The 56548-nt window shown below is 67.2% G+C and carries 55 protein-coding genes, 1 tRNA gene and 1 pseudogene (2 of these 57 running past the window's edge); 39 read left to right on the top strand and 18 right to left on the bottom strand.

Annotated elements, in window-relative coordinates:
* Window positions 1–571 carry the final stretch of a lytic transglycosylase domain-containing protein gene (locus tag JHW48_RS02230; RefSeq protein ID WP_170152206.1) on the top strand. 1496 nt of this gene lie to the left of the window's left edge, so the window shows 571 of its 2067 coding nt (coding positions 1497–2067); its start codon lies beyond the left edge, outside the window; the stop codon is at window positions 569–571.
* On the opposite strand, the gene JHW48_RS02225 is transcribed toward JHW48_RS02230, so the two are convergent.
* From JHW48_RS02225 to JHW48_RS02215, 3 genes are all read right to left on the bottom strand, one after another.
* Window positions 537–1490, bottom strand: a complete 954-nt coding sequence (locus JHW48_RS02225) for a DMT family transporter (protein ID WP_119884866.1) — start codon at window positions 1488–1490, stop codon at window positions 537–539. The genes JHW48_RS02230 and JHW48_RS02225 overlap by 35 nt on opposite strands.
* 90 nt (window positions 1491–1580) lie before the next feature.
* Entirely contained in the window at window positions 1581–2372 is a 792-nt protein-coding gene (locus JHW48_RS02220) for an inositol monophosphatase family protein (protein ID WP_119884865.1), read from the bottom strand.
* A gap of 58 nt (window positions 2373–2430) precedes the next feature.
* A complete protein-coding gene (locus tag JHW48_RS02215; protein ID WP_119884864.1) occupies window positions 2431–3345 on the bottom strand; it encodes a LysR family transcriptional regulator in 915 nt (304 codons plus the stop codon).
* A gap of 93 nt (window positions 3346–3438) precedes the next feature.
* Between JHW48_RS02215 and metF the strand changes: the two genes are divergently transcribed.
* Window positions 3439–4311, top strand: coding sequence for a methylenetetrahydrofolate reductase [NAD(P)H] (metF, locus tag JHW48_RS02210; protein WP_119884863.1), 873 nt, complete (start codon window positions 3439–3441; stop codon window positions 4309–4311).
* A 7-nt stretch (window positions 4312–4318) separates the two neighbouring features.
* On the opposite strand, the pseudogene JHW48_RS02205 reads toward metF, so the two are convergent.
* Window positions 4319–5335 (bottom strand): annotated as a pseudogene (locus tag JHW48_RS02205) (DUF2235 domain-containing protein).
* Window positions 5336–5425: 90 nt separating this feature from the next.
* Window positions 5426–6580, bottom strand: a complete 1155-nt coding sequence (locus JHW48_RS02200; RefSeq protein WP_119884862.1) for a type III PLP-dependent enzyme — start codon at window positions 6578–6580, stop codon at window positions 5426–5428.
* 162 nt (window positions 6581–6742) lie between these two features.
* Between JHW48_RS02200 and JHW48_RS02195 the strand changes: the two genes are divergently transcribed.
* The 12 genes from JHW48_RS02195 to JHW48_RS02140 all read left to right on the top strand — a co-directional run bounded on the left by JHW48_RS02195 (window position 6743) and on the right by JHW48_RS02140 (window position 19741).
* Window positions 6743–7174 (top strand): Lrp/AsnC family transcriptional regulator, encoded by a 432-nt coding sequence (locus JHW48_RS02195; RefSeq protein ID WP_119884896.1) that lies wholly within the window; start codon window positions 6743–6745, stop codon window positions 7172–7174.
* A 57-nt stretch (window positions 7175–7231) separates the two neighbouring features.
* Window positions 7232–7582 carry a DUF1428 domain-containing protein gene (locus JHW48_RS02190; RefSeq protein ID WP_119884861.1) on the top strand — a complete coding sequence of 117 codons (351 nt, stop codon included), beginning with the start codon at window positions 7232–7234 and terminating at the stop codon, window positions 7580–7582.
* 58 nt (window positions 7583–7640) lie between these two features.
* A complete protein-coding gene (locus JHW48_RS02185) occupies window positions 7641–10670 on the top strand; it encodes a valine--tRNA ligase (RefSeq protein WP_119884860.1) in 3030 nt (1009 codons plus the stop codon).
* A 101-nt stretch (window positions 10671–10771) separates the two neighbouring features.
* Window positions 10772–11404 (top strand): CDP-diacylglycerol--glycerol-3-phosphate 3-phosphatidyltransferase, encoded by a 633-nt coding sequence (pgsA, locus tag JHW48_RS02180; RefSeq protein ID WP_119884859.1) that lies wholly within the window; start codon window positions 10772–10774, stop codon window positions 11402–11404.
* The gene (locus JHW48_RS02175; RefSeq protein WP_119884858.1) at window positions 11394–11645 is read left to right on the top strand and encodes a MoaD/ThiS family protein; all 252 of its coding nucleotides are present in this window, start codon (window positions 11394–11396) and stop codon (window positions 11643–11645) included. The genes pgsA and JHW48_RS02175 overlap by 11 nt, the downstream gene beginning before the upstream one ends.
* Window positions 11645–12079 (top strand): molybdenum cofactor biosynthesis protein MoaE, encoded by a 435-nt coding sequence (locus JHW48_RS02170; RefSeq protein ID WP_119884857.1) that lies wholly within the window; start codon window positions 11645–11647, stop codon window positions 12077–12079. Before JHW48_RS02175 ends, JHW48_RS02170 begins: the two co-directional genes overlap by 1 nt.
* A gap of 13 nt (window positions 12080–12092) precedes the next feature.
* On the top strand, window positions 12093–12614 hold the full coding sequence (locus JHW48_RS02165; protein WP_119884856.1) for a hypothetical protein: 522 nt from the start codon (window positions 12093–12095) through the stop codon (window positions 12612–12614).
* 71 nt (window positions 12615–12685) lie between these two features.
* On the top strand, window positions 12686–14056 hold the full coding sequence (locus tag JHW48_RS02160; protein WP_119884855.1) for a glutamate--cysteine ligase: 1371 nt from the start codon (window positions 12686–12688) through the stop codon (window positions 14054–14056).
* 127 nt (window positions 14057–14183) lie between these two features.
* The gene (locus JHW48_RS02155; protein WP_147388040.1) at window positions 14184–14546 is read left to right on the top strand and encodes a hypothetical protein; all 363 of its coding nucleotides are present in this window, start codon (window positions 14184–14186) and stop codon (window positions 14544–14546) included.
* 268 nt (window positions 14547–14814) lie between these two features.
* The gene (locus JHW48_RS02150; protein WP_272835718.1) at window positions 14815–17169 is read left to right on the top strand and encodes a phage/plasmid primase, P4 family; all 2355 of its coding nucleotides are present in this window, start codon (window positions 14815–14817) and stop codon (window positions 17167–17169) included.
* A gap of 384 nt (window positions 17170–17553) precedes the next feature.
* Entirely contained in the window at window positions 17554–18000 is a 447-nt protein-coding gene (locus JHW48_RS02145) for a terminase small subunit (protein WP_170152204.1), read from the top strand.
* Window positions 17990–19741 (top strand): phage terminase large subunit family protein, encoded by a 1752-nt coding sequence (locus JHW48_RS02140; RefSeq protein WP_119884852.1) that lies wholly within the window; start codon window positions 17990–17992, stop codon window positions 19739–19741. Before JHW48_RS02145 ends, JHW48_RS02140 begins: the two co-directional genes overlap by 11 nt.
* Here JHW48_RS02140 and JHW48_RS02135 read toward each other — a convergent pair.
* The 3 genes from JHW48_RS02135 to JHW48_RS02125 form a co-directional block, all read right to left on the bottom strand.
* Window positions 19738–20067 carry a hypothetical protein gene (locus JHW48_RS02135; RefSeq protein WP_147388039.1) on the bottom strand — a complete coding sequence of 110 codons (330 nt, stop codon included), beginning with the start codon at window positions 20065–20067 and terminating at the stop codon, window positions 19738–19740. The two genes, JHW48_RS02140 and JHW48_RS02135, sit on opposite strands and share 4 nt — an antisense overlap.
* Window positions 20067–20240 (bottom strand): hypothetical protein, encoded by a 174-nt coding sequence (locus JHW48_RS02130; protein ID WP_170152203.1) that lies wholly within the window; start codon window positions 20238–20240, stop codon window positions 20067–20069. The genes JHW48_RS02135 and JHW48_RS02130 overlap by 1 nt, the downstream gene beginning before the upstream one ends.
* Window positions 20241–20862: 622 nt before the next feature.
* Window positions 20863–21057, bottom strand: coding sequence for a hypothetical protein (locus JHW48_RS02125; RefSeq protein ID WP_147388038.1), 195 nt, complete (start codon window positions 21055–21057; stop codon window positions 20863–20865).
* A gap of 277 nt (window positions 21058–21334) precedes the next feature.
* Here JHW48_RS02125 and JHW48_RS02120 point away from each other — a divergent pair, with 277 nt between their 5' ends.
* From JHW48_RS02120 to JHW48_RS02090, 7 genes are all read left to right on the top strand, one after another.
* Window positions 21335–21880: a hypothetical protein gene (locus JHW48_RS02120; protein ID WP_119884851.1), complete on the top strand. Its 546-nt coding sequence runs from the start codon at window positions 21335–21337 to the stop codon at window positions 21878–21880.
* A gap of 3 nt (window positions 21881–21883) precedes the next feature.
* Window positions 21884–23227, top strand: a complete 1344-nt coding sequence (locus tag JHW48_RS02115; RefSeq protein WP_119884850.1) for a phage portal protein — start codon at window positions 21884–21886, stop codon at window positions 23225–23227.
* The gene (locus JHW48_RS02110) at window positions 23224–25002 is read left to right on the top strand and encodes a phage major capsid protein (RefSeq protein ID WP_119884849.1); all 1779 of its coding nucleotides are present in this window, start codon (window positions 23224–23226) and stop codon (window positions 25000–25002) included. Before JHW48_RS02115 ends, JHW48_RS02110 begins: the two co-directional genes overlap by 4 nt.
* On the top strand, window positions 25002–25217 hold the full coding sequence (locus tag JHW48_RS02105; protein ID WP_119884848.1) for a phage head-tail joining protein: 216 nt from the start codon (window positions 25002–25004) through the stop codon (window positions 25215–25217). Before JHW48_RS02110 ends, JHW48_RS02105 begins: the two co-directional genes overlap by 1 nt.
* Window positions 25218–25220: 3 nt before the next feature.
* Entirely contained in the window at window positions 25221–25550 is a 330-nt protein-coding gene (locus tag JHW48_RS02100; RefSeq protein WP_119884847.1) for a DUF2190 family protein, read from the top strand.
* An 84-nt stretch (window positions 25551–25634) separates the two neighbouring features.
* A complete protein-coding gene (locus tag JHW48_RS02095) occupies window positions 25635–25874 on the top strand; it encodes a helix-turn-helix transcriptional regulator (protein ID WP_119884846.1) in 240 nt (79 codons plus the stop codon).
* Window positions 25871–26911 (top strand): tyrosine-type recombinase/integrase, encoded by a 1041-nt coding sequence (locus tag JHW48_RS02090; RefSeq protein ID WP_119884845.1) that lies wholly within the window; start codon window positions 25871–25873, stop codon window positions 26909–26911. The genes JHW48_RS02095 and JHW48_RS02090 overlap by 4 nt, the downstream gene beginning before the upstream one ends.
* Before the next feature lie 58 nt (window positions 26912–26969).
* On the opposite strand, the gene JHW48_RS02085 is transcribed toward JHW48_RS02090, so the two are convergent.
* Window positions 26970–27045 (bottom strand) — tRNA-Lys (locus JHW48_RS02085).
* 95 nt (window positions 27046–27140) lie between these two features.
* Here JHW48_RS02085 and dapF point away from each other — a divergent pair.
* From dapF to dxs, 6 genes are all read left to right on the top strand, one after another.
* Window positions 27141–27968, top strand: coding sequence for a diaminopimelate epimerase (dapF, locus tag JHW48_RS02080; RefSeq protein ID WP_119884894.1), 828 nt, complete (start codon window positions 27141–27143; stop codon window positions 27966–27968).
* The gene (gene mtaB / locus JHW48_RS02075; protein ID WP_119884844.1) at window positions 27965–29218 is read left to right on the top strand and encodes a tRNA (N(6)-L-threonylcarbamoyladenosine(37)-C(2))-methylthiotransferase MtaB; all 1254 of its coding nucleotides are present in this window, start codon (window positions 27965–27967) and stop codon (window positions 29216–29218) included. Before dapF ends, mtaB begins: the two co-directional genes overlap by 4 nt.
* Before the next feature lie 123 nt (window positions 29219–29341).
* On the top strand, window positions 29342–30256 hold the full coding sequence (locus JHW48_RS02070; protein WP_119884843.1) for a histone deacetylase family protein: 915 nt from the start codon (window positions 29342–29344) through the stop codon (window positions 30254–30256).
* Window positions 30253–30489, top strand: coding sequence for an exodeoxyribonuclease VII small subunit (locus tag JHW48_RS02065; RefSeq protein ID WP_119884842.1), 237 nt, complete (start codon window positions 30253–30255; stop codon window positions 30487–30489). The genes JHW48_RS02070 and JHW48_RS02065 overlap by 4 nt, the downstream gene beginning before the upstream one ends.
* A complete protein-coding gene (locus JHW48_RS02060) occupies window positions 30489–31352 on the top strand; it encodes a polyprenyl synthetase family protein (RefSeq protein ID WP_119884841.1) in 864 nt (287 codons plus the stop codon). The genes JHW48_RS02065 and JHW48_RS02060 overlap by 1 nt, the downstream gene beginning before the upstream one ends.
* Before the next feature lie 25 nt (window positions 31353–31377).
* A complete protein-coding gene (dxs, locus tag JHW48_RS02055; RefSeq protein WP_119884840.1) occupies window positions 31378–33303 on the top strand; it encodes a 1-deoxy-D-xylulose-5-phosphate synthase in 1926 nt (641 codons plus the stop codon).
* A gap of 7 nt (window positions 33304–33310) precedes the next feature.
* Here the strand turns inward: dxs and JHW48_RS02050 are convergent, their stop codons facing one another.
* From JHW48_RS02050 to JHW48_RS02040, 3 genes are read right to left on the bottom strand one after another with little or no spacing between them, the layout of a single operon-like run.
* Window positions 33311–34405, bottom strand: coding sequence for a pyridoxal phosphate-dependent aminotransferase (locus tag JHW48_RS02050; RefSeq protein WP_119884839.1), 1095 nt, complete (start codon window positions 34403–34405; stop codon window positions 33311–33313).
* Window positions 34405–34641: an Lrp/AsnC ligand binding domain-containing protein gene (locus JHW48_RS02045; protein WP_119884838.1), complete on the bottom strand. Its 237-nt coding sequence runs from the start codon at window positions 34639–34641 to the stop codon at window positions 34405–34407. The genes JHW48_RS02050 and JHW48_RS02045 overlap by 1 nt, the downstream gene beginning before the upstream one ends.
* A gap of 22 nt (window positions 34642–34663) precedes the next feature.
* Complete coding sequence (locus JHW48_RS02040; RefSeq protein ID WP_119884837.1) at window positions 34664–36037, bottom strand: MATE family efflux transporter; 1374 nt, start codon at window positions 36035–36037, stop codon at window positions 34664–34666.
* A gap of 128 nt (window positions 36038–36165) precedes the next feature.
* Between JHW48_RS02040 and JHW48_RS02035 the strand changes: the two genes are divergently transcribed.
* The 10 genes from JHW48_RS02035 (at window position 36166) to JHW48_RS01990 (ending at window position 45863) form a co-directional block, all read left to right on the top strand.
* Window positions 36166–37125, top strand: a complete 960-nt coding sequence (locus JHW48_RS02035; protein WP_119884836.1) for an aspartate carbamoyltransferase catalytic subunit — start codon at window positions 36166–36168, stop codon at window positions 37123–37125.
* The gene (pyrC, locus tag JHW48_RS02030; RefSeq protein ID WP_119884835.1) at window positions 37125–38405 is read left to right on the top strand and encodes a dihydroorotase; all 1281 of its coding nucleotides are present in this window, start codon (window positions 37125–37127) and stop codon (window positions 38403–38405) included. The genes JHW48_RS02035 and pyrC overlap by 1 nt, the downstream gene beginning before the upstream one ends.
* Window positions 38402–38980 (top strand): glycerol-3-phosphate 1-O-acyltransferase PlsY, encoded by a 579-nt coding sequence (plsY, locus tag JHW48_RS02025; RefSeq protein WP_119884834.1) that lies wholly within the window; start codon window positions 38402–38404, stop codon window positions 38978–38980. Before pyrC ends, plsY begins: the two co-directional genes overlap by 4 nt.
* Before the next feature lie 72 nt (window positions 38981–39052).
* On the top strand, window positions 39053–40201 hold the full coding sequence (locus JHW48_RS02020; protein ID WP_240637671.1) for a glycosyltransferase: 1149 nt from the start codon (window positions 39053–39055) through the stop codon (window positions 40199–40201).
* 39 nt (window positions 40202–40240) lie between these two features.
* Entirely contained in the window at window positions 40241–41467 is a 1227-nt protein-coding gene (locus JHW48_RS02015) for a glutathionylspermidine synthase family protein (protein ID WP_119884833.1), read from the top strand.
* A gap of 21 nt (window positions 41468–41488) precedes the next feature.
* A complete protein-coding gene (locus JHW48_RS02010) occupies window positions 41489–42070 on the top strand; it encodes a DUF1190 domain-containing protein (protein WP_119884832.1) in 582 nt (193 codons plus the stop codon).
* Window positions 42071–42155: 85 nt separating this feature from the next.
* The gene (gene osmF / locus JHW48_RS02005) at window positions 42156–43061 is read left to right on the top strand and encodes a glycine betaine ABC transporter substrate-binding protein OsmF (RefSeq protein ID WP_119884831.1); all 906 of its coding nucleotides are present in this window, start codon (window positions 42156–42158) and stop codon (window positions 43059–43061) included.
* Window positions 43061–44200: an ABC transporter permease gene (locus JHW48_RS02000; protein ID WP_119884830.1), complete on the top strand. Its 1140-nt coding sequence runs from the start codon at window positions 43061–43063 to the stop codon at window positions 44198–44200. The genes osmF and JHW48_RS02000 overlap by 1 nt, the downstream gene beginning before the upstream one ends.
* Window positions 44197–45132, top strand: a complete 936-nt coding sequence (locus JHW48_RS01995) for an ABC transporter ATP-binding protein (RefSeq protein ID WP_119884829.1) — start codon at window positions 44197–44199, stop codon at window positions 45130–45132. The genes JHW48_RS02000 and JHW48_RS01995 overlap by 4 nt, the downstream gene beginning before the upstream one ends.
* Entirely contained in the window at window positions 45129–45863 is a 735-nt protein-coding gene (locus tag JHW48_RS01990) for an ABC transporter permease (RefSeq protein ID WP_119884828.1), read from the top strand. Before JHW48_RS01995 ends, JHW48_RS01990 begins: the two co-directional genes overlap by 4 nt.
* Here JHW48_RS01990 and JHW48_RS01985 read toward each other — a convergent pair.
* Window positions 45854–46531, bottom strand: a complete 678-nt coding sequence (locus tag JHW48_RS01985; protein ID WP_119884827.1) for a GntR family transcriptional regulator — start codon at window positions 46529–46531, stop codon at window positions 45854–45856. The genes JHW48_RS01990 and JHW48_RS01985 overlap by 10 nt on opposite strands.
* A 126-nt stretch (window positions 46532–46657) precedes the next feature.
* Here JHW48_RS01985 and JHW48_RS01980 point away from each other — a divergent pair, with 126 nt between their 5' ends.
* Window positions 46658–47356 (top strand): aspartate/glutamate racemase family protein, encoded by a 699-nt coding sequence (locus JHW48_RS01980; RefSeq protein ID WP_119884826.1) that lies wholly within the window; start codon window positions 46658–46660, stop codon window positions 47354–47356.
* A gap of 33 nt (window positions 47357–47389) precedes the next feature.
* Window positions 47390–48739: an NCS1 family transporter gene (locus tag JHW48_RS01975; protein WP_119884825.1), complete on the top strand. Its 1350-nt coding sequence runs from the start codon at window positions 47390–47392 to the stop codon at window positions 48737–48739.
* Window positions 48740–48754: 15 nt separating this feature from the next.
* On the opposite strand, the gene JHW48_RS01970 is transcribed toward JHW48_RS01975, so the two are convergent.
* The 5 genes in view from JHW48_RS01970 to glgC are tightly spaced (at most 11 nt apart) and all read right to left on the bottom strand, a layout consistent with a single transcriptional unit that may run on beyond the window.
* Entirely contained in the window at window positions 48755–51154 is a 2400-nt protein-coding gene (locus tag JHW48_RS01970; RefSeq protein WP_119884824.1) for a glycogen/starch/alpha-glucan phosphorylase, read from the bottom strand.
* Between the two features lie 11 nt (window positions 51155–51165).
* Window positions 51166–53034, bottom strand: coding sequence for an alpha-amylase family glycosyl hydrolase (locus tag JHW48_RS01965; protein WP_119884823.1), 1869 nt, complete (start codon window positions 53032–53034; stop codon window positions 51166–51168).
* A complete protein-coding gene (glgX, locus tag JHW48_RS01960; RefSeq protein ID WP_119884822.1) occupies window positions 53031–55109 on the bottom strand; it encodes a glycogen debranching protein GlgX in 2079 nt (692 codons plus the stop codon). Before glgX ends, JHW48_RS01965 begins: the two co-directional genes overlap by 4 nt.
* Window positions 55106–56530 (bottom strand): glycogen synthase GlgA, encoded by a 1425-nt coding sequence (gene glgA / locus JHW48_RS01955; protein ID WP_119884821.1) that lies wholly within the window; start codon window positions 56528–56530, stop codon window positions 55106–55108. Before glgA ends, glgX begins: the two co-directional genes overlap by 4 nt.
* Window positions 56527–56548 carry the 3' end of a glucose-1-phosphate adenylyltransferase gene (gene glgC / locus JHW48_RS01950; protein ID WP_119884820.1) on the bottom strand. The gene runs 1238 nt beyond the window's last position, so the window shows 22 of its 1260 coding nt (coding positions 1239–1260); its start codon lies off the right edge, out of view; it ends in the stop codon at window positions 56527–56529. Before glgC ends, glgA begins: the two co-directional genes overlap by 4 nt.

The raw sequence follows: 56548 nt of genomic DNA, 5'->3' as shown, positions 1-56548 counted from the left end.
CGCGCGGCAGGAATCGGAATTCAACCACACAGCCTCCAGCCCGGTCGGCGCGCAGGGTCTGATGCAGGTCATGCCGGGCACGGCCGAGCAGGTCGCGCGCCAGCTGCGCATCCCCTATGACCTGGGGCGGCTGTCCAGCGACGCGGCCTATAACGCGCGGATCGGGGCGCAGTATCTGACCGACCTGGCCGACCGCTTCGGGCCGTCGGTCGCGCTGATCGCGGCGGGCTACAATGCCGGGCCCGGGCGTCCGGCGCGCTGGCTGGGCGATTTCGGGGATCTGCGCCGCGATGCCGATCCCGTGGACTGGGTCGAGCTGATCCCCTTCGACGAGACCCGCAACTACGTCATGCGCGTGGCCGAGGCCCTGCCCATCTATCGCGCCCGCATCCATGGCAAGCCCGCCCCGGTGGTGACCCGGTGGGACCTGTCGGGGGGCGGTCAGGTGCCGCCGCCGCCCGCGCGGCTGACCCTGGCCCTGTCGGCGCGGCCGGTGCCCAAGCCCTTCATCGGGCCGCGCCTGCCCGATGACTGGTTCACGACGACCGCCGCCGCTGTCGCCACAGAGTGAACAGCCCCGCCCCCACCACGATCGCGCAGCCGATCACCACATTGCCGCGCAGCCGTTCGTCGAACAGCCAGACGCCCAGGATGCTGACCCAGACCAGCTGGGTATAGGCGAAGGGCTGCAGGGCGGATGCCTCGGCCAGCTCGTAGCTGCGGATCATCAGGTAATGCGAGGTCATCCCGCAGATGCAGAGCAAGCCCATCCAGACCCAGTCCCGCGGCGCCAGCCACTGCCAGTCCCAGATCCCCACCAGCGTGATCGCCACCGCCCCCGCGATGCCCGTCCAGAAGAAGCTGACCATGGACGGGTCGTCCCGCGACACATGCCGCGTCAGCAAGCCGTAAAGCGCAAACAGCAGCGCCGCCCCCAAGGGCAGCAGCGCGGTGACGCTGGCCACGCCCGCGCCGGGATCCAGGATCACGATGATGCCGCAAAAGCCGATTGCGATGGCCGTCCAGCGCCGCCAGCCGACATGTTCGCCCAGGACCGGCCCCGACAGGGCCGCGACCAGCAGCGGATAGACGGCAAAGACGGCATGGGTCTCGATCAGGCCGAGGCGCACGAAGGCCTCGACCATCAGCAGCACCTCCAGCGCCAGGATGACACCGCGGGCGATCTGGGTCAGCGGGCGGCGGGTGCGGATCGCGCGGCGCAGCCCGCCGGGCTGGCGCGCCACCAGCACGATCACGAAGCCCGCAAAGACCCAGTAGCGGATCATCACGATCAGCACCGGCGGGTAATCGCCCCCCAGCAGCCGCGAGAACACGTCCTGGAAGGCGAAGATCAGGCTGACCAGGCACATCAGCCCGATGGCCAGCCCCGTGCGGTCGCGCGCGGGCGTCGGGGTGCCGGGCGGCAGCGGCGGCGGCGCGGCCACCGCGGCCGATGCGACATAGGGGGGCTGGGTGCGGTCGTCGGACATGGGCGCGCCTTTCGGATCGCGCCCCTGTTGCGCCCGCCCCGACGCGGCGTCAAGCGCGATTGCGCATCATGCAACCCCGCGTGGCGCCAATCAGTCGCGGCTGCGGATGATCTTGGCAAAGGGCTCCATCAGGGTCGGGTTCGCGGCGATGATGCGCCCCGATTCCAGCGGGTCGTCGCCCTCGCGGATGCCGTGGACGAAGCCCCCGGCCTCGCGCACCATCAGGATGCCCGCGGCCACGTCCCAGGATTTCGTGCCGCGTTCCCAATATCCATCAAAGCGCCCGCCCGCCACATAAGCCAGGTTCAGCGCCGCCGAGCCAAAGCCCCGCACCCCCGCCGCGACCGGCATCAGCTGGGCCAGGTCCTGGATCATCGCGGGCAGCGGCCCGGTGCCCGCATGGGGGATACCCGTGGCAAAGACCGAATCGGCGAGCCGCGTGCGCCCCGAGACGCGCAGGCGCTGGTCGTTCATGAAGGCGCCGCCGCCTTTTTCGGCGACGAACAGCTCGTCCTTGGCGGCGTCGAAGATGACGGCGGCCACGATCTCGCCCTTGTGTTCCAGCGCGATGCTGACCGCCCAATGCGGCAGGCCGTGCAGAAAGTTGGTGGTCCCGTCCAAGGGATCGACCAGCCAGCGGCGGGTGGGGTCGTCGCCCTCATCCGTGCCGGTCTCCTCTCCGACCCAGCCATAGCTGGGGCGGGCGGTCATCAGCTCCTCCTTGATCAGGCGTTCGGCCTCGCGGTCGGCGCGGGTGACGAAATCGCCCGCACCCTTGACGCTGACCTGCAGGTTCTCGACCTCGCGGAAATCCTTGACGAGGCCGCGCCCGGCCTTGCGGGCGGCCTTGATCATGACATTCAGATTGGCGCTTGCCATCACATGCTCCGGGAATAGGGGTTGGGCGCGTCATAGGGCAGGCGCGCCGGAAAGCCAAGCATCAGGCGGCGGCACCGCGCAGCATGCGCAGAGGCTCGGTCCGCGACAGGCGCAGCACATGGGCCATGTAGGGCTGGGACAGGTCGTCCGAGCGCACCGCGGCATAAAGCCTGCGCCGGATCCCCTGCGGACCCAAGGGCAGCAGGGCCAGTTCGGGGTTCGCCGCCTCGCGCCGCAGCACCCAATCGGGCATGACCGCCACCCCGCGCCCGGAGGCCACCAGCATGACCGCCACGGCGGTCAGCTCGACCGTGCGCTGGCGGGCGGGTTCCACCCCGGCAGGGGTCAGGAACTGGCTGAAGACATCCAGCCGCGCGCGGTCCATCGGATAGGTGATCAGCGTCTGGTCGGCCAGATCGGCGGGGTCGGCATGGCCCTTGGCGACCAGCGGATGATCCGCGGGCACGACCAGCGTGGGGGCGTAATCGAACAGCGGCTGGAAGGTCACGCCCGCCAGATCCTCGGGGTCCGAGGAGATCACCAGGTCCACCTCCTCGCGCAGCAGGGCGGGCAGCGCGCCGAAGGCCAGGCGCTGGCGGATGTCTACGTCCACATCCGGCCAGGCGCGGCGAAAGATGTCCAGCACCGGCAGCAGCCAGTCGAAGCAGGCATGGCATTCCATCGCGATATGCAGCCGCCCGATGCGACCGGCCTCGACGCCCTTGAACTCGGCCTCGGTGGCGGCGACCAAGGGCAGGACCTGTTCGGCCAGGCGCAGCAGACGCATCCCCGCCGCCGACAGGCGCATCGGCTTGGCGCGGCGCACGAACAGCGCGGTCCCCGCCTGTTCCTCCAGCGCCTTGACCTGATGGGACAGCGCGCTTTGCGTGATGTTCAGCACCTCGGCCGCGCGGGCGAGGCCCCCCTGTTCGTGGATCGCGTGGACGGTGCGCAGATGCCGCAATTCCAGATGCATGATGAGCGGAACTCAGGTTGATGTTGAGGATTATGAATTTGTCTCACGCCGCGCCGCATGGCACAAGGCCCCCCGAGAGTGAAAGGAACCGCCATGCCCGCCCCCAAGGTCAGCTTCGAATTCTTCCCGCCCAAGACGCTGGAGGCCTCGTTCAAGCTGTGGGAGACGGCGCGCGCGCTGGCGCCCCTGGATCCGGATTTCGTGTCCGTCACCTATGGCGCGGGCGGCACCACCCGCCAGCTGACCCATGAGGCCGTGACCACGATCAACCGCCAGTTCGGTCTGCAGGTCGCGGCCCACCTGACCTGCGTCGAGGCCACCCGCGCCGAGACGATGGAGATCGTGCAATCCTATGCCGATGCCGGCATCCGCGAGATCGTGGCCCTGCGCGGCGACGCGCCCAAGGGGGCCGACCGCTTCACCCCCCATGCCGAGGGCTTCGCCAATTCGGTCGAGCTGATCGAGGCGATCGCGGCGCGCGGCGACATGACCATCCGCTGCGGCGCCTATCCCGAACCCCATCCCGACAGCGGCGACGAGGCCGCCGACGTGACCTGGCTGAAGCGCAAGCTGGATGCCGGGGCGACCAGCGCCATCACCCAGTTCTTCTTCGAGCCCGACACCTTCTTCCGGTTCCGCGACCGCTGCGCGGCGGCGGGGATCGACGCGCCCGTCATCCCCGGCATCCTGCCGGTCCAGAGCTGGGCGGGCACGAAACGCTTTGCCGCGACCTGCAACACCACCGTGCCGGACTGGGCCGAGGACGCCTTTGCCGCCGCCACGCTGGAGGGACCGGAGGCGGTGCGCGCCGTGGCCACGGGCCTCTGCGTCGATCTGTGCGAAAGCCTGATCGCGGGCGGGGTCGATCAGCTGCATTTCTACACGCTGAACCGCCCCGAGCTGACCCGCGACGTCTGCGCCGCCCTGGGTGTGCGCCCCAAGCCGGGGCTGGAGGCCGTGGCCTGACGCCCGATCAGGCGTGATCGGGCCGGGCCCGCCTGAAGGCCCGACCCCGCGCCGCCCGATGCGGCGCCAGCCCCCCCGTCAGCAGCGCCGGCCCCGGATAGGGCTGGGGCACGGTGGGATGCAGCGCCTCGCTGTCGAACCGGCCCGCCAGCCGGGGCGCGCGCGCCAGAAAGGCCTTGCCCCAGTTCCGCCAGCTGCCGATGGATGGCGCGGTCGGGTCGCAGGGAAACAGGTCGCGCCAATCCGCAGGCAAGGGCAGCGCCACCGATTCGGCCCGGTCCAGCATCCAGACCAGCGGGATATTGGCCAAGGGCCGCGCGAATTCGAACCCCGACAACTGCCCGCCGATATCGGGATGGGCGCCCCGGAACCACATCTGCTGGACCCGCCCCGCGCTGTGATCGTCATCCCAGAGCAGCGGCGCAAAGACGGCCCGTGTCTCGTCCAGGGCCAGGGCCTGGAACCCGTGTTACACCCCCTGGCCCAGATGCGCGTCATGGAACCGGAAACGCGGCTCGGTCAGCATCCACAGGATCGGCAGCCGCAGCCCCAAGGCCATGACCGTGTCGAAGCAGCCCAGCATGCGGATCGGCGCCGCCGCATGGCAGCGCCGCCTGCGGAACGCGCCCAGGGCCTGGGCCGTCCCGCCCTCGGAATAATATCGCCAGGCCAGGCGGATATGACGCTCCGTCGCGGCATCGGCCCGCAACAGGCCGATCCGCCCGATCATCCCCGCAAGGCTGCGCACCGCAAAGGCCCCCCGGGAATAGCCCATCATGAAGATCCGGTCGCCGGGATGATAGCCGCTGGCCAGCCAGCCATAGGCCTCGGTGATGCGCGATTCCAGGATGCGGCCCATGATCAGGTCCGGAAGGGTGCGCCAGCGCGCCCATTGCTGGCCCATTCCGTAATGGATGCGGATGCGCCCCGGCGGCATCGCCCCCAGCTGGCCCGTCAGCAGCCGGTGGATGCGCCCGATCGAGCTGCGCCGCCCATCGGCCAGCGAGGCGAAGGTGCCGTCCATCAGCACGACATGGGTGGTGGGCGGCCGAATCGACATCATGCCCCCAAGCCTAGCATAGGGGCATGAGCGAATGGTTACGCCCGGACGGGGTCAGGACAGGCTCATCACCGTGGCATGGGTCATCGCGCCAAAGCCGTTGAACCGGGTGTTCGTGACGGTGGAATAGGCGCCCGCGCCGTGGAAGATGACGTAATCCCCCTCGGCGATGTCGCCGGGCAGCGACATCTCGCCCGGCAGGCGGTCCACCGAATCGCAAGTCGGGCCGAAGATCACGCGCCCGCCCAGATCGCCGCCGCGCGGGCGGCCCTCGGGGTCCAGCACCTCGACCCGGTCGATATTGCCGATGATCGGCAGCTCGGCCAGACCGCCATAGACCCCGTCATTCAGGAACACATGTCCGCCGTCGCGCACGCCCTTGACGCGGGTGATCAGCGCATAGGCATCGGCCACCAGCCCGCGGCCCGGCTCGCAGACCAGGGCGGGGGCGTCGTCGCCGAACATCTCGGTCACGGTGTCGCCGATCTCCTGAAAGATCGAGGCCAGGTCGGGTTCGACCCCCACCACGCGATGCGAGGGGAACCCCCCGCCCACGTTCAGACGCACCGCAGGCACGCCCGCCATGTCGCAGATGTCCTTGGACACGCGGATATAGCTTTCCCATGCGATCGGGTCGGTGCATTGCGTGCCCGGATGGAAGGTCAGCGAGGGCACATAGCCGCGCCGCGCGACCTCGGCCAACAGCTCGGCCGCCAGTTCGGGCGTCGCGCCGAATTTCGACCCGAAATCATAGGCCGCGCCCAGCACCGGCAGCTTGAAGCGGGGCGAGATCTCGACCCCCTGCCCGTCCACCTCGGTCGGCACCTGATCGAACAGCTTCTCCAGCTCGGACCGGCTGTCCACGGACCAGGCGCGGATCTTCTGGGCGACGGCATGGGCGATTTCGGACCGCGCGCGGACCGGGTTGTGGTAATGGCGCGCGGCATGGGGCGCCATGCGGCCGATCAGGTCGATCTCGAAAGGGGATGCCACGTCGAAACCCTCGATCCCGGCGGCGACCAGGTTCTGGATCACCACCTCCTCGGGGTTGGATTTCACGGCATAGGTGACAAGGCCCGGAAAGCCCGCGATGAACTGACGGGCGCGGTCCTGCAGCACCGTCGGCGCAAAGACCATGACCGGATGTTCCGGGGCCAGATGTCGGATGACCTCGGCCGGATTGTCCCAGACGGTCTTGTGCTGTCCCATCGATGTTCCTTTCGTCAGGGCTGATGCGGGGGCCAGGCAGGCCCAACCAAGATGGCGCTTTTGGGTTCCGATTTCACCGATGAAAAGGGTAGAATCGCGCGTGATGCCGGTTATTATGCCGGGAATGATGTCATTTTGACGAAATCCTCAGGCGGGCACCCCTTGGACGATCTGGACCGTTCCATCCTGGCGCAGCTGTCGGGCGATGCGCGCATGTCGGTGGCGGTCCTGGCCCGCCGGCTGCGCGTCGCCCGTTCGACCGTGCAGGCGCGGTTGGAGCGGCTGGAAACCTCGGGCGCGATCGCCGGATACACCCTGCGCCTGGGCGAGGCCGCCCGCACCGCGCGCATCCGCGCCACCGTCCTGTTGGTCATCGAGCCGCGCGCCCAGCCCGCCGTGCTGACGCGGCTGAAGGTCATCCCCCAGGTCGAACGCGTCCACACGACCAGCGGCCGGGTGGACCTGCTGATCCAGCTGGCCGCGGATTCCACCAGCGACCTGGACGACACGCTGGACCGCATTGGCGGCATCGAGGGCGTGCGGTCCTCGGAAAGCCTGATCCACCTGTCGACGAAACTGGACCGGGCGGTCTGATCGGGCTTGATCCGAATCCGCGACGGGCAGACAGTCCGTCGCAGAAGGAGGATCGCCATGACCTATTATTCCGGCTTCGTCGCCGCCGTGCCCGCCGACCGGCGCGACGCCTATATCGCCCATGCCAAGGCGTCCTGGCCCATGTTCAAGCGCCACGGCGCGCTGCGCATGGTCGAGGGCTGGGGCGAGGATGTCCCCCACGGCACCCGCACCGACTTCTATCGCGCGACCGAGGCGCAGGAGGGCGAGGTGCCCGTCTTTTCCTGGATCGAATGGCCCGACCGCGCCACCGCCGACGCGGCCTGGACCGCGATGATGGCCGAGGACCACCCCGAGATGGGCGAGATGCCCTTTGACGGCGCGCGCATGTTCTGGGGCGGCTTCGCGCCGATTCTGGACCTGTCCTGACGGGCTTGGCCTTTCGCCCTGCATTCGCTAATCCCGTCGCAACAGATGGGGTGACGCGATGACGATGGACAAGAGCTTTGACGCACAGGCCGCCGAGGCCCGGATCAGCGCCGAATGGGAACGGACGAACGCCTTCGCCGCCGGGGCCAATGCCCGGCGGGCGGAAACCTTCACCGTGATGATCCCGCCCCCCAACGTCACCGGCAGCCTGCATATCGGCCACGCGCTGAACAACACGCTGCAGGACATCCTGGTCCGCTGGCACCGGATGCGCGGCTTCGACACGCTGTGGCAGCCGGGTCAGGATCATGCGGGCATCGCCACCCAGATGGTCGTGGAACGCCAGATGGCCGCGCGCGGAGAGCCGGGCCGGCGCGAGATCGGGCGAGAGGCCTTCACCGCCAAGATCTGGGACTGGAAGCGGGAATCCGGCGACACGATCATCAACCAGCTGAAGCGCCTCGGCGCCAGCGCGGACTGGTCGCGCAACGCCTTCACCATGTCCGGCGCCCCCGGCGCGCCTGCGGGCGAGGAGGGCAATTTCCACGACGCGGTGATCCGGGTCTTCGTGGATCTCTATGACAAGGGCATCATCTATCGCGGCAAGCGGCTGGTGAACTGGGACCCGCATTTCGAGACCGCGATCAGCGATCTGGAGGTCGAGAACCGCGAGGTTCCCGGCCATATGTGGCATTTCAAGTATCCGCTGGCCGGCGGCGAGACCTATGAATATGTCGAACGCGACGAAGACGGCCGCGTGACCCTGCGCGAGACGCGCGACTATATTTCCATCGCCACGACCCGCCCCGAGACCATGCTGGGCGACGGCGCGGTGGCCGTGCATCCGTCCGACGAACGCTATGCCCCCATCGTCGGCAAGCTGGTCGAGATCCCGGTCGGCCCCAAGGAACACCGCCGCCTGATCCCGATCATCACCGACGAATACCCGGACCCCGATTTCGGCTCGGGCGCGGTCAAGATCACCGGCGCGCATGATTTCAACGACTATGGCGTGGCGATGCGCAACAACATCCCGCTCTATACGCTGATGGACGGCAAGGCGCAGATGCGCGCCGACGGGCTGTCCTATGCCGACAGCGCCGCCATCGCGACCCGCGCCGCCCAGGGCGAGGATGTGGGCGACGTCTCCGCCGTGAACCTGGTCCCCGAGGATCTGCGCGGCCTGGACCGGCTGGAGGCCCGCAAGCGCGTGATCGAGCAGGTCACGTCCGAGGGCCTGGCCGTCACCTATCTGCACAAGGAGATCGAGCCCGAAACCGGCGCCGAGCACATGGAGCGCCGCCCGGTCGTCGAGGCCAAGCCCATCATGCAGCCCTTCGGCGACCGCTCCGGCGTGGTGATCGAGCCGATGCTGACCGACCAGTGGTTCGTCGACACCAAGCGCATCGTCGAGCCCGCGCTGGAGGCCGTGCGCTCGGGCCGGACCCGGATCCTGCCCGATCAGCACCGCAAGGTCTATTACAACTGGCTGGAGAATATCGAGCCCTGGACCATCAGCCGCCAGCTCTGGTGGGGCCACCAGATCCCGGTCTGGTATGGGCCGGCGCTCAAGAAGGATCAATCGTCAAAGCTTGTTGGAGTCTCTTATGCGGTCGCCGACCGAAAGATGTTCTGCGCGCCTTCCAAAGACGAAGCTTTAAAGCTCGCTGAAAGCTATTATGGGCAAAGCGTAACTGAGTTTGAAACCGGCAATGCTGCGATGGCCGAAGCAAAAGAGGCATTCGGCACTGATGCACTATTACAGATTAACGACAGGGGACTTGAGAGCATTCCAGTATTTCGCGACCCCGACGTCCTCGACACCTGGTTCAGCTCGGGCCTGTGGCCGATCGGAACGCTCGGCTGGCCCGAGCCGACCGAGGAACTGAAGAAGTATTTCCCGACCGACGTGCTGGTCACGGGCTTCGACATCATCTTCTTCTGGGTGGCCCGAATGATGATGATGCAGCTGGAGGTCGTAGGCGACGTGCCCTTCAAGACCGTCTATGTCCACGGACTGGTGCGCGACGAGAAGGGCGCCAAGATGTCCAAGTCCAAGGGCAATGTCATCGACCCGCTGACGCTGGTGGACGCCTATGGCGCGGATGCGCTGCGATTCACGCTGACCAGCATGGCGGCGATGGGGCGCGACCCCAAGCTGGGGCCGAAGCATGTCGAGGTGAACCGCAACTTCGTCACCAAGATCTGGAACGCCACCCGCTTTGCCGAGATTTACGGCGTGCGCGGCGGCGGCGCGCGGCCCCAGCCAGCCCATACCGTCAACCGCTGGATCATCGGAGAGACGGCACGCATCCTGATGGCGACTGACGAGGCGCTGGCCGGGTATCGGTTCAACGACGCGGCGGGCGGGCTCTATGCCTTTGTCTGGGGCAAGGTCTGCGACTGGTATGTGGAATTCGCAAAGCCCCTGTTCGACGGCGAACATGCGGATGAGACCCGGGCCACGATGGGCTGGGTGCTGGACCAGTGCTTTGCCATGCTGCACCCGATCATGCCCTTCGTGACCGAGGAGCTGTGGTCCCTGACCGCGGACCGCGATCGCATGCTGGTCCATGGCGACTGGCCGGAACTGGGCGCCGATCTGATCGACGCCGATGCGGACCGCCAGATGAACTGGGTCATCGCGCTGATCGAGGCGGTGCGCTCGGCCCGCGCGCAGATGGGCGTTCCGGCGGGGGCCAAGCTGGACCTGATCGTGACCGAGGCGGACGCTGCCGCCCGCGCGGCGCTGGCCGCCAACGGCCCGCTGATCGAGCGTCTGGCGCGTGTCAACGCGCCCGCGGACGGCACGGCGGGCAAGGGGATGATCGCCGTGTCGGTGCAGGGGGCGTCCTTCGCCCTGCCCATCGGCGACGTGATCGACGCGGCGGCCGAGACCGCGCGCCTGGAGAAGGCGCGGGGCAAGACCGTCAAGGATGCCGAGGGGCTGCGCAAGCGCCTTTCCAACCCCAAATTCGTCGAGAATGCCGAAGCCGAGGTCATCGAGGAGACCCAGGCCAAGCTGGCGGCGCTGGACGACGACATCGCCCGGCTGGAGGCCGCGCTGGCCCAGCTGGCGGCGATGTGATGCGCTCCCCCGCCCGCAGGGGCGGGGGTTTTCGCCGCAGGGACGGGGCGGGCCGCGCCTTGCCTCTTTCCAAGCGCGGCGCTTGGCACTAGCGTGCGGCCATGCGCTGGACCCTGCCCAATATCCTGACCCTTCTGCGTCTGCTGGCGGCCCCCGGGGTCCCGCTGATGTTTCTCTATTTCCAGCGGCCTTGGGCCGATTGGGCGGCGCTGACGCTGTTTCTGCTGGCGGCGGTGACCGACTGGTTCGACGGCTATCTGGCGCGGGCCTGGAAACAGGAAAGCCGCTTCGGCGCGGCGATGGACCCGATCGCGGACAAGGCGATGGTGGTCATCGCGCTGGTCGTCATCACCGGCTATTCGGGGATGAACCCCTGGCTGATCCTGCCCGTCACGGTCATCCTGTTCCGCGAGGTCTTCGTGTCGGGCCTGCGCGAATTCCTGGGCGACAAGGCGCGGCTGCTGGCGGTCACGCGGATGGCCAAGTGGAAGACCACGCTGCAGATGGTCGCGATATCGGTGCTGTTCCTGTCCACGGGCCTGGCCTTCGTGGAACATGGCCGCCCGCCCCGGGTGGGCGAGGCCGGGCTGATCTGGTCGGGCAGCCTGGCGGCCTGGGCCACCTATGCGGGGCTGGTGCTGATCTGGGCGGCGGCGGTGCTGACGGCCTGGACGGGCTGGGACTACTTCGTCAAGGCCATGCCGCATCTGAGGGACAACCGCCGTGACGCGTGAGATCCTCTATTTCGCATGGCTGCGCGAACGCATCGGCCTGCCGCGCGAGACGGTCGACAGCGACGCCGCCACCCCACGCGCGCTGATCGCGGAACTGGCCGCCCGGTCGGACGGGCATGCGGCGGCCTTCGACGACATCGCCGCGCTGCGCTGCGCGCTGGACCAGGTCCTGGCGGATCTGGACGCCCCCTTGGGCGATGCGCGCGAGGTCGCGTTCTTTCCGCCGATGACGGGCGGCTGATGGCGGCGCGGCTGACCGACCTGCCCTTCGACCCCGCCCATCAGCTGGCGGGCTTCGGCGCGGGCGCGGGGGCGGTCGTGACCTTCACCGGGCTGGTGCGCGACGATACCGGCCGGATGGCCGCGCTGGAGATCGAGCATTACCCCGGCATGACCGAACGGGCGATGACCGATCACGGCATGACCGCCGCGGCGCGGTTCCGGCTGGTCGACTGGATGATCCTGCATCGCCACGGCCGGATCGAGGTCGGCCAGCCGATCATGATGGTCGCCACCGCCGCCCGCCACCGCCGCGCGGCCTTCGACGCGGCCGATTACCTGATGGACTGGCTGAAATCCCGCGCCCCCTTCTGGAAGCGCGAGATCGGGCGTGACGGCCAGGCCGCATGGGTCGCAGCCAAGCCCGAGGACGAGGACGCCCTGTCGCGATGGTAGGCGCCCCGCCCCGATGAGCCGCCCCCCGCTGATCCGCCCCGAGATCCGGCGCTGGCTGGGCGTGCATGCGGAACTGCTGTCCTTCGGCGGTGTGCTGCTGGCCGGTCTGTGGCTGTCCATGCGCGGCGGCTGGATCCTGGCCGTGCTGGGCGGCGTGCTGGCCTTGGGCGGCGCGGTCCTGGCCGTGGGGGCCTGGCGGCGCCTGCCCTTCCGCCGCACCGTCGCCGCCGAAGGCCTGGTCGAGATCGTCGAGGGCGCCATCCGCTATTACGGCGCCCATGCCCCGGGCGCCGAACTGCCCCTGCGCGACCTGGCCGAGATCCGGCTGATGCGGGTCCAGGGCCGTGCCCATTGGCGGCTGCGCAGCGTTTCCGGCGAGGCTTTGCTGGTCCCCGTCGATGCCGCGGGCGCGGCGGGGCTGGCCGACGCCTTCACGGCCCTGCCCGGTCTGGAGCTGGGCCGCGTCTCGGCCGCGCTCTCGGCGGTGGCCGATGGGGACGGGGCGATGCGCACCGTTTGGCTGAGGCGCGGCTGAGGCGGCTTGACTTGGCCGCGCGGCATTGCCACCTGTGGCCGACCGAAGATCACCGAAAGGCCCCCGATCCCATGTCAATTCCCCAGCAGGGCGGTGGCCCGATCGAGCATCGCGACCAGCTTGCCGCCTATATCGCCAGTGGGGAAAAGCCCAAGGACCAGTGGCGCATCGGCACCGAACACGAAAAGTTCGGCTATGACGATGCGGGCCGGATGCCCCTGCCCTATGAGGGGCCCGTCTCGATCACCGCGATGCTGGAGGGGCTGCGCGACCGCTTCAACTGGACCCCCGTGCTGGAGGCCGGCAAGCTGATCGGGCTGGAACGCGACGGCGCCAATGTCAGCCTGGAGCCCGGCGGCCAGCTGGAACTGTCCGGCGCGCCCTTGGAGACGATCCACCAGACCTGCGACGAGGTGAACAGCCATCTGGCCGAGGTCGAGGCCGTGGCGGCCTATATCGGCGCGGGCTTCATCGGCCTGGGCGCCGCGCCTCTCTGGGGTCAGGACGACATGCCGATGATGCCCAAGGGGCGCTATCGGCTGATGACCGATTATATGGGCCGGGTCGGCACGCTCGGCACCCAGATGATGTATCGGACCTGCACCGTGCAGGTGAACCTGGATTTCGCATCCGAGGCCGACATGGTCCAGAAGCTGCGCGTCGCCTTGGCGCTGCAGCCGGTGGCGACCGCGCTGTTTGCCAACTCGCCCTTTCTCGACGGCAAGCCCAACGGGATGAAATCCTGGCGCGCGCATATCTGGCAGAACCTGGATGCGGCGCGGACGGGCATGCTGCCCTTCGTCTTCGAGGAGGGTTTCGGCTACGAGGCCTGGGTGGATTACGTTTTGGATGTGCCGATGTATTTCGTCTATCGCGACGGGAAATACATCGACGCCTTGGGTCAGAGCTTCCGCGATTTCCTGCAGGGCCGCCTGCCCGCCCTGCCGGGCGAGGTGCCGACCCTGTCGGATTGGGCCGATCACATGACCACCGTCTTTCCCGAGGCCCGCGTCAAGAAATACATCGAGATGCGCGGCGCCGATGGCGGCCCGTGGCGGCGTCTCTGCGCGCTGCCCGCCCTGTGGGTCGGGCTAACCTATGACCAGGGCGCGCTGGATGCGGCTTGGGATCTGGTCAAGGGCTGGGACGCCGAGACGCGCGACGCGCTGCGCATCGCCGCGGGCCGCGACGGGCTGCAGGCCCGGGCCGGGGACCTGCGGATGCACGATCTGGCGCGCGAGGTCCTGGCGATCGCGGAATCCGGCCTGAAGGCGCGGGCGCGGCCCGGCAATGACGGGCTGGTCCCCGACGAGACGCATTTCCTCAACGCGCTGAAGGAAAGCGTCGACAGCGGCAAGACCCCCGCCGACGAACTGCTGGAGAAGTATCGCGGCCCATGGGCGGGCGATCTGTCCCGCATCTATGACGAATATTCCTACTGACCCCATGCACCCAAGCACGCGAGTGTGAGCGTCGCGCATCGGGCAGACCCTTGATCCGCGCCCGCCCCGGTGGCAGGCCACCTGCGGCAAGCAGTCGACAACAAGGGGCAGTCAGGTGCGCGGTGACGTGATGAAATGGGTCGGCCGAATGGTCGCGATGGTCTTTGGCCTGGGGGTTCTGGCGCTGATCGGGGCGCTGGCCGTGCTGATCGGGCGGTCGGACGGGGTGCCGCCGCTGCCGGTCTTTGGCGGGCTGCTGGCCTTGGTGATTCTGATCCTGCTGGCCGGGGCCTGCCTTGCGCTGATCTCGCTGGCGGTCAGCGCGCGGCGCGCCCTGCGCCTGCTGGAACAGGGCGCCCCCGAGGCCGTGCCCATGGACGAGGCCGAACCCGCCCCGATGCAGGGCCCGCCCTTCTCGCCCTACGGCCTGGCCGAGGTCGCGGCACCGCGTCCGGCCCGTCCGGGACGCGTCCTGGTCGCGGAACGCTGACCGCCGCGGCGATCGGCCCGGGCAACCGGGCCGACAAACACAAGCCAGACGCATAACGCCGCCTGCGCCGCGTCCGGTCCATCATTTTATCGAAGGATTACAGTGGTGAGCCCAACAGGAGTAAGCGAATCAAGGAAAGCCAATGGCTTAGCTTGTCTCTTTTCCCGCGAAGCATCCGCTGAATTTCATAGTCTTTTTTCCGATACGTCTAACGCTTGCGGGGCCTCATATATGAGGAAACCCCATGGAAAGACCGAACCCGTACGACTTGACCGACCTTCTGGCAGAAGCGCCAAAAGATAACGCCGCCCCGGCTGGACCCCGGAACGGCGTTGAAGAAGCGGCGGCTAGGAAAATCGCCTTTTGCAACGATAGCGCAATGGACGCCGCCAAACAAGACTGGGCTGCGATCGATGCGGCGCGGCTGTGGGTTGCTTGGCGAGAAGACGACCGGAACGGCAAGCCGAACAAAACGCCCTATTGTGGCGCGCAGCGGATGGCCCGACCGAATTCCCCCGACACTTGGTTGACCCGCGCGGCTGCCCAGAAGGTCGCGGCATCCTTGCTGCAGGGCGACCAAAAGGGCGGCGTGGGGCTGATGCTGGGCAGCCATGCCGGCGACCTGCTGGGCGGCGTGGATCTGGACTCCTGCTATGACCCGGCGACTGCCGCGCTGGAGCCTTGGGCGGCCGAGGTGATCGAACGGTTTGCGTCCTATGCCGAGATCAGCCCAAGCGGCGCGGGCGTGAAGGTGTTCTTTCGGTTCAGCCCGGACGATCTGGAACCGCTGCGCGCCATCATGGGCACCCAGCACACCAAAAGCTGGTCGCGGGGCACCCACACCGAAATCGCGCTGCATCTGGGCAATCGCTATTTTACCTTTACCGGGCAGCACCTCGACCGCACACCTGCCACGATGCGCCCGGTTGATCGTGACGCGCTGACATGGCTGATCGAAGACGCCGGCCCGCGCTTCAAAGGCACCGCTGTTGCAGCCGTGACGACCAAGGACGAGTCGCGCTCTGGTCGCGCCTTTCGCGTGGCGGGGGAATGCAAGCGGGCTGGGCTGTCGCTTGATGGTTTCCGCGACACGCTGTTGCGTGACCCCGATCTTTCAGACTGGGCAAGCGATGCCCGGCAGGTGGAAAGGGCGTGGCAGCGCGCCGGGGGCCTCACCATCGACGCAAGCGACTTTGACGACCTACCGGAACTGGCAGAGACGATCGAAGGCTTCCCGATGACGGAAGACGGAGTCGCCCGCGCCTTTGCCGCCGCCCATGCGGATCGTTTGCGCTTCTGCCATTCGTCCGGCCGCTGGCATGTCTGGACCGGCACCCATTGGCGCAAGGAAGAAACGAAGCTTGCATTCAACTGGGCCCGCGAGATTTGCCGCGCCCGGTCCGCATCCGATCCTCTGTCATCGGCAGCTAAGGCACTGGCAAAGGCCGCAACCGCTGCCGCCGTGGAACGCTTCGCCCAAGCTGATCGCGCCTTTGCCGTGACAGCTGACGCGTGGGACTCAGATCATTGGCTGCTAGGCACGCCAGGCGGCACGATCGACCTGCGCACGGGGGAACTGCGCCCCGCACGGCAGACCGACATGATCACCAAAGTGACCGCGGCCGCGCCAGTCTCGCCCGATCGATTCGACCCGTCGCGCGATTGCCCGCGGTGGCTAGCGTTCCTGGAGCAAGCGACCGGCGGCGATGCCGATGCAATCCGATTCCTGCAGCAGTGGGCGGGCTACAGCCTGACAGGCGATACGCGGGAAGAGGCTCTGTTGTTCGTCCACGGTATCGGCGGATCCGGCAAGTCGACAGCAATCAATACGCTGGGCGCGCTGATGGGCGATTATGCCGTGGCGGTGGATACCGAGACGATCACCGCCCAGCGGCACGCGCGACACAGCACAGAGATTGCCCGGCTACATGGTGCCCGCATGGCCTATGCTAGCGAAACCGAAGCCGGCCGCGCTTGGGCCGAAAACAGGATCAAGCAGCTGACCGGCGGTGATGTCATGACGGCGCGCTTCATGCGGCAGGATGACTTTTCATTCAAGCCGCAACTGAAGCTAGTGATCGTCGGAAACAATAAGCCGGCCTTCAGCAATGTAGACGGGGCGATCAAGCGTCGATTCAATGTGATGCCATTCGATCGGAAGCCTAAGACGCCAGACTTTGGCTTGAAACTGGCGCTAGAGGCAGAGTTGCCGGGCATCTTGGCATGGGCTGTGCTGGGCTGCCTCGACTGGCAGAAAAACGGCCTGCTGCGCCCTGCCGTGATGATCGAGACGACAGAAGAGTACTTCGCGGAACAGGACACGTTCAGCAATTGGCTGACCGATCGGTGCGAAACTGGCGCGCGCTTCGCGGCCACCACGGAAGATCTATTTGAGTCGTGGTCATGGTACGCGCGGCAGAATGGTGATGAGCCTGGGAACAAGCGCGGCGACTTCCCCCAGCGGATGCGGGAGCGTGGTTTCGTGCCAGTCAATCGAGCCGCAGGGATACGCGGCCGAGGGTGGAAAGGGCTTCGCCTGATCCCATCGCGGCACGACTTCGACGATCTGCCGCCCGCTGATGATGTGACTCAGCAGGAGGCTGAAAGATGCCTAACCCATTGAAAGCGACAGGCCAGTGCCTGAGTGAGTCACATCACGTCACATCGCTTCCGTATATGCCCCACGTGTGCGCGTGCGCGTGTGTAAGAGCGTCATACGGAACTGATGTGACCAGATGTGACTCCGTGACTCGATTGATCCTATCGCATCCCACTCGGGTCCTTCCCCCTGCCGCCCTGCCGCGGGGGGCTCCGACCGCAACAAAAGACGCTTTGCAGAATTTTTCAGACATGAAGGGCCAGCCCGATGCATCCTGATCGACCTGACCCCTATTCGCTGGACGCCCTGCTGGGGCTGGATGACCTGTCGCCGCTACCTGTGCCGCCCTCGACCCCGGTTCAGCCGTCAGCGGACAAAATAGAAACTGGGAGCGCTATCCCAGGTGCCATGACTCAAGCGGAGATCGCCGCTTTCCTGAACTTGGCCACCTCACAGGTCCGAACAAAAACGATCGACGGGATTCTGGTCAAGGCAGGTCGCGCCCGCTGGGACGTGCGACGATCGACTGCCGGTTACATCGCACGGCTTCAGCAGCATGCATCGCGCGCCGGGCGGCCGCCTGATGGGGGCGACGATCTGAAGGCGGAAAAGCTGCGACTGACACGGGCCCAAGCGGACAAGGAAGAAACCCGCGTCAGGCGTGAGGCTGGCGAACTTGTGGAGGCGGCCGCGGTGACGCGGGAATGGTCCAACCTGCTGCGCGACGTGCGCAACGCACTGCTGGCGGTGCCGTCCCGCTGTGGCGCGGCCCTGCCGCATCTGACGGCAACCGACATTGCGACGCTGGATCGCGAGATCAGGAAAGCGCTGGAGGGCTTGGCCGATGGGAATTGAGATGGTGCGCCAGGCGGCGCTTCAGGCGCTGCGCCCGCCAGCCAACGTGCCGCTGGCAGAGTGGATCGAGTCAACGGTTCGCATTCCGGCCAGCGCGTCCGCCCTACCTGGGCGCATGGACCTTTGGCCCTTCCAGCGCGGCTGGTGCGACGCCATCGAAGATCCCGAGATCGAACGGCTTACGATCGTAAAGGGAGCTCGGATCGGTTACACGCAATGGCTGTCTGCGACGATCGCCAGTTTTGTGGCCAATTCGCCTGCGCCGATCATAGCGCTGCAGCCTACTGCGGATGACGCCAGAGACTATTCGGTTGAGCTGGAGTCCATGTTCGAGGCATCGCCCGCCCTGCGTGGGTTGCTGTCCGACGATGCAGACGAAGCCGGACGCAGCACGATGCTGGCGCGGCGCTTTCCGGGCGGCAGCCTGAAGTTTCTGGCAGCCAAATCACCGCGGAACCTGCGTCGGCATACGACACGATTCTTAGCCATGGATGAAATTGACGGCTACGAGTCCACCCAAGAAGGCGACCCGATCAAGCTGGCCGAAATGCGGACCCAAACCTTTCGCGATCGCAAGATCCTGGCAGGCTCGACCCCTATCTTCGACTTTGGGCCGATTACCCGCATGTATGGCGAGTCGGATCAGCGGATCTATGAGGTGCCTTGCCCAGAGTGCGGCGGCTTCCATGAGATCGAATGGGCGCAGATCAGCTGGCCCGATGGGGAACCCGACAAGGCTGCATGGACCTGCCCCGGATGCGGCTGTGTGATCGAAGAGAAGCACAAGCCCGCCATGGTGACATCTGGGCGCTGGAGTGCAACGGCGCCCCAGGTGAAAGGGCATGCAGGCTTCCGGATCAACTGCCTTATCAGCCCGCACCATAACGCACGGTGGGGGAAGCTGGCGGCTGAATTCTTGCAGGCAAAGCGGAGCCCCGAGACGCTGCAGCCGTTCGTCAACACCATCCTGGGGCAGCCTTGGAAGACGGAAGGCGAGGATCTGGACGAACACGAGCTTTTCAACCGTCGCGAACCCTTTGGGCTGGACCGGCTGCCGCCTGGGGTGTTGTGGATCACCGCAGGGGTCGACTGTCAGGATGATCGGATCGAGATCGTCTTGATGGGCCACACAGAGACGGATTGGCTAATCCTTGATCATCGCTGCATCTTCGGGCCGATCGACGGGGAAGCGGTCTGGCAGGATCTGGACTCGCTGTTGCGGGAGACGTGGCAGCATCCGAACGGCGGGACAATTCGTATCGATGCCTGCGCGGTGGACTCTGGCGATGGCGGGCACTTGGACAGCGTGATGGGCTTTTGCAAGCCGCGCTTCGGGCGTCGCGTGGTGCCGATCAAGGGCGTCGCAGGATTCAGCCGCCCACTGCTGGTAAAGTCGGGCAATCAGCACCTTTGGCTGGTCGGGTCGGATGCGGCGAAGTCGCAGCTGTTCGCGCGAGTCAGTCGAAACCAGGGCATTCGGTTTTCGGACGACCTGGCGCCGATCTATTTTGAGCAATTGGCCAGTGAGCGGCGCGTGGTAAGGTATGTTCGCGGCAAGCCGGAGGCACGGTTTGAGAGGATCAAGGGCAAGCGGGCTGAAACGCTGGACGCTTCTGTCTACGCGCTTGCCGTGCGGCAACTGATCGGGCAGCGTATAGATCTGCGCGCGGCTGAATTGGCTAGCGCGGCAGCACCAAAGGCACCGCCGCGAGTGATTAAAAGCCAATGGCTGGGAGGCTAATGCCGTAAATCGCTTTCAACTATATATGAGAAATGTTCGAAATTTGATGAATTAAGGTCATCAGATACGCTGTCGCGATCAATACGCAGGGCAGCAAGAACCGCTGCCTTCATCCCATGTAACTTCTGTTCAAAATAGTCGATCCCTACATGGGGTGCGGATGGATCTTGCTTCATCAACCAGTCGTGCTGTGTCTCATACAGATCACCACAAATCGTTTCTACTTCATTATGGAGTTGAGCAATTTCATCCTGCGTCGGTTTATTACTTATGCCCGTCCACATGATTGCCTTTAAACGGGCAATCTTTTCGTCCGTTTCGCTCATCACGCCACCCGTGCTGCAACGGCAAACAAGAACCCCGCTCCGAACCCCGTTTCATCTACTGAAGCTTTCCGGATGGCCTGGACCAACTTTGGCGCGTCCTCTGTCTGTTGATATTCTTGGATTGCGTAGGCAGCTTGGTCGCGGCCTGCTGCACATTGTTCGTCGTATGTCATCGCTGATTCCTTTTGCTGGTAGAATCAGGATGACATACCTTATCTAATTGATCCACAACTCTTATTAAGTGGTTCTCACGGCAAAAGTGACATGTGATTATGGAGATTTAGCCTCAACCCAGCGCCTTGTTGCTAAATCAAATCGTTCTACGACAACCCAACGCTTTGGGCCTATGTGATCCTCAGTTTTAAACCACTGACCGTGGCTATAAACCTTTTCATAAGTATGGTCTAATTTGAAAGATATCTCGGAAAATCTGGATACGTAAGTGTCCAGTTTCATAGTTATTCCGCAGTGACGACTTATCACCACTCTTCCAGCGCCACCCCCGTAGCACCGCATATGATGCGGCAAGTCCAGCTTTCTGCTTCGCCACATAAAGTCAGGAACCTTAGCAATATCATAGTAGTTCACATTAGTGAAATATACATACTTATCTTCGTGCAACCGTGTGCTATTTGCCCCAGGAAGGCAGGGCAGCTTGGATAGCGGTAGCAGGCCCTTTGTGGCGATTGAAGGCCAGTCTTCCATATTGAAATAATGATAGAATTTAAAGCTGCTGATACTACACAACGTACGCAGATTTGCCATTTCAATTCACTTTGACCACATAGTTGATTGTCAGTGCACCCGCGTGGGCCGCCACTGCGCCGTTGGCACTGCGCCTAGCCAATCCAAAATGGAGACGGGCGGCGCGATTTGATTCACCTCGAACCAGCGCAATGCAGCAACGCAGGCTAATTGCATCGGCAAGCCGCGGGCGCGCGCTTCTGCAAAGATCTGGCTCACTTCGTAGCGCTGTACTGCTGGCGACATGCTGGCTCCTTTCCCTGTGTGCGATGGGCGGCAGCTTCAAAGAACAACTGCCGCCCTGCGCCTGCGCCTCGGACTCTGATCCCCGATCGCAGGCAGCGCGTTGCGGGGAGATGATCCGCTAGCGCTTTGGTGTGCGGCAGGCCGATCACCCGCCCTGCCGCCTGTTGGCAATCGAAGTCTGGACATGACCAAATAATGCTATCTGCCACGTCGCGTCAAGTTATTTGACACGCCGTGGGAGGTGTGCCATTTATTGGCCGTAGACATGGAGACCTCGATGACCCTGACCTTCCTCGATACGGCCAAAGTCATGGCGTCAGTTGATCGCATGCCTGATGAACAGATGGCGGTTCTGCTGCGTCGGCTTCGCCTGTTCGACGCAAAGGGCCTTGTCCCGGTTCATCGCCAGGACATTGGCCGCCGTGAAGGCCGGCTTGATCTGGTGGGCGCCTGCATGGCGCGGCTGTATTCGGAATTGCTCGATTTTGGCCTTGATGCAGAGACGCTGCGCGGCCTGCGCACCAAACTTGATCTGAACGACATCGACAAGTCGCAGACCCACCTTGCGACTGCCATTGATGCCATCCGCAGCGGTGGCGAGGTCACGCTGTATGTCGAACTGTGGCAGCAATCAGATCCGTGGAAAAAGGGCCTGTCTTTCAGACTGCATGGCCACCGCGCTAAAAACACCCGGGCCGCCAACGCAGTCAAGCTGCACGAACAGATGAAGGGTCTGAAGGTCCGCCTGCTGCTGCCGATCAGCCTGAACCGCCTGCTGGGAGACTTCATTTCAGCCTTTGCTGCTGCCGACACGGGCGCCTGATCCATGGGCATCCTGTCGCGCCTCATAAGCCGCCGCGTTGATCAGCCCCGCCAGGTGCGCATGCTGGAGGGTGCCAGCGGGAAGCGGTGGCCATCGACGCCAGCTTTCGGCGCCACCGGTGGCGAAGTGCTAGCGGGTGCCGCCCAGGTGCGTGGCCGTGCCCGGCATCTGCGCTTCAATGATCCGACCGCCACAAACGCAGCAGAGATACTGCGCACTGCCCTCGTGGGGTACGGCGCAACCCTGACCAGCGGCGAAGAGGTGGTCGACACTGCGTTTGCGGACTGGGCAGCCGACACGCGCCTGGCCTCACTGGAAGGCGAGATGATTGACTCGCTGGCAACGGATGGCGAAGCGCTGATTGTCCTGCGTAGTGACAACAGCGGCGCCCTGCGTCTGCAGCATGTCCCTGCAGAACAACTAGACGAGTCTTACAGCGTCGAATTGGGCGGCGGCCGCTACATCGCAGCGGGCATCGAATATGACACAGACGATCAGCCTGCTGCATACCACTTCCGCCCTGCCCGCCCTACTGATCAGTATCAGACCTTCCGCGCGCCGGTTCGCGTCGATGCGGTCGACGTGCTGCATATCTTTCGCCGTCAAGGCGCAGGCCAGACAAGGGGGCTGTCATGGTTCGCACCGGTCATCCTGCCGTTGAACGAACTGTCGCAGTTGCAGGATGCGCTGCAGGTGACTGCCAAGATCCAGGCCATGATGTGCGGTTTCCTGATCGACCAGAACGGCACGGCGACCAGCCCCCTGGCCGAGGGGGAAAGCCCGCTAGACGTTTCGCTTGAACCTGGCACCATGCGAGTCCTGCCAGCGGGCTGGGATGTGAAATTCACGACGCCACAGCAGATGGCACAATCGGTTGAACTGGTGGCCGTGTCGCTGCGCCAGATTGCGGCTGGCCTGCAGATGCCCGAGTTCCTGCTGTCGGGCGATATGCGTGGGGTGAACTACAGTAGCGCCCGAACCGCCCTGATCCAGTTCCGCAGCCGGATCGAAGCCGTGCAGCATTCTTTACTTGTGCCGGCCTTCTATGCGCCGATCTGGCGCCGCTGGCACCTTTTGGAAAGCTTGCGCGGCGGCGATTGGGCTGATCCCACCACGCCGCTGGAGGTTCACTTTCCGAAACCGCAGTGGGTCGACCCTGAGTCGGATGCAAAAGCGACGCGGGAGATGTTGGCCATGGGCCTGATCAGCCGGCGGCAAGCAGTCGCACAACTTGGATACGACGTGGCCAAAGTCGATGCAGAGATCGCAGCCGATCGGCAGCGCGAAACTGCCATGGGCCTCACCTTCGGCGAAAATCAGACAGAACAAAACGGAATCCAAGCATGAACATCAGGCTTACAGGCGACCCTAAGAAGGCCGATCGCGTAAAACAGATTCCACGTGTAGCCGTTCCCGATCGTGGTTCCATGATGACCCGCGATGCCCCGGCATCTGGCAGTTTCAGCACCGAGTCCCTCGAAATCGAAGCCATCATCGCGACCCGGCACCCGGTGATGCGGCAGGACGCGCGCGGCGTCTACATCGAGATACTTGACCCCACCGGGCTTGTGCTGTCGGGCGACGATTGGCCCCTGCTGGCGGATCACCGCCCCACGGCGCGCGAGACGATCGGCCGGGTGCATGATGTCCGCATTGACGGCGACAACGTACTGGCCCGGCTGCGCTTCAGCGGCGCTGACGACCTTCTGCCGATCCGCCAGCGCGTACAGGACGGCACCCTGCGCGCCTTCAGTGCCGGTTATTCCGTCGAGACCTGGGCCGAAGGCAAGGACGCGAACGGCAATCGCACCAAAACCGCAACCTGCTGGCATCTCAAAGAGGTGTCGCTGGTCGCGATCCCTGCCGACCCAAATGCAACCCGACGGAGTGACTCCATGCCTTTTGACCTCGAAACCCGAACCGCGCTGATTGAGACGCTGCGCGGCGCCTGCAACCTGCCCGACGAATGGGGCGCCGATCTGGACGCAGAAGGCGTCACCGATGACGAGGTGCGCGCAGCTGCCCGCGACGCGATGGCCCAGCGCCAGGCGCCGAAGATCCGCGTCACCCGCGACAACAGCAACCCTGCTGAGATCCAGACCCGAGCGGCAGATGCCCTTGCGTTCCGCATGGCCGGCGGCGATCTGCCCGCGGCCAGCCGCGAATATGTCAACGTGACCCTGCGCGAGATGGCAGCCGATGCCCTGCAGCGTTCCGGTGTCAGCACGCGCGGATTGTCCGCGGACGAGGTGTTCGCGCGCAGCCTCAGCACCTCGGACTTCCCGCTGCTGGTCAGCAATGCCATGGGCAAGGTCGCGGCGCAGGCTTATCAGGCTGCCGAAAGCCCGCTGAAGGCTTTGGCCCGCCAGCGGACGCTGCCGAACTTCAAAACCTCGACTGCGATTCGCATTGGCGAGATGGGCCGCCTGCAAGAGATGACGGAGCACGGCGAATTCACGCATACCAGCCGCGCCGAGGCAGGCGAAACCATGAGCCTGAAGACGTTCGGTCACGCGATCCATGTTAGCCGCAAGCTGCTGATCGACGACGACTTGGGCCTGCTTGGTGACATGACCAGTGCCATGGGCGCGGCAGCAGCACAGACCGAAGCCGAAGAGCTGGTCGCGCTGCTGACCAGAAACCCGGAAATGGCCGACGGCGTGCCTGTCTTCCATGCGTCCCACGGTAACACCGTGGCCGCGCCGCTGTCCGAAACCGCGCTGTCGGCCGCACGTCGGCACATGCGCACCGTGAAGGGGCTGGACGGCGAGACGATCATTGCGGTGAAGCCGCGGTATCTGGTGGTGGGCCCCGAACTGGAAACGGCAGCAGAAAAGCTGCTGGCCGCGATCTATGCCGCGACCACGGACGACGTGAACGTCTTCGCTGCAAAGCTGTCACTGGTCATCGAACCGCGCATCGAAGGCGACGAATGGTTCGTCCTGGGCGATCCCGCCGCCGTGCCGTCGCTGCAATATGCCTATCTGTCCAGCGCGCAGGGCGTGCAGATCCAGCGCCAGGAAGCCTGGGACACGCTGGGCCTGAAGTATCGTGCCTGGCTCGACTTCGGCTGCGGCTGGCTCGACTGGCGCGGCGCCTATCGCTCGACCGGGCTGGTCTAATGGCCAGCGCCGCACAGCTGACCGAATGGCGGGACCGGCTGCAGGATGCGCGGTTCAGTGGCACCCGCGCAGTGCAGGACTCTAACGGCGATCGGGTCGAATACAAATCCGACGCTGAAATGGCGCGCGCTTTGGCTGCCATCGATGCAGAGATCGCAAACCTTCAACAGCGGCGGCTTTCGATCGTCCGCTTCCAGACCTCGAAAGGACTGTAACCCATGGCCCGCAACTTCATTCAAGCCGGTCACAACCTGACCATCCCCGCCCCCGCTGCTGTCCTGTCGGGCGGCGTGGTGATCGCGGGCGACATCCGCGGTGTGGCCTTGATCGATGCAGCGGCAGGCGCCCCCGTCGACGTGTGTGTCGTGGGCTGCTGGGAGCTACCCAAGGTGGCAGCCAACGCCTTCAGCCTTGGCGGGAAGGTCTACTGGAACGCGACGGACAAGCTGGCCACCACGACGGCCAGCGGCAACACCCTGCTGGGATATGCGATCGAAGCGGCCCCGGCTGACAGTGCTGCCGTTAAGGTTCGTCTGCTGACCGCCTAACCTATCGGCCCACAATGGGCCCGATCAGCCGCCGGGGTTTGCGTGTTCCCCGGCGGCTGCCATTCCCTCACTTGAGATGGTCCAATGACCGCGAAGCCCCTGCCAGTTGCACCACTGCCTTTCAAGCGGCTGCTGTCACGGGCGCAGGCTGCGTATTACATCGACATGGGCACGAGTAAGTTCGACCAGCTGGTTACTGATGGACGAATGCCCAAGCCTCTCAGGATTGACTCCCGCCTTGTGTGGGATGTCCGCCAACTAGATTCGGCAATCGACGCGCTGCATGATGCTGATTCCGAACTCAACAGTTGGAGTGATCTATGAGCAAGATCCTGAGAAAGCCGCCCCCGCGATGTAAGATATACACCGATCACCAGGGCAGGGTGCGGCAGTATCACCGCATTACCGGCACGCCTTTGCCCGGTTTGCCGTGGAGTCCGCAGTTCATGGCCGCATGGGAGGCTGCCGAAAAGCGTGCCGCCGCGCCGATCGGTTCCGAACGAACGATAACCGGCACCTTCAATGCCCTCATCGCATCCTATTATCAGACCCCTGACTTCACGGGACTGAGGGATTCGACCAAGCGCACCTATCGCAACATGCTTGAACGTATCAGGACAGAACACGGGCATCGCGTTGTGAAGGAAATGCAGCCGCTGCACATTCAAAAGATTCTGAAAGGCAAGGCCTCTACACCCGCGGCAGCGAACAAGACGCTGGCAATGCTGCGGCTCTTGCTTCGTCACTCAATGGAACTTGGTTGGCGGACTGACAACCCAGCCGTTGGGGCCCGCAAGATACGCCATCGCAGCGGCGGTTTCACGACCTGGGAAGAGTCGCACATTGCGGCTTACATGGCGCATCACAAGCCGGGCACGCGCGCCCATCTGGCTATGATGCTACTGCTGCATACGGGGCAGCGGCGGGGCGACGTAGTGCGGATAGGATTCCATGATCTGCATGAAAGCACGCTGACCGTTCGCCAAAGCAAGACGGGCAGCTTGCTACATCTTCCAGTGCATCCCGATCTTGCAGAGGTGCTGAACACCTTGTCCAGGGAGGCGCCCACGTTTCTGACAACCTCATACGGCACACCGCTGACCGTCGAGTCCTTCGGAAATTGGTTTCGGCGGATGGTCCGTGAGGCGGGTTTGCCGGATAATCTCAGCGCGCATGGACTGCGCAAAGCCGCGTGCCGCCGACTGGCTGAAGCTGGCTGCACGCCTCACGAAATCATGGCTATTTCCGGCCATGCTAGCTTGTCTGAAGTCACGCGCTACACAGTCGCGGCAGGCAAGGATAAACTGGCGCTGCGGGCTATGGCCGCGCTACAATCGAAACCAGAATTGTCTAACGCTTAGGCGCAGTTAGACAACATGCCCCGCAGGCATTTGACGCTAAACGATAAAAGGAAGTCAGTGGTGAGCCCAACAGGATTCGAACCTGTGACCCACTGATTAAAAGTCAGTTGCTCTACCAACTGAGCTATGGGCCCATCACGAGGCGGTACCTAGGGGTGTGGGCCGGTGGGGTCAAGGGAAAAAATGCGCCCATCTGGCGGAATCTTTTCGGGGGGTCTATATCGCGCCCATGACACAGGCTTTGGCAAACGGACTGCCCTTCCTCAAGATGCACGGGTTGGGCAATGACTTCGTGGTTCTGGATCTGCGCGGCGGGCTGGATCGGCCCGCGGCGGGTCTGGTCGCGCGCATCGCGGACCGGCATCGCGGCGTGGGCTTCGACCAGCTGGCGGGGGTCGAGGATTGCGACGATGCCGATGCGCGGCTGGTCTTCTGGAACGCGGACGGGTCGATCTCGGCCGCCTGCGGCAATGCCACGCGTTGCATCGCGCGCTGGCTGATGGACCAGACGGGCGCGCGGGCGCTGCGCCTGCGCACGGATCACGGCATGCTGTTGGCCGAGGATGCGGGCGGGGGGCTGACCCGCGTGAACATGGGGCCGCCGGTGCTGGACTGGCGCGCGATCCCGCTGGCGCGTGACGTGGATATCGACCATCTGCCGATCGCGGGCGATCCGGTCGCGACCGGCATGGGCAATCCGCATGTGACCTTCTTCGTGGATGACGCCGATTCCGTCGATCTGGACCGCTTCGGGCCCGAGCATGAGCATCACCCTCTCTATCCCCAACGCACCAATGTCGAGGTCGTGCAGGTCCTGTCCCGCGACGCGATCCGGCTGAGGATCTGGGAACGCGGGACGGGGCCGACGCTGGCATCGGGCTCGTGCTCCTGCGCGGCGGTGGTGGCGGCCGCCCGGCGCGGGCTGACGGATCAGCGGGTAACGGTGCATGTGCCGGGCGGGCAATTGCTGATCGACTGGCGCGAGGACGGCGTCTGGATGGAGGGGCCGACCACCATCGTCTTCGAGGGGCGGCTGACGCCTGCGTGGCTGGCATGAGCGCGCCCGTCTTCTCGACCCTGGGCTGCCGCCTGAACGCCTATGAGACCGAGGCCATGCGCGAGATGGCCGAGGCTGCCGGCCTGTCCGGCGCGGTCGTGGTCAACACCTGCGCGGTGACCGCCGAGGCGGTGCGCAAGGCCCGTCAGGAGATCCGCCGCCTGTCGCGCGAGAATCCCGGCGTGCCGGTCATCGTCACCGGCTGTGCCGCCCAGACCGAGCCCGAGACCTTTGCCGCCATGCCCGAGGTGACCCGCGTCATCGGCAACCATGAGAAGATGCAGCCCGCCACCTGGGCCGCGATGCAGGCCCCCGACCTGATCGGCGAGACCGAGAAGGTCGTCGTGGACGACATCATGTCGGTGCGCGAGACGGCGGGCCATCTGATCGACGGCTTCGGGCGGCATCGGGCCTATGTGCAGGTCCAGAACGGCTGCGATCACCGCTGCACCTTCTGCATCATCCCCTATGGTCGCGGCAATTCGCGATCCGTGCCGGCGGGCGTGGTGGTCGAGCAGATCAAGCGTCTGGTTGGGCGCGGCTTCAACGAGGTCGTGCTGACCGGGGTCGATCTGACCAGCTGGGGCGCGGACCTGCCGGGCACGCCGCGGCTTGGCGATCTGGTCATGCGCATCCTTCGGCTGGTGCCGGACCTGCCGCGCCTGCGGATTTCCTCGATCGATTCGATCGAGGCGGATGAGAACCTGATGCTGGCCATCGCGACCGAGCCGCGCCTGATGCCGCATCTGCACCTGTCGCTGCAGGCGGGCGACGACATGATCCTGAAGCGGATGAAGCGCCGCCATCTGCGCGACGACGCCATCGCCTTTTGCGAGGAGGCGCGGCGGCTGCGGCCCGACATGATCTTCGGCGCGGACATCATCGCCGGTTTCCCGACCGAGACCGAGGCGATGTTCGACAACAGCGTGAAGCTGGTCGCGGATTGCGGGCTGACCTTTCTGCATGTCTTCCCCTATTCGGCGCGCAAGGGGACGCCCGCCGCGCGCATGCCCGCCGTGCAGGGCCCCGCGATCCGCGACCGCGCCGCGCGGCTGCGGGCGGCGGGGGATGCGGCGCTGCGCGCGCATCTTGGGGCGCAGGTCGGGCGGGTTCATCGGGTGCTGACCGAGGGACCGCGGCTTGGGCGGACCGAGCAGTTCACCGAGGTGGCCTTTGCCGAGGATCAGCCGGAGGGGGCGCTGATGAGCGTGACGGTCGCGGGTCATGACGGGCAGCGGCTGACGGTCTGAGGCGTGAAAAGGGGGCTCCGCCCCCCGCCCTGCGGGCTTCCCCCCGGGGTATTTGCGCAACGGAGAAATGGCGGGTTGCCGGGATGGGCGGGGGCTTTTAGCCTGTCGGTCCGGAGGAGAGGAATGACCGTGATCCTGTATTCCCATGAGAGCGCACGCCGCCATGTGACGCCCGAAGGCCATCCCGAGCAGGTGGCCCGGTATGATGCCGTGATGGCCGCCCTGGACGGGCTGGCGCTGGAGCGGCGCGAGGCACCTTTGGCGTCGGATGCCGAGCTGCTGCGCTGTCATCCCGCCGGCTATCTGCAGGGGCTGCGCGATGCGGTGCCCGAGGCGGGCACGCGCCAGATCGACGCCGATACGCATCTGTCGCCGGGCAGCCTGGAGCCTGCGCTGCGCGCCGTGGGCGGGGCCTGCGCGGCGGTGGACGCGGTGCTGGCGGGCGAGGCGCGGCGCGCATTCGTGGCCATGCGCCCGCCCGGACATCATGCCGAGGCCGAGGTCTCGATGGGGTTCTGCCTGTTCGGCACGGTGGCGATCGCCGCCAAGCGGGCGCTGGACCATCACGCGCTGGAGCGCGTGGCCGTGCTGGATTTCGACGTGCATCACGGAAACGGCACGCAGGCGCTGCTGTGGGACGAGCCGCGGGTGCTGTTCGTCAGCAGCCAGCAATCGCCGCTCTGGCCGGGGACAGGGGCTGTGTCCGAGCGGGGCGCGCATGGGCAGGTGGTCAATCTGCCGCTGCCGCCGGGATCGGATGGCGGGCTGGCGCGGGCGGAATGGCGCCCGGCCTTGGAGCGGATGCGCGACCTTGCGCCGCAGCTGGTGCTGATCTCGGCCGGGTTCGACGCGCATGGCGACGATCCCCTGGCCCAGCTGGACTGGGACGATGACGATTACGCCGGTCTGACGCGCGACATCCTGGACGCGGCGGGCGGGGCCCCGGTGGTATCCTGCCTGGAAGGCGGCTATGATCTGGACGCGCTTGGCCGTGCGGTGCGGGCGCATGTGACGACGCTGATGGAGACCGAGAGATGAGCGATATCACCACCCTGTCCTTCGAGGAGGCGATGCGCGAGCTGGAGGCCACCGTCGGCAAGCTGGAGACCGGCGAGGCGACGCTGGAGGAATCCATCGCGCTCTATGAACGCGGGGCGGCGCTGCGGGCGCATTGCGACCAGCGTCTGCGCGAGGCCGAGGAGCGGGTCGAGAAGATCACCCTGGCCGCCAATGGCCAGCCCACCGGCACCACCCCGGCCGAGGGTCTGTGATGCGGGACCGTCTGGCCCGCGATGCGGGTCTGGTCCAGGACGAGCTGGACCGGGTCATCGCGACCCTGCCGCCGGGCGATCTGCGCGACGCGATGGGCTATGCCGTCCGGGGCGGCAAGCGGCTGCGCGCCTTTCTGGTGATGGAATCGGCGCGGCTGCATGGCATGTCCGACGATGCGGCCCTGCCCGTAGCGGCGGCGGTCGAGGCGCTGCATGCCTACAGCCTGGTCCATGACGACCTGCCGGCGATGGATGACGACGACCTGCGCCGCGGCCAGCCGACCGTGCATGTCACATGGACCGAGGCCACCGCCATCCTGGCGGGCGACGCGCTGCAGACACTGGCCTTCCAGATGCTAGCCGATCCGCGCGTGGGCGATGCCGCGACCCGGATCGCGCTGGTCGCGGCGCTGGCCCGGGCCTCCGGGGCGGCGGGCATGGTCTGGGGCCAGGCCCTGGACATCGCGGCCGAAAGCGCGGGCACGCCCCTGGATCTGGACCAGATCACCGAATTGCAGGGCGGCAAGACCGGCGCGCTGATCCGCTTTTCCGCCGTCGCGGGTGCGCTGATCGCGGGCCGCGACCCCGCCCCGATGGATCGCTATGCCACCGCCCTGGGCCTGGCCTTCCAGATCGCCGACGACATCCTGGATGTCGAGGGATACGAGACCGTCACCGGCAAGCGCGTCGGCAAGGATGCCGATGCGGGCAAGGCAACCTTCGTCTCGCTGATGGGTCTGGACGGGGCGCGGGCCGAGGCGCGGCGTCTTGTCACCGTCGGCATCGACGCGCTGGCCGATTATGGTCCCGCGGCCGGAAACTTGCACGAGCTTGCGCGTTTCGTTATCGAGCGCGACACCTGAACGCCCGCCCCGAGGAGGGCCAGCCATGACCGAACGACCCAAGACGCCGCTTCTGGACCGCGTGTCCCTGCCCTCGGACCTCAAATCCCTGAGCGATGACCAGCTGGAACAGCTGGCCGACGAGCTGCGATCCGAGACGATCAGCGCGGTCAGCGTGACCGGCGGCCATCTGGGTGCGGGCCTGGGCGTGGTCGAGCTGACCGTGGCGCTGCATGCGGTCTTCGACGCGCCGCGCGACAAGATCATCTGGGACGTGGGCCATCAATGCTATCCGCACAAGATCCTGACCGGGCGGCGCGACCGCATCCGCACCCTGCGGATGGGCGGGGGCCTGGCGGGGTTCACCAAGCGGGCGGAAAGCCCCTATGACCCGTTCGGGGCGGGCCATTCCTCGACCTCGATCAGCGCGGCCCTGGGTTTCGCCATGGCGCGGGAACTGGGCGGCGATCCGGGTGATGCGGTCGCGGTGATCGGCGATGGCGCCATGAGCGCGGGCATGGCCTATGAGGCGCTGAACAATGCCGGTCATGAGGGCAAGCGCCTGTTCGTGATCCTGAACGACAACGAGATGTCCATCGCGCCCCCCGTGGGCGCCATGTCGGCCTATCTGACCCGGCTCTATGCCGGCGGCCCGTTCCAGGAGCTGAAGGCCGTGGCCAAGGGCGCCGTCGGCATGCTGCCCGAGGCGCTGCAGGAAGGTGCCCGCCGCGCGCGCGACATGCTGAAGGGCATGGCCGTCGGCGGCACCATGTTCGAGGAGCTGGGATTTTCCTATATCGGCCCGGTGGACGGGCATGACATGGCCCAGCTGCTGCCCCTGCTGCGCACGGTGCGGGCGCGGGCCGACGGGCCGGTGCTGATCCATGTGGTGACCAAGAAGGGCAAGGGCTATGCCCCCGCGGAATCCGCCGCCGACCGGGGTCATGCGACCGGCAAGTTCGACATGGTCACCGGCGTGCAGGCCAAGGCGAAATCCAACGCGCCCAGCTATACCTCGGTCTTCGCCAAGGCGCTGATCGACGAGGGCGGCCGCGACGACCGCATCCTGGCCGTGACCGCCGCCATGCCCGACGGCACCGGCCTGAAGCAGTTCGCGCAGCGTTTCCCGCGCCGCTGCTTCGACGTGGGCATCGCCGAACAGCATGCGGTGACCTTCTGCGCCGGTCTGGCGGCGGGGGGGATGAAGCCCTTCTGCGCGATCTATTCGACCTTCCTTCAGCGCGGCTATGACCAGGTGGTCCATGACGTCGCGGTCCAGGGCCTGCCGGTGCGCTTTGCCATCGACCGCGCCGGTCTGGTGGGTCAGGACGGGCCGACCCATTCGGGCGCCTATGACATCGCCTTCCTGGCCAACCTGCCCGGCTTCGTGGTCATGGCCGCCGCCGACGAGGCCGAGCTGGTCCATATGGTCGCCACCGCCGCCGCCCATGACAGCGGCCCCATCGCCTTCCGCTTTCCGCGCGGCGAGGGCACCGGGGTCGAGATGCCCGAACGCGGCCAGGTCCTGCCCATCGGCAAGGGCCGCATGATCGCCGAGGGCAAGGGCGTGGCCATCCTGTCCTTCGGCACGCGCCTCTCTGAGGTGATGACCGCGCGCGAGGCGCTGATGGCCCGGGGTATCACGCCCACGGTTGCCGATGCGCGGTTCGCCAAGCCGCTGGACCGCGACCTGATCCTGTCCTTGGCGCGCGACCACGACGCGCTGATCACCATCGAAGAAGGCGCCGTCGGCGGCTTCGGCAGCCATGTCGCCCAGCTGCTGGCCGATGAGGGGGTCTTCGACCACGGGCTGCGCTTCCGGTCCATGGTTCTGCCCGATGCCTTCGTCGATCACGACGCGCCGCGGGCGATGTATGACACCTCGGCGCTGAACGCCCAGCATATCGAGGAAAAGGTCCTGTCGGTCTTGGGGATCGACGATCTGCAGGCGCGGCGCGGCGACCGCGCCTGAGCGGCCCCTATCCCGCGCGGTCCATCGCGCGGGGCAGGGCGTCCTCCAGCACGTCCAGCTCGTGGATCGGGGCCGCGCTGATGCGGATGCAGCGGTCCAGGGGCGCTGTGCCCGGCATGCGGGCAAAGACCCCCTCCCCGGCCAGCGCCGCGATCAGGGCGCGGGCATGGTCCCCGTCGCGGCCCGTGTCCAGCGCCACGAAATTCGTGGCCGATGGCAGGGCGGTCAGCCCGTTCGCCGCAGCGATGGCCGCGATGCGGTCGCGGGCGGCGGCGACCTCGGCCACCACATGGGCCAGCCAGCCGGGGTCGGCCAGCGCCGCCAAGGCCCCCGCCTGCGCGATGCGGTTCACGCCGAAATGGTTGCGGATGCGGGCGAAGCCCGCGATCAGCTCCGGCGCGCCCATCGCATAGCCGATCCGCGCGCCCGCCAGCCCGTAAGCCTTGGAGAATGTCCGCATGCGGATCACGCGGGGATCATCCGCCGCGATCCGCGGCACGGCCGCGGCGGGGGCGAATTCCGCATAGGCCTCGTCCAGCACCAGCAGGCAGTCGGGCGGCAGGCGGTCCAGCATGGCCTCGATCACCGGGCCCTCGTGCCAGCTGCCCATCGGGTTGTCGGGATTGGCCAGATAGATCAGCCGCGCGCCGGTCGCATGGGCGCGCTCCAGCAGGGCCTCGGGGTCCTCGGCATCGTCGCGATAGGGGACCTTGTGCAGCACGCCGCCAAAGCCCGCGACGTGATAATTGAACGTCGGATAGGCCCCGTCCGAGGTCACCACCGCATCGCCCGGCGCCACCATCAGCCGGACCAGGTTGCCCAGCAGCCCGTCGATCCCCTCGCCCACCAGGATATTGCCCGGCGCGACCCGGTGATGATCGGCCAGCGCATGGGTCAGCTCATGGCTGGGCGCGTCGCCGTATTTCCAGACCTGGCCCACGGCCTCGCGCATGGCACGGGCGGCGAGCGGGCTGGGTCCGAAGGCGCTCTCATTGGCGCCCAGACGGGCGGCGAAGGGGACGCCGCGGCGGCGCTCCAGCTCCTCGGGGCCGATGAAGGGGACGGTCGCGGGCAGGCCCGCAGGCAGGGGCGCGAACCGCATCAGAAGGCGCGGAAGGTCATCGTGGTCAGCGTGCGGCTGATATGGGGAATGTCGAACAGCCGGTCCGACAAGAAACGGCCGACATCCTGATCCTCGGGGATGTAGACCTTGGCGATCAGGTCGTAATCGCCCGAGGTGGAATAGAGTTCGCTGACCACCTCGCGGTCATAGATTGCCTCGGCCACCTGATAGGTCTTGCCGGGCTCGCAGCGGAACTGGACGAAAACGGGGCGCATCGGTCTCTCCTTTGCGGGCAGGTTAGACCGGGGCCTGCGCGCGGGTCCAGTCCCCCCGCGCATGCCCCGCCCAGAAGCGGCGCATCAGCAGGACCGCTGCCACCGTCAGCCCCGCGCAGAGGCCCAGCCACAGCCCCGCCGGCCCCAGGCCAAGCGGAAAGGCCAGCGCCCAAGCCACCGGCATGCCGATGCCCCAATAGCTGAAGCCCGCGATCCACATCGGCACCTGCGTGTCCTGGACCCCGCGCAGGAAGCCCAGGGCCACGACCTGAAACGCATCGGTCAGCTGGAACAGCGCGGCATACATCAAGAGCATCGCGCCAAGCGCCACGATCTGCGGGGCCTGCGGATCGGTCGGGTCCAGATAGAGCCGCACCAGATCCTCGGCCGCGACCAGATAGAGGATGATGAACAGCACCGAAAAGACCAGCGACATCCAACAGACCGTCAGCGCCGCGTCGCGCATCCAAGCGCGGTCGCCGCGCCCTTTGGCCTGGCCCACCCGCACGGTCGCGGCATTGGACAGGCCCAGATGCGCCATGAAGGTGATCGAGGTGATCTGCAGCGCGATCCCGTGCGCGGCCAGCTGCGCCGTGCCGATCCAGCCCATCATGATGTTGGATGCGACGAACAGCCCGCCCTCGGCCACCATGGTCAGCCCGATGGGCCAGCCGATCCGGGCCACCTGCCCCATCGCCTGCCAGTCGGGCCGCCAGAAGCGCTGGAACAGCTTGTATTGCCGCGCCAAGGGCAGCCATGCGGCATAGCCCGCCAGCGCGGCCAGCTGGACGACCTGCACCGTCACCGAAGCGATGGCCGCCCCGCGCACGCCCAGTTCCGGCGCGCCCAGATTGCCGAAGATCAGCACCCAGTTCAGAAACAAGTTCAGCGGCAGGCCCGCCAGCGTCACCCACATGACGATCTGCGTGCGTTCCAGCGCCGCCAGATAGGAGGCCAGCGTCAGCTGCCCCAGCACGATCCCCAGGCCCCAGCCCGCGATGCGCAGGTAATCCTGCGCCAAGGCCGCGACCACGGGCGACTGGCCCAGGCCCAGCAGGATCGGCTCGGCGAACCACATGGCGGGCATGACGGCCAGCGCGAAGCCCGCCCCCAGCCACAGCGCCATGCGGGTGCCGCGCCGCACCTCGGTGTCGCGGCCCGCGGCCACGTCGGCGGCGATGATCCCCATGACGCCCGTGCCGAAGCCCATGCCCAGAAAGAACAGGATGTGAAAGAAGCTGGTCGCGATGACCAGGGCGGCCAAGGGCTCGACCCCGTACCAGCCGATCATGACCGTGTCGCCCACCCCGATGGCCATGCGCGCCAGATGGCTGCCGATCAGCGGCAGACCCAACGACAGCGTCGCAAGAACATGGGGGCGGTATCGGTGTTGCATCCCATCGCCATATCCCGCCGCCCCGCATGCGGCAAGAGGCGCTTTGCACGACCTGCAACGCCCCGCCCGCTTGCCGCCCCTGCCCCCATCTGCGATAGATCGCGCGACCCCCACCCATGAGGCCCCGCATGAGCTTTCGCGCCCGCCACCTTCTGGGCATCGACCACCTGAAGCCCGACGAGATCGTGTCGCTGCTGGATCTGGCCGAGGATTACGTCACCCTCAACCGCCGCACGGTCAAGCATTCCGATGCGCTGGCCGGCATGACCCAGATCAACATGTTCTTCGAGAACTCGACCCGGACCCAGGCCAGCTTCGAGCTGGCGGGCAAGCGCTTGGGCGCCGACGTGATGAACATGGCCGTCGCGCAGTCATCGGTGAAGAAGGGCGAGACGCTGATCGACACGGCGCTGACGCTGAACGCGATGCAGCCCGACCTGCTGGTCGTGCGCCACCCCCATTCCGGCGCGGTGAACCTGCTGGCCGAAAAGGTGAACTGCGCCGTCATCAACGCGGGCGACGGGCGGCATGAACATCCGACGCAAGCCCTGCTGGACGCGCTGACGATCCGCCGCGCCAAGGGGCGGCTGCAACGGCTGACCATCGCGATCTGCGGCGACATCGCCCACAGCCGGGTGGCCCGGTCGAACCTGATCCTGTTGGGCAAGATGGAAAACCGCATCCGCCTGATCGGCCCCGCCACCCTGATGCCCGCCGGCGTGGCGGAGATGGGGGTCGAGCTGTATGAGGACATGCGCGAGGGCCTGAAGGGCGCCGATGTGGTGATGATGCTGCGCCTGCAGAAGGAGCGGATGGATGGCGGCTTCATCCCCTCGGAACGGGAATATTTCCACCGCTTTGGCCTGGATGCCGAAAAGCTGGCCTTGGCCGCGCCAGATGCCATTGTCATGCACCCGGGCCCGATGAACCGGGGCGTCGAGATCGACGGCACCATCGCCGACGACATCAACCGCAGCGTCATCCAGGACCAGGTCGAGATGGGCGTCGCCGTCCGCATGGCGGCCCTCGACCTGCTGGCCCGCAACCTGCGCGCCGCCCGTGGCCGCGCCGCCGCCGGAGAGCCGTGATGGACCTGATCTTCCGCAATGCCCGCCTGATCGACCCCGAGGCGCAGACCGACGACCTTGGCAGCCTGCGCGTCACCGATGGCCTGATCGCCGGACGCGGCGCGCCCGAGGAACCCGCCCCCGAATGCGCGACCGTGATCGATTGCCGCAACCGCGCTCTGGCGCCCGGCCTGATCGATTGGGGCGTCAAGATCGGCGAGCCGGGCGAGCGTCACAAGGAGAGCTTTCGCAGCGCGGGCCGCGCGGCGGCGGCGGGCGGCGTCACCACGATCATCGCGCGCCCCGACACCACGCCCCCCATCGACACCCCCGAGGCGCTGGAATTCGTCGCCCGCCGCGCCAGCGACGCGCCCGTGAACATCCGCCACATGGCCGCCCTGACCAAATCCCGCGAGGGCCGCGAGATGGTCGAGATCGGCTTTCTGACCGATCTGGGCGCGGTGGCCTTTACCGACGGCGTGCGCGTGGTGCGCGACAGCAAGCTGCTGGGCCGCTGCATGACCTATGCGCGGGGTCTGGACGCGCTGATCATGGGCCATCCGCAGGACCCGTCCCTGTCCCACGGGGCGGTGGCGACCAGCGGCAAGTTCGCCTCGCTCTACGGCATCCCCGCCGTCTCCCCCATGGCCGAGGTCATGGGCCTGGACCGCGACCTGGCGCTGGTCGCGATGACGCGCGGGCGCTATCACGCCGACCAGATCACCGTGGCCGCCAGCCTGCCGGCGCTGACGCGGGCGCGCGATGCGGGGCTGGACGTGACGGCGGGGATCTCGATCCACCACCTGACGCTGAACGAGTTCGATGTGGGCGACTACCGGACCTTCTTCCGCTTCACCCCGCCGCTGCGGTCCGAGGATGACCGCCTGTCCATGGTCGATGCCGTGGCCCAGGGCCTGATCGACACCATCGCCAGCTTTCACACGCCACAGGACGAGGAATCCAAGCGCCTGCCCTTCGAGGCCGCGGCCCCCGGCGCGGTGGGGTTGCAGACCCTGCTGCCCGCCGCGCTGCGCCTCTATCATCAGGGCGGGTTGACCCTGCCGCAGCTGTTCCGCGCCATGGCGCTGAACCCCGCGCGCCGCCTGCGCCTGCCCGCAGGGCGGCTGTCTGACGGCGCCCCCGCCGATCTGGTCCTCTTCGATCCCGACGCGCCCTTCGTGCTGGACCGCTTCGCGCTGCTGTCGAAATCCAAGAACACCCCCTTTGACGGTGCGCGGATGCAGGGGCGGGTCCTCGGCACCTGGGTCGCAGGCACCCCCGTATTCGGAGACCATTCATGATCCTCTGGGCGATCTTCGGCTATCTTCTGGGCTCGGTCCCCTTCGGGCTGGTTATCACGCGGGCCCTGGGCCTGGGCGACCTGCGCCAGATCGGGTCGGGCAATATCGGCGCGACCAATGTGCTGCGGACCGGGAACAAGGGCGCGGCCTTGGCCACCCTGCTGCTGGACAGCGGCAAGGGCGCCATCGCCGTCCTGCTGGCCCGCCATTTCGGGGGCGAGACCGCCGCCGTCCTGGCCGGGGGCGCGGCGTTTCTGGGCCATTGCTTCCCCGTCTGGCTGCGGTTTCAGGGCGGCAAGGGGGTCGCGACCTTCCTCGGGACGCTGATCGCGCTGTGCTGGCCCGTGGGCCTGATCGCCTGCGCGACCTGGGCGCTGACGGCGGCGATCAGCCGGATCAGCAGCCTCAGCGCGCTGCTGGCCGCCGCGCTGGCGCCGGTCTTTGCCTGGGGGCTGGGGCGGCTGGACATCGCCGCGGTCGCGGTCTTCATGGCGGCGCTCATCTTTCTGCGCCACCACGCCAACATCACCCGCCTGATGGCGGGAACCGAGCCGCGGATCGGCCGCAAGGACTGATCTTTCGCAAAGGGGCGAACCGGCGGGGGTTCCTGGGGGTTCCCCCATGAAGCCCCCATCCAGGCCCGCCCCATGACCCATCCCGACCGGCCCCGCCTGCGCATCGCGGTCCTGGCCCATTGCCGCCACCCGATCGCGCCCCCCTTCATGGGCGGGATGGAGGCCCATGCCCATGCCCTGGCCCGCGGCCTGCAGGCGCGCGGCCATGACGTGACGCTGATCGCATCGGGCGACAGCGCAGGGGACGTGCCGCTGATCCCGCTGATGGACCGTCATTACGACGCCGATTATCCGTGGCACCAATGGCACGGCACGCCCGTTCTGAACGCCCATCTGGACCGCCACCACCAGGCCTGCCTGGAGCGGGTGGCCGGGATGGGCTTCGACATCATCCACAACAACAGCCTGCACCGCTTTCCCCCGCGCATGGCGCGGGCGGCGCGGGTGCCGATGGTGACCTCGCTGCATGTGCCGCCCTTCGACACGCTGCTGCGCGCGGTGCGCGACAGCATCGCGCCCTGGCACCTGGTCACCGGCTGTTCGGCCAGCCATCTGGCGGGGTATTTCCCCGAAGGCCCGCCCGATCACGCCCATGTGCTGGCCAACGGGATCGATCCCGCGGCCTGGCCCTTTTCGCCCCAAGGCGACGGCAGCGCGATCTGGGCCGGGCGCATCACGCCCGACAAGGCGCCGCATCTGGCGATCCGCGCGGCGCGGCGCGCGGGCCTGCCCCTGCGCCTGCATGGCGTGGTCGAGGACCGCCCCTATTTCGACCGCATGATCCGCCCGCATCTGTCGGACGGCATCCGCTTTGACGGCCACCTGCCCTCCGACGGGCTGGCGCGCGCCTTGGGGCGGGCCTCGGTCCTGCTGTTCACGCCGCAATGGGACGAACCCTTCGGCCTGACCGCGATCGAGGCGATGGCCTGCGGCACCCCGGTCGCCGCCATCCCCCGCGGCGCCGTGGCCGAGGTGCTGGGCCCCGCGGGCCGCCTGTCGGACCCCGAGGGCGGCGATCTGGACCGCGCGCTGATCGCGGCGCTGCGCATCCCCCGCCACCTGCCTCGCGACCGGGTGCTGGCGCATTTCAGCCTGGACGCGATGATCGACCGGCTGGAGCTGCTCTATCGCCGGGCGATCGCGGCGCGCGACATGCCCGCGCCCCCCGTCGCCTATCCGCCCATCGCGCTGCCCCCCGGCCTGGTCCGCGCGACGACCTGACCACTGGCCCTTTCGGGCCCCGCAGGCTAGACAGGCGCCATGCGCAAGATCCAGATCCCCGAACGCCCCGACCTGGCCGAAAAGGCCGCCGAGGTCGGCTTCACCTTCGCCACCATGCATGGCGAGCCCTATTGGGACGAGACCTCGGCCTATTGCTTCACGCTTGACCAGATCGAGACCGATCTGGAGGCCCCCGCGACCGAGCTGCACGCCATGTCCCGCGAGGCGGTGGACCGGATCGTCGCCTCCGAGGCGCTGATGGCCCGCATGGGCATCCCCGCCCCCCATATGGACCTGATCGCCGACAGCTGGGCGCGCAACGAACCCGAGATCTATGGCCGGATGGACCTGGCCTATGACGGCACCGGCCCGGCCAAGCTGCTGGAATACAATGCCGACACGCCGACCTCGCTTTATGAATCCGCGGCCTTTCAGTGGCAATGGCTGGAGGATCAGATCGCGGCCGGCCACCTGCCCCAGGGTTCGGACCAGTTCAACGGCATCCACGAGGCGCTGGTCGAGCGGTTCCGCGATCTGTTCGCGCCCGATACCGACATCCATTTCACCGCCGCGGCCGACAATCCCGAGGATTACGCCACCGTCGAATCCATGGCCTGGGCCGCGCGCGAGGCCGGGATGGGCGCGCATTTCAGCGACCTCGCCGCCTTGGGCGTCAGCGCCGACGGCCAGTTCCTGGATGCCGACAGCCGGGTGATCGGGACGCTGTTCAAGCTGTATCCATGGGAAGATCTGCTGGCCGACGATTACGCGCGCCATATCGCGGGGTCGGGCTGCATGTTCCTGGAACCTGCCTGGAAGGCCGTGGTGTCCAACAAGGGCCTGCTGCCCGTCCTGTGGCAGATGTTCGAGAACCACCCCAACCTGCTGCCCGCCTTCTTCGCCGATGACGTGGCCCCGGCGTTGGTCGATGGCGGCCGCCCGGACCCCTCGGTCGCCCCGGCCTTCGACCGGGTGGGCGGGCCGTTGCGCCGCGCGCATGTGGTCAAGCCGATCTTTTCGCGCGAAGGGGCGGGCGTCACTATCGTCGAGGATGGCGAGGTGACCGAGGCATCCGAGGCGCGCGATTACGACCGCCATGCGCGGATCGTGCAGGCCTATCACCCGCTGCCCGAATTCGACGGCTTCCGCCCGGTCATCGGCGCCTGGATCGCCGGCCATGATTGCGTGGGCATCGGCATCCGCGAGGACCGCGCCCGCATCACCCAGGACCTGTCGCGATTCAAGCCGCATGTCATCGCGGCCTGACCGCCAGAAGGAGAGGACCAGATGAGAAAACGTTCCAGAACCGTCGCCCTGACCCTGCTGGGGGCCGCCGCATTCACCGTCGCCGGCTGCCGCGAGGAACAGGTCGACGCCCAGGCCTTTCCCGACCTGGCCAGCTGTCAGGCGGCCGCCGCGCAGGGGGGCCTGTTCACCGCCGCCGAATGCAACCAGGCCTTTGCCGAGGCCGAGACGCTGCATGTCGAATCCGCCCCCCGCTATGACAGCCTGGAGGTCTGCGAGGAACAGCACGGCGCCGGCAATTGCGGGTCCGAGGCCCAGCAGGCCGGCGGGTCGGGCAGCATCTTCATGCCGCTGCTGGCCGGTTACCTGATCGGCAGCATGCTGGGCCGCGCGACCGGGGGCATGGCCGCGTCCCAGCCCATGTATCGCAACGCGCAGGGCGGGTTCACCAATGCTTCCGGCACCACGAATTTCGGCAGCAATGCGGGCCGCGCGCAGATGGGCGCCCAGAGCTTCGCCCGCCCCGCCGCCACTGCGGGCCAGCCGCCGATGACGCGCGCCAATGCGGCATCGCGTGGGGGGTTCGGATCCTCGGGCGGCACGCGCAGCAGCTTCGGCGGCTGATCGGGCATCGGGCGGGAACCAAACCGCCCGATCCGCATTTCCTGTCTTGCGCGCCGTCATGCGCCCTTGGGACCAGGAGATCCGGATGAAAGCCACCACCCCCCTCGCCGCGTTGATGATCGCGATGGGCCTGCCCGCCATGGCGCAGACGATCACCGTGTCGTCCAAGATCGATACCGAAGGCGGGTTGCTGGGCAACATGATCCTGATGGCGCTGCAGGCCAATGACCTGCCCGTCGAGGACCGTCTGCAGCTGGGCGGCACGCCGATCATGCGCGACGCGATCACCTCGGGCCAGATCGACATCTATCCCGAATACACCGCCAACGGCGCCTTCTTCTTCAACGAGGCCGACAGCGAGGTCTGGAAGGACGCGCAGGCGGGCTTCGACCGTGTCTCCGAGCTGGACATGGAGCAGAACGAGATCGTCTGGCTGAAGCCCGCCCCCGCCAACAACACCTGGGCCATCGCCCTGCGCCAGGACCTGGCGCAGGAGAACGGTCTGGAGAGCATGTCCCAGATGGGCGAATGGATCGCCGGGGGCGGCGCGATCAAGCTGGCCGCATCGACCGAATTCGTGACCTCGTCCGCGGCGCTGCCGGCATTCCAGGACACTTACGGCTTTGCCCTGACGCCCGATCAGCTGGTCCAGCTGTCGGGTGGCGATACGGCGGCCACCATTGCGGCGGCGGCGCAGCAGACCTCGGGCGTGAACGCGGCGATGGTCTATGGCACGGATGGCGGCATCGCGCCCGCCGGTCTGGTCGTCATGGATGACGATCAGGGCGTCCAGCCCGTCTATCAGCCCGCCCCGATCATCCGCTCCGAGATCCTGGAGGCCCATCCCCAGATCCGCGACATCCTGGCCCCGGTCTTCGACACGCTGGACTTGGAGACCCTGCAGGAGCTGAACGGCCGCATCCAGATCGGCGGCGAGCCCGCCGATGTCGTCGCCCGCGACCACCTGACCCAAGCGGGTCTGATCGACTGATGCGCCCCCGGCTGGACCGGCCCGGCCTTCTGTTCGCCGCGATCGGACTGGCCGGGCTGATCCTGCCCTTGGTGCAGTTCAAGCCGAACCGCATCGTCCTGGGCGAGGGCATCGCCCTTCATGCCGCCCTGCCTTGGGGAGCCGCGCTGACCGCCGCCCTGGCCGCTCTGCTGGTCCTGGGCTGCCTGCGTTGGCCCGCCGCCCTGCGCACCGCGCTTGCCGTGCCCGCGCTGGCGGCGGCGATGCTGGCCTTGGGTGCTGCGGCCCATCACCTGACGCCCGCCGACAACACCTTGGCCCGCGTGGCCCCGGCATCGGGCTTCTGGCTGCTGATCCTGGCCTTTGCGCTGATGCTGGCGGATGCGCTGTCGCGGCTGCGCCCGGCGCTGTGGCTGCGCTGGTGCCTGCTGGCGGCGGCGGTCGCGGCGCTGGCCGCGATCCTGGGATCGGGCGCGCTGGACGGGGTGTCTGTCATGCGCGAATACGCCGCCCGCCAGGACGCCTTCCTGCGCGAGGCGCGGGCCCATCTGATGCTGGCCTTCGGATCGCTCGGGCTGGCGCTGCTGGTGGGCCTGCCCCTGGGCGTCGCGATCTATCAGGCGCGGCGGCTGCGGGGGCCGGTCCTGTCGGTGCTGAATATCCTGCAGACCATCCCGTCGCTGGCGCTGTTCGGGGTGATGATCCCGATCTTCGGCTGGATCGCGGCCAATGTGCCGGGCGCGGCCCAGGCCGGGGTCGCGGGGATCGGCGTCTTTCCGGCGCTGGTGGCGCTGTTTCTCTATTCCCTGCTGCCGGTCGTGTCGAACACGCTGACCGGGCTGACCGGCGTGAACCCCGCCACGCGCGAGGCCGCGATCGGCCTGGGCCTGACCCGCGGCCAGGTGCTGGCCCAGGTGCTGATCCCGCTGGCCCTGCCGGTGCTGCTGGCGGCGGTCAGGATCGTGCTCGTCCATAATATCGGGCTGGCGGTCATCGCCGGGCTGATCGGCGGCGGCGGCTTCGGCACCTTCGTCTTCCAGGGCCTGAACCAGACGGCGATGGATCTGGTTCTGCTGGGGGCCCTGCCCACCATCGCGCTGGCCCTGACCGCCGGCATCGCCCTTGACCTGCTGGTCCAGTCCAGCCGGAGGACTGCATGATCCAGATCCAGAACCTGACCCGCATCTATGACGGCCGCGCCGCGGTGGACGATGTCAGCCTGACGGTCGAGGCGGGCCAGATCGCGGCCCTGGTCGGCACGTCGGGGTCCGGCAAGACGACGCTGCTGCGGATGATCAACCGGCTGGTCGAACCCTCCAGCGGCCAGGTCCTGATCGACGGGCAGGACACGCGGCAGGTGGCGCCGCATCTGCTGCGCCGCCGCATCGGCTATGCGATCCAAGGCCACGGCCTGTTCCCGCATCGCACGGTGGGCCAGAACATCGCCACCGTCCCGCGCCTGCTGGGCTGGAACCAGGCCGCGATCCGCGACCGTGTGGACGAGCTGCTGTCCCTGTTCCAGATGGAGCCCGACCAGTTCCGCGACCGCATGCCCCATGAGCTGTCGGGCGGCCAGCAGCAGCGCGTGGGCGTGGCCCGCGCCTTGGCGGCAAAGCCCGACCTTTTGCTGATGGACGAACCCTTCGGCGCGCTGGACCCGGTGATCCGCGCCAAGGCCCAGGCCGATCTGCGCGACATCCAGCGCCGGCTCGGCACCACGCTGATTCTGGTCACCCATGACATGGAGGAGGCCGTCACCCTGGGCGACCGCATCGCCGTCATGGACAAGGGCCGCCTGGTCCAATACGCCCCCCCGTCCGAGATCCTGACCGCCCCCGCCACGCCCTTCGTGCGCGACCTGATCGGGCTGGACCAGCGGCCCTTTCACCTGCTGTCGCTGACGCCCGCCCATGCGCTGGCGCGCGACGGCCAGGCCGAGGGCCCCGCCCTGCCGCGCGGGGCCACCCTGCGCGACGCGCTGGCCGAATGCCTGTGGAGCGGGCGCGACGCCCTGCCGGTTGAGGGGGGCGGCGTCATCACCTTGGCCGCGCTGCGCGCCCAGGCCGCGCCCCAAGCCCGGGCGGCGGAATGACGGGACGCATCCTGCTGGGGCTGGCGGCTGCGGTGCTGCTGGCATTCCTGGTCGCGCCGGGCTGGTTCGCGCCGGTCTTTCAGCCCTTCACCCGCAACAACGCGCCCGCGATCTATGTCCAGACCCCGATCTGGTCGCTCACCCTGTCGCATCTGGCGCTGGTCGCGGTGGCGGTGGCGGCATCGACCGTGGTGGCGCTGGTCCTGGCCATCCTGGTCACCCGGCCCGCGGGGCGCGAATTCCTGCCCTTGGCGCGCACCATCACCAGCGTGGGCCAGACCTTTCCGCCGGTCGCGGTGCTGGCCTTGGCCGTGCCGATCATGGGCTTCGGCGCGGGGCCCACGCTGGTGGCGCTGTTCCTCTATGGCCTGCTGCCGGTCTTCGAGAACACGCTGGCGGGTCTGACCGCCCAGCCCGCCCAAGTGTCGGAGGCCGCGCGCGGCATGGGCCTGACCCCGCGCCAGCGGCTGTGGCAGGTGGACCTGCCCTTGGCCCTGCCGGTGATTCTGGGGGGCATGCGGCTGACGGCGGTGATCTCGCTCGGGACGGCCACGATCGGATCGACCGTGGCCGCCCGCACCTTGGGCGAGGTGATCATCGCGGGCCTTTTGTCATCGAACACCGCCTTCGTGCTGCAGGGCGGGCTGGTCGTGGGCATCATCGCGGTGCTGATCCACGAGGGGTTCCAGGCCTTGGAACGCCGCGCCCGCGCGCGGATCGGTCAGGCCTGACGCCGCAGCGCCGCCGCCAGCCCGTCCGTCGCGGGCGGCGGGTCGTCGAACCGGATCCCCGCCTCGATATGGCGCAGATGCGCGTCCAGCAGCGACAGGGCCGCATCCTCGTCCCGCGCGGCGACGGCGGCGACGATGCCCGCATGTTCATCCTCGGCGCAGAGCGTCCGGTGACCCCGCCCGTAAAGCCCGATGATCAGCGAGGAGCGCATCGTCAGCTCGTCCAGATAGCGGGCCATGACGCGGTTGCGCCCGATCCGCGCCAGCAGCAGGTGAAAGCCGCGCGACAGCCGGATCAGCGCGGGGCGGTTGTCATGGCCGCGGGCCGCGTCCTCCTGCGCCAGATGGGCGGCCAGGTCGGCCAGGTCGCCCGCATCGGCCAGGCGCACGGCATTGCGGCAGATCGTGGCCTCGATCGCGCGGCGGGCCTGGAACACATCGCGCGCGTCGCGGGGCGTGGGCGTGGCGACATAGGCGCCGCGATTGGGCAGGTGATCGACCACCTGCCACCCCGTCAGGATCGACAACGCGCGCCGCACATGCGCGCGGTTGCAGCCGAACAGGTCCGATATCGCCTGTTCCCCCAGCTTGGTGCCCGCAGGCAGCCGCTGGTCGGCGATGGCGTCCAGGATGCTGTCCGCGATCAGGGTCTCGAAGGGCTTGTCCATGCGCCCAAATTGCACCTTCCGGGGGCGTACGCAACATTCTTCCGCGCCGATATCCGGCGGGAAAATATCATTATAGATTGTTGACAATCGGTGCTAACAATAGGGCGACTCAGGAAGGACGCGCCTATGAAGCTGGTTGTCATCAACCCCAACTCCACCCGGTCCATGACCGACAAGATCACCGATGCCGCCCGCGCCGTCGCATCCCCCGGCACCGTGGTCGAGGGCCGCACCGCGGATGGCGCCCCCGCCAGCATCGAGGGCCATTTCGACGAGGTCATGTGCGCCCATCACCTGCTGCGCGAGGTGCAGCGCGCCCGCGACGAGGCCGCCGATGCCGTCGTCGTGGCCTGTTTCGACGACCCCGCCATCGGCGCCTGCCGCGAGGTGATGGACGGCCCGGTGCTGGGCATCTGCGAGGCGGGCGTCAAGGCGGCGGGGATGATCGCGACCTCGTTTTCCGTCGTGACCACCCTGCCCCGGTCGGTCCCGGTGATCGAGGATCTGGTCCGCCGCTACGGCATGGCCGACCGCTGCCGCCGGGTCCGCGCCGCCGCCATCCCCGTCCTGGCGCTGGAACAGCCGGGATCGGATGCCCGCGCCCGCATCCGCGCCGAGATCCTGCGCGCCATCGAGGAGGACCGCTGCGAGGCGGTCGTGCTGGGCTGCGCGGGCATGGCCGATCTGACCGAATGGCTGACGGCGGAATGCGGCATCCCGGTCATCGACGGCGTCACCGCCGCCACGACATTCGCCGAGGCGCTGGTCCGCGCCGGGCTGAAGACCTCCAAGATTGGCGCCTATGCGCGGCCGATCCAAAAATAAGAAAACCGACATCCTCCGACAGGGAGAACCCCCATGACCACCACCACCCTGACCGCCGATGCGGTCCCCACGGATGACAAGAGGATCGGCGAGGAAAGCCTCGCCCCCCAGCAGACCCGCATCATGGACCCTTGGTCCTATCTCTTCGCCTGGCTGGGGGGCTGCGTCAGCATCGGCACCTTCACGGTCGGATCGGGGCTGGTCGGCACGCTGAACCTGGTCCAGACCGTGCTGGCCATCGCCATCGGCTGCGGGGTCATCGGCTTGGCGCTGATGATCAACGGGCGCGCGGGCCATAAATACGGCATCCCCTTCATGGTGCAGGCGCGGTCGGCCTTCGGCTTTTCGGGCACGCGCCTGCCCGCGCTGGTGCGGTCCGTCCCCGCCATCGTCTGGTACGGATTCCAGAGCTGGATCGGCGCGGGCGCGCTGAACCTGGTCTCCGAGACCATGTTCGGCTATTCCAACATCTGGGTCTTCTTCATCGGCTTCCAGTTCCTGCAGATCGGGCTGTCGGTCCTGGGCTTTCACGGCATCAAATGGCTGGAGAACATCGGCGCGGTCTTCATCATCGGCGCGCTGGTCTACATGTTCTTCAGCGTTATCGGGCGCTATGGCGACCAGATCAGCACCAACCTGATCCAGGCCGAGGGCACTTGGGGCGCGCCCTTCTGGGGGGCCACGATGCTGTTTCTGGGCGTCTATTCCACGATGATGCTGAACGTGTCGGATTATTCGCGCGAATTGCAGCACCGGGTGGGCCGGGTGCGTCAGGTGGCGATCTATGCCAATTCGATCTTTCCCGCGACGCTGTTCATGGGGCTGATCGGGCTGATGGTGTCATCCGCCACGGGCGAGGTCGACCCGATCCGCGTCTTTTCCAGCGGGGTGGACAACCCGGTCCTGCTGGTCGTGACGCTGCTCTTCATCGCCTTCGCACAGGTGACGACGAACATCCTCAACAATGTGGTGCCGCCCGCCTATGCGATGATGGACATCTTCAAGCTGCCCTTCCGGGCGGCGGCGTTGATTGTGGGCCTGCTGGCCTTCGCGTCCTTTCCCTGGCTGCTGGTGCGCGACGAATCGGCGGCGGGGCTGGGGATCTTCATCCAGACCTACAGCGCCTTTCTGGGGCCGATCTTCGCGATCCTGATCGTCGATTATTATGTCATCCGCCGCCAGTCGCTGAACCTGGACCATTTCTATGACGAGGACGGCCCCTATCGCGGCTGGAACCCGGCGGCGGTGATCGCGACCGTGGTGGGCGTGGTCGTGGCGCTGATCTTTTCCGGGATCAGCTGGTATGCCAGCCTGATCCCGGCGGGGGTCACCTATTGGCTGCTGATGCGGCACCTGCCCGCGGCGCAGCGCTTTCGCGCCTGACGCCGCAGGGGGCCGTCAGGCCGGAACCACCGGCACGGCATGCCAGATGTCGCGCATATAGCCCCGGATCGTGCGGTCGGAGGAAAAGAACCCCGACCGCGCGATGTTCAGGGCCGCCATCCGGTCCCAACCCGCCTGATCGGCATAGGCCCGATCCACCGCCCGCTGCGCCGCGAAATAGGCGTCGAAATCCGACGCGACCAGGAACGGGTCGTCGTTCCAGGTCCGGTCTAGCAGCGCGTAATAGCTCTCGGCGCGGCCGAACCGCCCCTCGGCGATCAGCTGCAGGGCGATCTTCATGTCCTCGCTGGCCTCGATGGCGCGGCGGGCATGGCCGGGGCGGGCCCTTTCCGCCGCGGCCTCCTCGGCGGTCAGGCCGAACAGGAAGAAGTTCTCGGCCCCCACATGCTCGCGGATCTCGACATTGGCGCCGTCCAGCGTGCCGATGGTCAGCGCACCGTTCATGGTGAACTTCATGTTGCCGGTGCCGGACGCCTCCTTTCCGGCGGTGCTGATCTGCTCGGAGAGATCGGCGGCGGGGATCAGATCCTCGGCCATCGAGACGTTGTAGTTCGGCGGATAGGCGATCTGCAGCAGATCGCGCGTCACCGGGTCGGCATTGATCGTCGTGGCCACATCGTTGATCAGGTGGATCACCGATTTCGCCAGCCAGTATCCCGGCGCAGCCTTGCCGCCGAATATCTTGACGCGCGGCGTCCAGTCGCCGTTCGGATCCTCGTGGATGCGATGCCACAGCGCGATCGCCTCCAGCACGTTCAGCAGCTGGCGCTTGTATTCGTGGATGCGCTTGACCTGCACGTCGAAGATCGCGTCGGGATCCGCCCTGACGCCCAGCCCCGCCAGCAGCCCGTTCGACAGCGCGGCCTTGTTGGCGCGCTTGGCGCCGTGCAGATGCTGCAGAAAGCCCGCGTCATCGGCATGGGCCGCCAGCTCCTTCAGCTGGTCTAGATCGGCGGTCCAGCCGGTGCCGATCGTGTCGTCCATGAGCCGCGTCAGCGCGGGGTTCGCCATGCGCAGCCAGCGGCGGGGCGTCACGCCGTTCGTCTGGTTCACGATCCGGTCGGGATGCAGCCGGTGCAGATCGGCAAAGACCGTGTCCTTGACCAGATCGGTATGCAGCGCCGACACGCCGTTCACGCGGCCTGCCATGATGAAGGCCAGTTCGCCCATATGGACCTGATCGCCATGCACGATGCCGATATGGGCGGGGCGGTTGGTGGTCCTGCGGTGATCCTCGTCGATCATCTGGATGATCTGCATGTGGCGCGGCAGGACGCGGCCCATCAGCCAGGTCGACCACCGCTCCAACGCCTCGGGCAGCAGGGTGTGGTTGGTATAGTTCAGCGTGCGCCGCGCCAGGTCCTGCGCGCGTTCAAAGCCTAGCCCGTGCTGGTCCATCAGCAGGCGGATCAGCTCCGGCCCGGCGATGGCGGGATGGGTGTCGTTCAGCTGGATCGCGACCTTCTCGGGCAGGATCTCCAGATCGCCATGTTCGGCCAGAAACCGCGCCAGGATATCCTGCAAGGCCGCCGAGGTCAGGAAATATTCCTGCTTCAGCCGCAGCTCCTTGCCCGATTCGGTCGTGTCGTCGGGATAGAGGACCCGCGACAGGGTCCGGGCCAGCGCCTCGGGTTCCGCCGCCGCGGTGTGGTCGCCCGCGTTGAAGCGCGACAGATCCAGCAGCGTCGTGGGCAACGCCCCCCACAGGCGCAGCGTATTGGCCCAGTCCCCGCCCCATCCGATGACCGGCGTGTCATAGGCGCGCGCGATCACGCTTTCGCCTGGATGCCAGACGGCGCGGCCATCGACCGTGTCGACATGGCCCTTGAAGCCGATCTCGTAGCTGTAGTTGATGCGCACGAATTCCCAGGGGTGCGGCTGGTTCAGCCAATCCTCGGGGGTTTCCACCTGCTGGCCGCCCTCGAAGCGTTGGCGGAACAGCCCGTGCTCATAGCGGATGCCGTAACCGAAGGCCGGGCAGTTCAGCGAGGACAGCGATTCCATGAAACAGGCCGCCAGACGGCCCAGGCCCCCGTTGCCCAGTGCCGCATCGGGTTCGTCGTCCAGGATCACCTGTTCGTCCAGACCCAGCAGGCTCAGTGCCTCGCCCATGGCGGGCTCCAGGTTCAGGTTGATGATCGCATCGCCCAGGATGCGGCCGATCAGGAATTCCATCGACAGGTAATAGACCCGCTTGGCGCCTTGGTCGCGGGCGGCGCGGATCGCCTGGACCCAAGGGCCCACCATCAGGTCGCGCACCGTATAGCTGACCGCCAGGCGCCAGTCGAAAACGGTTGCGAATTCCGGGCCGCGGCCTTGGGTATGGGTCAGGTGATGCAGGATCTGGTCGCGCAGCGCCGCGGCTGTCGGGGTCGTGGTCAAGTCGGGCCTCATGTGCAGGGTATTCAGGACATCCAGACGCGGCCATAGGGCGGCAGAACCAGCATGTCGTCATGCAGCGTCACCGTCGCGTCCGACAGGATGTCGCGCATGTCGGTCACGCCTTGAAAGCGCATCCAATCGCCCCTGACCTGTTGCCAGTTTTCGGTGAAGTTGAAAAGGCACAGAATGGTCCCCTGCGGCGCCCGACGCGCGAATGCCAGGATGGCGGGGTTGCCGCTGTCCAGAATCTCGGTCGGATGCCCGCCATGCAGGCGGTCGCAGGACCGGCGCGCGGCCAGGATGGCGCGGGTGCCGTGCAGGACGCGCCCCTCCGGGCTGTCGGGATCGGCGGCCGCGCGGGCGGCGCGGTCCCAATCCATGGCCGGGCGGTTGATCCAGCGGCTGTCATGGGCGTGTTCGGGCACGTCCAGATAGCCGTGATCGTTCCCCATCGCCACCTCGTCGCCCATATAGATCAGCGGGATGCCCCCGAAGGACGCGATCAGCGCATGGCCCATCAGCATCCGGTCCACGGCCAGATCGACGGCGCGGGGATCGCCCGCGTCCAGCCCCGCCTCCATCCCCGCCAGCGCGGCAAAGCTGCCGGCGATGCGCTTGTCGCCGGTCTCGGGGTTCTGCTGGAACAGCGCGCCGCGGGCGAAGCTGCCCGGATAGCTGCCATCGTAGAAATCCGACAGGAAGGCGCGATGCGCCGCCCCCGACAGGCCCAGGGCGCCCGCATCCTCATCGGTGATCGCCCATCCGATGTCGTCGTGACAGCGGATATAGGTCGCATAGGTCGCGTTGGTCAGCACGGGCGGGAAATGCGTGGCCAGCACATGTGTCATCAGCCGCGTGTCGCGGGTGGCCAGGGCCGACCAGTACTGGACCATCAGGCTGTTGTGATAGCACAGGTTCCCCTCGCGCCCGTCATGCTCGCCGCGGCCGAAATAGGTCAGCATCTCGGCCGGGCCGACGATGGCCTCCTCCAGGTGGATCACTGCATTGGCCGCGATCCGGGTGCAGGCGCGCAGGGCGCGCAGGATCATGTGGACCTCGGGCTGGGACTGGCAGGTGGTGCCCATGCGTTTCCACATGAAGGCCACCGCGTCCAGGCGCAGCACGTCGACGCCCTTGTTGGCCAGGTTCAGCATGATCCGCACGATCTCAAGGAACACCCGGGGATTGGCCCAGTTCAGGTCCCATTGATGGGTGTTGAAGGTGGTCCAGACCCATTTGCCGAATTCCGGGTGATGGGTGAAGCTGCCCGGGGCGGTCTCGGGGAAGATCTCGACCAGCGATGCCTCATAGGCGCGGGGCAGCGTGTCGTCGTCGAACATCAGATACATGTCCTGGTATTCGGGATCGCCCGCCGCCGCGCGCCGCGCCCAGTCATGTTCCTGCGCGGTGTGGTTCAGCACCAGATCGACGCAGAGCGACATGCCCCGGTCGCGCATGGCCCCGGCCAGCCGCACCAGATCGGCCATCCGCCCATAGGCCGGGTTGATCTGGCGGTAATCCATCACCGAATAGCCGCCATCGCTGTCGCCCGGGCGCGGCATCAGGCAGGGCATCAGATGGACATAGCTGATGCCCAGGTCGCGCAGGTAATCCAGCCGGTCCTGCATCCCCGCCAGATTGCCCGCGAACCGGTCGACATAGCAGGCATAGCCCGCCATGCCGGACCGCTGGAACCAGTCCGGCTCCAGATCCCGGGCCAGGTCCAGGCGTTTCAGGTCCGCGGGGCGCGCGGCCCAGCCCTCGCGCAGCGCCCCCTCCAGCGCGGCGCGGAAAGCGTCGTAATCGGGGCGGTCGCCATAGAGACGCTCCAGCATGGGCCAGAGGTCCGGGGCGCTGCGGGCCATCCGCATGTCGAAGATGGAGGCGGTCATCGGGACACCAGCACGAAGGCCGCGACGCTGTCGGTGGCAACGGGCTCCAGGACCTGGGCGGGCAGGTCGGTATCGTCGTCGCGCGCGCTGTCCAGGCGGCGGCGCCACTGGCCGCGCGGCGCGTCGGGCAGGCGCACCTGGGCCGCCTCGCCGCGGTTGAAGACCAGAAACACCGCCCCCGCCAGCGCCGCATAGGGCGGCGTGCCGGAGGCCATGCGCATCTCGGCCGCCAGCAGGCGGCGATGGGGGTCGTTCCAGTCGTCGGGCGTCATCGGCGCCCCGTCGGCCCGGCGCCAGAACAGGTCGGGCAGCCCGTCCTGTTCGCGGGGCTGGCTGTGCAGGAACCGTTTCTGCCGCAGGATCGGATGGGCGCGGCGAAAGGCGATGACCCGGCGCACGAAGGCTAGAAAGGCCGGGTCCGCCCCGTCCCAATCGACCCAGCCCGTGGCATTGTCCTGGGCATAGGCGTTGTTGTTGCCACCTTGGCTGTTGCCCAGCTCGTCGCCCGCCAGCAGCATGGGCGTGCCTTGGGACAGCATCAGCGTGGCGATCAGGTTGCGGCGGCGGCGGTCGCGGGCGGCGGTGATCGCAGGGTCGTCGGTCGGACCTTCGGCGCCCATATTGTCGGACAGGTTGTGGTTGTGGCCGTCGCGGTTCTCCTCGCCATTGGCCTCGTTGTGCTTGTCGTTGAAGCTGACGGTGTCCATCAGCGTGAATCCGTCATGGGCGGCCACGAAATTCACCGAACTGGTGGCAGACCGCCCGTCATGGTCGAACCGCGCCGCCGATCCCGCCACGCGCTTGCCCAGCTTGCCGATCAGCCCCGCATCGCCGCGCCAGAAACCGCGGATCTGGTCGCGATAGCGGTCGTTCCATTCCGCGAAGGGCGCGGGGTATGCGCCCAGCTGATACCCCCCCGGCCCGATATCCCAGGGTTCCGCGATCAGCTTGACGCGGTTCAGGACCGGGTCCTGGCGGATCGCCCGGAACAGCGGCGCGTCGCGGTCGAACACCCCGCGCGTGCGCCCCAGCACCGATGCCAGGTCGAAGCGGAACCCGTCCACATGCATCACCTCGACCCAGTAGCGCAGCGAATCCATCACCAGCCGCAGCGTGAAGGGGCTGTCCAGGTTCAGCACATTGCCCGTGCCGGCATCATTGACATAATAGCGCGGATCCTCGGCCAGGCGGTAATAGGCGGCATTGTCCAAGCCCCGGAAGGACAGGGTCGGGCCCATCTGGTTGCCCTCGGCGGTGTGGTTGTAGACCACGTCCAGGATCACCTCGATACCGGCCTTGTGGAACCGCGCGACCATCTGCTGGAATTCGGCGATGTCGCCGTCGCGCATATAGCGCGGCTCGGGCGCGAAGAAGCCGTAGGACATGTAGCCCCAGTAATTCGTCAGCCCCTTGTCGGTCAAGAACCGGTCATCGGCGAAGGCATGGACGGGCAGCAGCTCGACCGCGGTGATGCCGAGGCGGGTCAGGTGGTCCAGCACCTGCGGCGAGGCCATGGCCGAATAGGTCCCCGCATGGGGGATGTCGGCGCGGCCCGCGGTCATGCCCTTCACATGGGCCTCGTAGATCACCGTCTCGGACCAGGGGCGGCGCAGGGGGCGGTCCTCGGACCAGGCGAAGCTGGGATCGGTGACCACGCATTTGGGCATGTGATGGGCGCTGTCGCGGCGGTCGAAGGACAGGTCGGCATCGGCATGGCCCGCGCGATAGCCGTGGATCGCGTCATGGGCGGCGGGCCGGCCCGTCAGCCGCTTGGCATAGGGGTCGATCAGCAGCTTGTTGGGGTTGAAGCGGTGCCCCTGCTGCGGGCGATAGGGGCCATGGACGCGCAGCCCGTATTTCTGGCCCGGCCGCAGCCCCTCGGCATAGCCGTGCCAGACATGGCCGTCGCGTTCGGGCAGGTCGATCCGGGTCTCCTTGTTGCGCTCGTCGAACAGGCACAGCACGACCCGGTCGGCATGCTGGGAAAACACCGCGAAATTGACGCCGGCGCCGTCGAATGTGGCCCCGAGCGGCCATGGCTGTCCGGCGGTGATGGCGGGAAAGGAAGGGGTCATCCGGGTCCTGTCAGCTGCGCGTAAAGGTCGCGATAGGCGCGCGCCGATGCGGCCCATCCGACCGGCTGCGCCATCGCGTTGCGCTGCAGGCGGGACCATGTTTCGCGGTCGGCGTAAAGCCCCCCCAAGCGCGCCAAGGCACCGCGCAGCGCGCCCGCGGTCACCGGGGCGAACTGGATGCCCGTCGCCACGCCCCGGGCCAGGGCCGCGGGGGATGCGTTGATGACCGTATCGGCCAGCCCCCCGGTCAGCGCCACGACCGGCACCGTGCCATAGCGCAGCCCGTATAGCTGGGTCAGGCCGCAGGGCTCGAACCGGGACGGCACCAGGATCGCGTCGCCCCCCGCGATCATGCGATGCGACAGCCCCTCGTCATAGCCGATGCGAACCGCGACCCCGGGCGCGCGGGCGGCGTCGCGAAAGGCCTGCTCCAACCCCGGATCGCCCGATCCCAGCACGGCCAGCTGGCCGCCCATGGCCGTCAGGTCGTCCAGAACCTCCAGCAGCAGGTCCAGCCCCTTCTGATGCGTCATGCGCGAGATGACGACGGAAAGCGGCCCCGGCGCCTCCGGCAGGCCCATCTCGGCCCGAAGCGCGGCGCGGGCGGCGGCCTTTCCGGCCGGGTCGCGATAGGGGATGATCGCGGGATCGGCTGCGGGGTTCCAGGCATCCTCGTCGATGCCGTTCAGGATGCCGGTCAGCGCATGGCGGCGATGGCGCATCACCCCGTCCAGGCCCATGCCGAATTGGGGGGTCATCAGCTCCTCGGCATAGGTGGGGGATACGGTGGTCAGCGCATCCGCCCCCATCAGCCCCGCCTTCAGCGCCGAGACCGCGCCCCAGAACTCATAGCCCTCGGCGTGAAAGCGCCACGGATCCAGCCGCAGCGCGCCGATGCGGGCGGGATCGGCGGGGCCGTTGAAGGCGATGTTGTGGATGGTCAGCACCGTGCGCGGCCCGCCGCCCAGGCCCGGCAGGTATTCGGTCATCAGCCCCGCCTGCCAGTCATGGCCGTGCAGCACATGCGGGCGCCAGCCGTCCAGACCCCGCGCCCCGATCATCGCGCCGACCCAAGACAGCGCGGCAAATCGTTCGGGATTGTCCGGCCAGTCGCGCCCGTCCGGCCCCAGATAGGGATTGCCCGGCCGCGCATAGAGATGCGGCGCGTCGATCGCCACCAGGTCCAGCCCCGCCGCCCGCCCCTCGACCACGGTCGCGGGGCCGCCGAACAGATCGTCCAGCCGCAGGACGCGGCGCGCACCCTCCAGCGCGGCCATGACGGCGGGATAGCCTGGCAGCAGGACGCGCATCCGCACCCCCACCCCCGCCAGCGCGGCGGGCAGCGCGCCCACCACATCGGCCAGCCCCCCGGTCTTGACCAGGGGCGTGCATTCCGATGCGACCGACAGGACCCGGATCACGATGCCGCCGCCCGCCGG

The organism is Paracoccus aestuarii (genome assembly GCF_028553885.1).
Classification (GTDB): Bacteria; Pseudomonadota; Alphaproteobacteria; order Rhodobacterales; family Rhodobacteraceae; genus Paracoccus; species Paracoccus aestuarii.
Note: the sequence above shows the minus strand (reverse complement) of the source record. Positions and strands in the feature narration are given on the sequence as shown.

Coding starts and splice junctions, on each gene's coding strand:
- JHW48_RS02160 (WP_119884855.1), top strand. CDS start 12,686: ATGTCAATTCCCCAGCAGGGCGGTGGCCCGATCGAGCATCGCGACCAG.
- dapF (WP_119884894.1), top strand. CDS start 27,141: ATGACACAGGCTTTGGCAAACGGACTGCCCTTCCTCAAGATGCACGGG.
- JHW48_RS02045 (WP_119884838.1), bottom strand. CDS start 34,641: ATGCGCCCCGTTTTCGTCCAGTTCCGCTGCGAGCCCGGCAAGACCTAT.
- JHW48_RS02225 (WP_119884866.1), bottom strand. CDS start 1,490: ATGTCCGACGACCGCACCCAGCCCCCCTATGTCGCATCGGCCGCGGTG.
- JHW48_RS02015 (WP_119884833.1), top strand. CDS start 40,241: ATGCGCAAGATCCAGATCCCCGAACGCCCCGACCTGGCCGAAAAGGCC.
- JHW48_RS02070 (WP_119884843.1), top strand. CDS start 29,342: ATGACCGTGATCCTGTATTCCCATGAGAGCGCACGCCGCCATGTGACG.
- metF (WP_119884863.1), top strand. CDS start 3,439: ATGCCCGCCCCCAAGGTCAGCTTCGAATTCTTCCCGCCCAAGACGCTG.
- mtaB (WP_119884844.1), top strand. CDS start 27,965: ATGAGCGCGCCCGTCTTCTCGACCCTGGGCTGCCGCCTGAACGCCTAT.
- JHW48_RS01970 (WP_119884824.1), bottom strand. CDS start 51,154: ATGAGGCCCGACTTGACCACGACCCCGACAGCCGCGGCGCTGCGCGAC.
- JHW48_RS02130 (WP_170152203.1), bottom strand. CDS start 20,240: ATGACATACGACGAACAATGTGCAGCAGGCCGCGACCAAGCTGCCTAC.
- pyrC (WP_119884835.1), top strand. CDS start 37,125: ATGGACCTGATCTTCCGCAATGCCCGCCTGATCGACCCCGAGGCGCAG.
- JHW48_RS01975 (WP_119884825.1), top strand. CDS start 47,390: ATGACCACCACCACCCTGACCGCCGATGCGGTCCCCACGGATGACAAG.
- JHW48_RS02145 (WP_170152204.1), top strand. CDS start 17,554: ATGACTCAAGCGGAGATCGCCGCTTTCCTGAACTTGGCCACCTCACAG.
- JHW48_RS02065 (WP_119884842.1), top strand. CDS start 30,253: ATGAGCGATATCACCACCCTGTCCTTCGAGGAGGCGATGCGCGAGCTG.
- osmF (WP_119884831.1), top strand. CDS start 42,156: ATGAAAGCCACCACCCCCCTCGCCGCGTTGATGATCGCGATGGGCCTG.
- JHW48_RS01985 (WP_119884827.1), bottom strand. CDS start 46,531: ATGGACAAGCCCTTCGAGACCCTGATCGCGGACAGCATCCTGGACGCC.
- JHW48_RS02050 (WP_119884839.1), bottom strand. CDS start 34,405: ATGCGGTTCGCGCCCCTGCCTGCGGGCCTGCCCGCGACCGTCCCCTTC.
- JHW48_RS02200 (WP_119884862.1), bottom strand. CDS start 6,580: ATGGGACAGCACAAGACCGTCTGGGACAATCCGGCCGAGGTCATCCGA.
- JHW48_RS02040 (WP_119884837.1), bottom strand. CDS start 36,037: ATGCAACACCGATACCGCCCCCATGTTCTTGCGACGCTGTCGTTGGGT.
- JHW48_RS02165 (WP_119884856.1), top strand. CDS start 12,093: ATGAGCCGCCCCCCGCTGATCCGCCCCGAGATCCGGCGCTGGCTGGGC.
- plsY (WP_119884834.1), top strand. CDS start 38,402: ATGATCCTCTGGGCGATCTTCGGCTATCTTCTGGGCTCGGTCCCCTTC.
- JHW48_RS02010 (WP_119884832.1), top strand. CDS start 41,489: ATGAGAAAACGTTCCAGAACCGTCGCCCTGACCCTGCTGGGGGCCGCC.
- JHW48_RS02120 (WP_119884851.1), top strand. CDS start 21,335: ATGACCCTGACCTTCCTCGATACGGCCAAAGTCATGGCGTCAGTTGAT.
- JHW48_RS02090 (WP_119884845.1), top strand. CDS start 25,871: ATGAGCAAGATCCTGAGAAAGCCGCCCCCGCGATGTAAGATATACACC.
- dxs (WP_119884840.1), top strand. CDS start 31,378: ATGACCGAACGACCCAAGACGCCGCTTCTGGACCGCGTGTCCCTGCCC.
- JHW48_RS02000 (WP_119884830.1), top strand. CDS start 43,061: ATGCGCCCCCGGCTGGACCGGCCCGGCCTTCTGTTCGCCGCGATCGGA.
- JHW48_RS01980 (WP_119884826.1), top strand. CDS start 46,658: ATGAAGCTGGTTGTCATCAACCCCAACTCCACCCGGTCCATGACCGAC.
- JHW48_RS02135 (WP_147388039.1), bottom strand. CDS start 20,067: ATGAGCGAAACGGACGAAAAGATTGCCCGTTTAAAGGCAATCATGTGG.
- JHW48_RS02110 (WP_119884849.1), top strand. CDS start 23,224: ATGAACATCAGGCTTACAGGCGACCCTAAGAAGGCCGATCGCGTAAAA.
- JHW48_RS01995 (WP_119884829.1), top strand. CDS start 44,197: ATGATCCAGATCCAGAACCTGACCCGCATCTATGACGGCCGCGCCGCG.
- JHW48_RS01965 (WP_119884823.1), bottom strand. CDS start 53,034: ATGACCGCCTCCATCTTCGACATGCGGATGGCCCGCAGCGCCCCGGAC.
- JHW48_RS02060 (WP_119884841.1), top strand. CDS start 30,489: ATGCGGGACCGTCTGGCCCGCGATGCGGGTCTGGTCCAGGACGAGCTG.
- JHW48_RS02095 (WP_119884846.1), top strand. CDS start 25,635: ATGACCGCGAAGCCCCTGCCAGTTGCACCACTGCCTTTCAAGCGGCTG.
- JHW48_RS02035 (WP_119884836.1), top strand. CDS start 36,166: ATGAGCTTTCGCGCCCGCCACCTTCTGGGCATCGACCACCTGAAGCCC.
- JHW48_RS02140 (WP_119884852.1), top strand. CDS start 17,990: ATGGGAATTGAGATGGTGCGCCAGGCGGCGCTTCAGGCGCTGCGCCCG.
- JHW48_RS02115 (WP_119884850.1), top strand. CDS start 21,884: ATGGGCATCCTGTCGCGCCTCATAAGCCGCCGCGTTGATCAGCCCCGC.
- pgsA (WP_119884859.1), top strand. CDS start 10,772: ATGCGCTGGACCCTGCCCAATATCCTGACCCTTCTGCGTCTGCTGGCG.
- glgX (WP_119884822.1), bottom strand. CDS start 55,109: ATGACCCCTTCCTTTCCCGCCATCACCGCCGGACAGCCATGGCCGCTC.
- JHW48_RS02105 (WP_119884848.1), top strand. CDS start 25,002: ATGGCCAGCGCCGCACAGCTGACCGAATGGCGGGACCGGCTGCAGGAT.
- JHW48_RS02125 (WP_147388038.1), bottom strand. CDS start 21,057: ATGTCGCCAGCAGTACAGCGCTACGAAGTGAGCCAGATCTTTGCAGAA.
- JHW48_RS02190 (WP_119884861.1), top strand. CDS start 7,232: ATGACCTATTATTCCGGCTTCGTCGCCGCCGTGCCCGCCGACCGGCGC.
- JHW48_RS01990 (WP_119884828.1), top strand. CDS start 45,129: ATGACGGGACGCATCCTGCTGGGGCTGGCGGCTGCGGTGCTGCTGGCA.
- JHW48_RS02215 (WP_119884864.1), bottom strand. CDS start 3,345: ATGCATCTGGAATTGCGGCATCTGCGCACCGTCCACGCGATCCACGAA.
- JHW48_RS02170 (WP_119884857.1), top strand. CDS start 11,645: ATGGCGGCGCGGCTGACCGACCTGCCCTTCGACCCCGCCCATCAGCTG.
- JHW48_RS02100 (WP_119884847.1), top strand. CDS start 25,221: ATGGCCCGCAACTTCATTCAAGCCGGTCACAACCTGACCATCCCCGCC.
- JHW48_RS02185 (WP_119884860.1), top strand. CDS start 7,641: ATGACGATGGACAAGAGCTTTGACGCACAGGCCGCCGAGGCCCGGATC.
- JHW48_RS02020 (WP_240637671.1), top strand. CDS start 39,053: ATGACCCATCCCGACCGGCCCCGCCTGCGCATCGCGGTCCTGGCCCAT.